Raw genomic sequence first — 55,774 nt, forward strand, 5'->3', positions numbered from 1 at the left:
GCTGCAGGAATGACGACCCACAGCCAAGAGCCGAACCACAACAAGCGACAAGCCACCTCGAGGTGTCGCGCACCTACCGGAACTGCTGTCGCACACCAGCCGGAACCTTGTCGCCCGGCTACCGGAACCGCGTCTTCAAACCGTCGCGCAGGAACCGGAACCGATGTGTCCACCATCTACCGGAACCACACACCGGAACCACACAATCGTGGGCAGGCATTGGGCACAGATCCCCGCAAACGATCAGCGTCAGCCGTAGACAGCCGGACATGCGGAACCCCCGCGCACCTACATCAGTGCAGGTCAGGCGGGGGTTTCTACTGGTAATGAGAAGTAGGGCGGGTGGGACTTGAACCCACGACCCACGGATTATGAGTCCGATGCTCTGACCGGCTGAGCTACCGCCCCCTGCGAGAGTGCAGTCTCCCACAAAATCTCGCGCTTGCCAGCATAGATCGCATCCCACCGGCGGGGGCGCCAATGGCGTTCCCTCGCGTCCCTTCCTTCTGGTGCCCCGCCCCCGAGGAGGGCGGAGCACCCCGGTTCCGGAAGCCGGGAATGGATGCGCGGCTCTCGGCGTTACATGCCTCGTGGCCGGTGTGCCCAGTGTCCCCGGGCCTCACCTATCGCCTTCACGGAATACCGTTCGGCTGGAGCCGTGTTGCGCCTTTCGCCGAGAGGCGACCTGCACACCGGTTCGCACACGTGGGGAAACGCCCGCCCGATCCCGCCGGATCGGGCGGGCGTTTCCTCGTCCGGCCGCCCCGTCTCACCGGATGAGTCAGGCGTTTCCCGTGGATCTGGCCGATGCCGCAGGATCAGGCGGGTGTCTTCTCGTCCGCGGGCCGCCGCGGTTCGCAGGTCCCGACCCTGCCGAGGTCCTGGCAGGCCTTCCGGTAGGCCTCGCACCTGGCTTCCAGCTCCCGTTCCTCCTCAGTCATGCCTGGCATCCTGGCCGTCCCGCGCGGGGTGACCGGTCAACTTGGCAGAACCTCTACCGTTCCCCGCTCTCCGTCGACCCGGACGTGATCGCCGTCCTTGATGCGCATGATGGCGTTGCCGGTGACGACGGCGGCGTGGATGTCGGGTTCGCGCGCGACGATCGAAGCGTGGGACAGCGGGGCGCCCATGCCGGTGACGGCGGCGGCGCGGAGGAACAGCGGCGTCGTTGGTCAGGGTGGTGGCAAGGATCTCGCCCTGTTTGAGCCGTTCGCCCTCTTCCGGCCCCGGGATGACTCTCGCCACGCCTTCGACGATGCCGGGCGCGCCGCGCGTCGTAGAGGTCGGCGCGGCCGTCGGGCGAGGCGGCCCAGCGGACGGGGTCGAAACCGCGCGAGTCGCGCGGGCTAGCCTGCGCGACGTACGCGAGCGTCGAGATGGTCCTGTGCCGCCTTGGCGACGGCCTGGGGGTCGTCCGGCTCGCCCGCCCCCACCGCACGCTGCCACGCGCCGGCCGGCAGGTCGGCGAGCCGTTCGTCGGGCGGCTTCGCCGAGGCGGCCGGGCGGTACCAGGCGATCAGGAACCGGGCGGCTTGGCCGAGGCCGGCGGGCGGCGCCGGGCGATCAGGAACCGGGCGGCTTCGCCGAAGCGGTCGGGCGGTACCAGATGACCAGGAACCGGGCGACTTCGCCGAAGCCGGCGGGCGGTACCAGATGACCAGGAACCGGGCCTCTTCGCCGAGGCCGGCGGGCGCTGCTAGGTGACCAGGGACCGGGCGGCTAGACGCCCTTCACCCCGTCGAGCAGTTCCCGCACCACGTCGAGATGGCCGTTGTGCCGCGAGGTCTCCTCGATCAGGTGCCCGAACACCCATCGCAGCGTGAACTCGTGGCCGGCGCGGCCCTTGCGCGCCGACAGCTCGTCCAGGTCGTGGTCGGCGAGCTTGCGGTCGATCTCCGCGCACGCGCGCGTGTACTCGTCCACCACATCGGCCAGCGTCCGCGAGGGGTCGGGCGTGAAGTCCATGTCGGGTGCCTCCTCCGACCACGGCGCGCCCACGTCCTCGCCGAGGAACACCACTTCGAACCACCAGTGCTCGACCCAGCGCAGGTGGCTGATCAGCCCGGCGATCGTCATGAGCGGCGAGTCGGGCAGCGGCGCCTTCCGCGCGGCCTCGTCGCTCAGCCCTTCGCACTTGGCCACGGCCGTGGCACGCGCGTAGGTCAGGAAGGTCTGCACGGTCGCTCGCTCGTCCCAGCTTCGCGGGACATCGGTTCTCTCCATGGCCCCAAGCTACTCATCCGTCATTTCGGGTAGCTGTCGGCTATGAGGCCCGCCGTCGTTGTGCTCGCGCTGCTCGTGCCGCTCGCCGTCGCAGGATGCGCCGCCGACACCGGCGCGCCCGCCCGTACGGCGGAGCGGTTCGTCGCCGCCGTGACCGCCCGGCAGGGCGAGGCGGCCTGCGCGCTGCTGGCCGCGAGGGCCGCCCAGAAGCTGCCGGACAAGGGCCAGACGTGCGCCCAGGCGCTGGTGGAGCTCGGCCTTCGGGAGGGCCCGGTGGTGTCGGCCGTCGTGTGGGGTGACGAGGCGCAGGTGCGCACGACCCGCGACACGATCTTCCTGCACCGCTTCGGCGGCGGCTGGCGGGTCAGGGCCGCGGGCTGCACGCCGCGGGGTGACGACCTGCCGTACGACTGCGAGGTGGAGAGCTGATGCGCGCGGTGTTCGTCACCACGGTGCTCATCGTCGTGGTGGGGCTGACGTGGTTCTTCGCGATGGGGCTGATGCACCGATGAAGCGTTTCCTCAAGGAGAACTCGCTGTCGTTGTTCTTCCTGCTGATCTTCGCGCTGGCGCTGGTGGGCCAGGCGGTGGCGGGCAACGGTCAGTACAACGACCGGCAACTGGTCGACGGCGGGCAGCCGATCTCGGTAGTCGAGTACGTGGCCTCGTCGGACTTCGCGGTGGACGTGGCCGAGAACTGGCAGTCCGAGTACCTGCAGTTCCTGCTGTTCATCGTGGCCACGGTGTGGCTGGTGCAGCGGGGCTCGCCCGAGTCCAAGGAGGTCGGCAGGGAGGGCGGCGAGTCCGACGAGGACCAGATGGTGGGCAGGCACGCCCAGCCCGAGTCGCCGAACTGGGCCACGGCCGGCGGCTGGCGCAGGGCGGTGTTCAGCAACTCGCTCGGCTGGGTGATGGGCACCATCTTCGTGCTGTCGTGGCTGGCCCAGTCGGTGGCCGGGCTCGCCGCGAACAACTCCGAGCGGCTGGCCGAGCTGCGTGACCCGCAGGACTGGGGCGCCTACGTCATCGGCCCGGAGTTCTGGAGCAGGACGTTGCAGAACTGGCAGTCGGAGTTCCTCGCCGTGGCGTCGATGGTGGTGCTGTCGATCTTCCTGCGTCAGCGCGGGTCCCCGGAGTCGAAACCGGTCGGCGCTCCCCACGACGCGACGGGGGTCGAGGGCTGACCCGTGACGACGGCGACGACGCGCGTGCCAGGGGCGAAGGCGCCCTGCCTGGCCCGGTCGACGATTCCGTAGATCATCTTGGCCACGTAGACCTGCTCGAAGGCTGGATCGAGGGAGGGCGAGAGCTTGGCGTAGCCGCCGAAGTGGTAGTCGAGGTCGAGGTCCCAGTTGCCGCTCACCTCGCCGTAGGCCTCGCGCTGGAGCCTGGCCACCTCGTCGGCGAGGAAGGCGGCGCCCTTGAGCACGGCGAAGCCGAGCGCACGCTTTCCCTCGGGCAGCCCGGCCGCGATACCCGCCAGGGTGCCGCCGGTGCCGACGGGGCAGCAGATCAGGTCGTAGTCGACGTCGATCTCCCCTGGCAGTTCGGCACAGCCCCGCACCGCGGCCGCGTTGCTGCCGCCCTCGGGCAGGATGGCGACGTCGCCGAACCGCTCGCGCAGGCCGTCGAGCACGGGCGCGGTGTGCTTGAGCCGGTAGGCGGCGCGGTCGAGGTAGGTCAGGCGCATCCCGCACGCCTTGGCGTAGGCCAGTGAGGGGTTGAGCGGCAGACGCTCCTCACCGCGCACCACCCCGATCGTCTCGAAGCCGTGCTCCATGCCCGCCCTGGCCAGCGCGCGCAGGTGCCCCGAGTGGGCGCCGCCGAAGCTGAGCACGCGTGGGTGGCCCAGGTTGTACTTGAGCTTGCGGGCCTTGTTGTCGTCGTGCTTGAGGAAGAGCCTGACCGTCCCGAGCCGGGGATCCCTCATTTCCTCCATCGCGCTAGTCTACGGTCGAACCGTTGTTGAGGAGTGTTCGATTATGCGCGTTATTGAAGCTTTCCGTGGCGCCTATGGTGCCGAGCCGGCGACCGTGTGGCGGGCGCCCGGACGCGTCAACCTCATCGGCGAGCACACCGACTACAACGACGGTTTCGTGCTCCCCTTCGCCGTGCCGTGGGGTGTCACCGCCGCGCTCAGCCCGCGCACGGACGGCACGATCAGGCTCCTGTCGCTGCAGTCGCCCGGCGCGCCCGCCGTCATCGAGACGTGGGAGTCCGCCACCGGCTGGACCCGCTACGTCGTCGGTGTCCTGGCCATGCTCGGCTCGCGCGTCCAGGGCGCCGACATCGTGATCGACGGCGACCTGCCCGCGGGCGCGGGGCTCAGCTCCAGCGCGGCCCTCGAGGTCGTCGTCGGCTCCGCGCTCAACGAGGTGTACGGCCTGGGCATGACGCCCATGGAGATCGCCCTGCTCGGCCAGAAGGCGGAGAACGACTTCGTCGGCATGCCGTGCGGCATCATGGACCAGGCCGCCTCGGCGCTGTCCGAAGAGGGCAAGGCGCTCTTCCTCGACTGCCGCTCCCTCGGATACCGCGCCATCCCGCTGGACCTGGCCGCGTACGGGCTGCGGATCCTCATCATCGACACCGGTGTCCACCACGAGCTGGCCGACGGCCAGTACGCCAGGCGCCGCGCCGACTGCGAGTCCGCCGCCCGCAAGCTGGGGGTCGCGGCCCTGCGCGACGTGACGGACCTGGCGGGGGCGCTGGCCGTCCTGCAGGGTGACGAGCGCAAGCGTGTCCAGCACGTCGTCACGGAGAACCACCGCGTCGAGGCGGTCATCGGGCTGCTGCGCGCGAAGGCGGTCGCCGAGATCGGGGCGCTGCTGAACGCCTCGCACCTGTCGCTGCGCGACCAGTACGAGGTGTCCGCGCCCGAGCTCGACGTCGCGGTGGAGGCCGCCATCAGGGGCGGGGCACGCGGCGCGCGGATGACCGGCGGCGGGTTCGGCGGGTCGGCGATCGCGCTGGTGGCCGAGGAGCGGGTGCCCGCCGTCCAGGAGGCGGTGCTGGCCGCCTACGCCGAGCGCGGCTGGAAGGAGCCCCGGTTCCTGCCCGCCACGCCCGCCAGGGGCGCCCACAAGCTCACCCGCTGAGCGCGGCGCGACGGTCTCCGGCCGGCGTCGCGTGACGCTCCGGAGCTCTTCGATCACACAGTTTCCCGGTTCGGGGGACAAATCATGCCGAGCAGGGTGAAGATGTGATCTGCTGCGGGTCCCATGAGGGCGGCGCGGAAAGGGCGCCGCCACAGGAACGTGCCTCCGACCCGGAATCGGCAGGACGCTCCGCCAACCCGGAATGCGCTGGGTGCCAGGTGCTTACGTGGATGAGATCCCTTCGTCCCTTCGATGTCCACACCGCCGCCGAGAAGACCGTCGACTTCCGTGAGGCGGAACGATTCATCCGCCTGTTCCACGCGGAGAACCCGGACGCGGGGGACGTCACCGCGCGCCTGCGCCGGATCGCGAGGGACGCGGCGAAGTTCGGCACCTACACGCACACCGCCGAGGAACTGGAGTTCGGCGCGAAAGTGGCCTGGCGCAACAGCAGCCGCTGCATCGGAAGGCTCTACTGGCGGTCGCTGAAGGTCAGGGACCGCAGGGACGTCTCCACCGCCGAAGGCATCGCCGTCGAATGCGTCGCCCACCTGCGAGAGGCCACGGGCCACGGCAAGATCCGGCCGATGATCACCGTGTTCGCCCAGGACCACCCCGGCTGCCCTGGACCGCGCATCGTGAACGAGCAGCTGATCCGCTACGCCGGCTACCAGCTCAAGGACGGCGGCGTGCTCGGCGACCCGCGCAACGTCGCCTTCACCGGACAGGCGCTCGCCATGGGCTGGCGCGGCGGCCAGGGAACCAGGTGGGACGTGCTGCCACTGGTCGTCCAGCCCGCCAAGGGACGGCCGCTGCTGTGCAGCGTGCCAGGGGACGCGGTCCTCGAAGTACCGATCAGGCATCCCGAGTACCGCTGGTTCGAGGAACTGGACCTGCGCTGGCACGCCCTGCCGGCCATCTCCAACATGTGCCTGGAGATCGGCGGCATCTGCTACCCGTGCGCGCCGTTCAACGGCTGGTACATGGGGACCGAGATCGGCGCCCGCAACCTCGCCGACCACGACCGCTACGACCAGCTCCCGCTGATCGCCCAGCGGCTGGGCCTGGACACCTCCAGCGAGCGCACCCTGTGGCGCGACCACGCGCTGGTGGAGCTCAACGTGGCGGTGCTGCACTCGTTCGAGCGGGCGGGGGTGACGATGACCGACCACCACACCGAGTCCAGGCGGTTCCTGACCCACCTGGAGCGGGAGGAGAAGGCGGGCAGGGTCTGCCCGGCGGACTGGTCGTGGATCGTGCCGCCGATGTCAGGCGCGGCCACCCCGGTCTTCCACCGCTACTACGACCGGCACCGCCTCACCCCCGCCTTCGTCCCCGCCCACCCGTGACTCCCCCGCTCCCCGCTCCCCGTCTCTCCACGGCAGCGTCTCTCCACGGCAGCGCAGGCACCTCTCCACGGCAGCGACAGACCTCTCTTCACGCGGACAAGCGCAGGCACCCCTTCACGGCGGCCCAGGCCTCTCTTCACGCAGCGCAGGCACCCGTTTCCAGCGGCCCAGGCCTCTCTTCACCGTGCAGGCCGCTCTTCACGGCAGCGCGGGCGCGGGCCGTCCGGCCGGCGCGTCTTCCTTCTGTACGGCAGGCCCGCTCAGGCGCCTCCGCCCGGCACGGGGTCCCGCCCGTCCAGGGGACGCTCCTCGGGCGCGCGTGGCGGGGGTGGGCGACGGCGACCCCCACCCGGCCTGCCCGATCACGGCTTTCCGGACCTGCCCCCCTTGGTGTAGAACGTTGTTCTGTAACGTCGGTGGCAGGGCCTGACGCCTGGAGGGTGCGCGATGTCGGAGCTGGTGCTGTCGTCGGTCGACCAGGGCGTGATGACGCTGACGTTCAACCGTCCCGAGCGCCTCAACGCGTGGACAGACGCGATGGGCCGCCGCTACTACGACCTTCTGGAACAGGCCGAGAAGGACCCCGCCGTACGGGCGATCGTGGTCACCGGCGCGGGCAGGGGCTTCTGCTCGGGCGCCGACTTCCAGACCCTCGACGCCATCCGGTCCGGCACGTATGACGAGGAGCCCGACCCCAGGCCGAACACCTTCCCCACCACCATCCGCAAGCCGATCATCGCCGCCGTCAACGGGGCGTGCGCCGGGCTCGGCATGGTGCACGCGCTGGTGTGCGATCTCGTCTTCAGCGCCGAGGACGCCAAGTGGACGACGGCCTTCGCGCGCAGGGGACTGATCGCCGAGTACGGCCTGTCGTGGGTGCTGCCGCGGCTCATGGGGCAGCAGCGGGCCATGGACGTGCTGCTGTCGGGGCGGGTGTTCACCGGCGCCGAAGCCTGCGCGATGGGCCTGGTCAACCGGGCGGTCCGGGGCGAGGAGCTGGTGCCGCAGGCACAGGCGTACGCGCGGGAACTGGCGGTGCACAGCTCTCCGGCGTCCATGGAGGTCATCAAGCGCCAGGTGTGGGGCGACTGGGACCAGACGCTGGAGGCGTCGGCCAAGGCCGCGGAGCGGGAGATGATGGCCTCGTTCGGCCGCCCCGACTTCACCGAGGGGGTGGCCGCCTTCCTCGAACGCCGCGACCCCCGCTTCCCTCCCCTATGACGGGGTGATGGATCCGCTCGGGCGCCTCGGATGCCCCTCGCTGTGTCACTCGCCAGGGCTCCCTGCTGAGTACTCAGCGAAGATCTCGGTCAGGACGCGCCGTGCGTTCAGCGCCACCTCGTCGGTATCGCCCAGGGTGTCTGAGCAGGTGGCCATCGTCTTCCAGAGAGCCCAGCCACGCCCGCGCGCCCACTTCGCATCGTCAACGGACAGTCGCTCGCGGAACGCCTGGCGGCCGTCGGCGGTCAGCAATGTCCACGCGATCGCCAGGTCGCAGGCCGGGTCGCCGACGCCGCACGTGCCGAAGTCGATGACGGCTGCCAACCGCCCGTCCTCGAGCAGGACATTGCCCTGGGCAAGGTCACCGTGGAACCACCTGTCCACACCGTCCCAGCGTGCGTCCAGCGCGGTCTTCCAGATCTCGCGCGCCAGGCTGACATCGACGTGGCCGTCCAGTTCCTTCAGCGCGTGCTCGAGCAGCCCCTCATAGGTGCGCAGTGTGGCGCCCCGGAACCAGTTGTGCTTTCCCGGCCGGGGACCGTCAGCGGTGTCGACGGCCTGCAAGGCCGCGACGAAGCCGGCCAGGTCGACCGCGAATCCGACCGGATCGGCGATCCGGTCGGCGCTCGCAGGCTCGCCGTCGAGCCACTGGTAGATCGACCACGAGAAGGGGTAGCCCGCACCTGGCTCGCCCTTCGCCAGCGGGGCGGGAATGGGCAGCGGAAGCTGGGAGGCGAGCGGCGGAAGCCACCGGTGTTCCTTTTCCACCGCCAAGGCGTACTCGGCTGCGCTGGGCAGACGCATCAGCATTCCGTCGCCGAGGTGGAAGGTCACGTTGTCCCAGCCACCATTGGCTACGGGCTCGACCGGGAGGTCCGCCCACTGCGGAAACTGCTCGGCGACGAGCCGATGAGCCTGCTCCGCGTTGACCGTGACGCGCTGGGGCAGTGGGCCAAGATCGGGTATACCGCTCAACGAGACCTCCCTGTCCGGCAACGGACTTGAGTGTGCGACCAGGACACTGGCTAGGCATCCTGCCAGCCGGCGCCTGTCAGCGCGCAAGTGCGAACAGACGCCACCGCCCTGGCCTGCCCGTATGCCGTCGTCCCACCTGCAAGGAAGCGGGCCGGCTGGGGGGCTGCCCCGGCCACGCGCCCGGTGACAGGGCTGAGCGACGTTTCGGTCTACTTCGACCCGAGCACGAACACGTCCGGCTCAAGGACCTGCGCGCTGGAGCAGGCCGTGGCGGTCCTGAGGGCGTAGGAGGGGGCGAGAAGTTCGACAGCGTACGTCCCAGAGGAGGCCCGCACGCTCCCGTTCTGACGCTCTTAACGACTCAGGCCCTCCCACCTGTCACCAGGGAGAGGGCCTGCATCGTATGTTCCTTGGCTGAGCCAAGCTCCCGCGATAGGACTCGAACCTATAACCTGCCGGTTAACAGCCGGCTGCTCTGCCGATTGAGCTACACGGGATCGGACTTTCGCGCTTCCCGGCCGGGGCTTGGGGCCCTTCCGTTCGGCGCAGGAATAGATTAGCGCACATCTGGAGTGCGTGTCGCATCGTGAGCGGGGTAGGCCCGGAGACAGCGGAGGTGGAAAATGCGATATCGGATGATGTTCGCTGTCGGATTGGCCGTTGGCTACGTGCTCGGCACCAGAGCGGGGCGGGAACGCTACGAGCAGATCAAGCGCGCGGCCCGGCGTGTCGCCGACAGCCCGAGGGTTCAGGAGGCGGCCGGGCTGATGGGGGCCCAGGTCTCCAAGGTGGCCGGCGTGGCGCGGGCGAAGGTCGGCGACAAGGTGCCGTTCCTGGGGAAGGGCCGCGAGGCCGACCATCTGGACACCGGGACGGGCTGGCCCGAGTCCGAGAAGCCGGAGTCCAGGACGCAGGCCGACGACAGCGGCGTGCCGTACTAGACGCACGAGGGGGCCCGGGGGGACAGCCGGGCTCCCTTCAGACGCCCATGCTGCGCCTGATGCCCTCCAGCGCCTGCTCGGCGTGGGCGCGCAGCCCGGGGTCGTCCGGGTCGAGGCCCTCGTCGAAGTGCAGCTTCCAGGTGAAGTCGTTCGAGCCGGGCGCCCTGCGGGCCACCAGGCGCACCCCTCCCCTGCTGGGCAGCGGCACGTACTTGTTGACGACGATCGTGGAGTTGACCCGTTCGCGTACGGCCTCGGGCAGCCGGTTCGGTTCGGTGACGGGCGCCGACAGGCGGCGGCCGTCGGACGTGGTCAGGTTGAGCCCTTCGTCGTCCCATGCCGCCCGCTCGACCTGCTCCCACGGCACCCGTTCGCCGTCGGGCAGGAACAGCGCCAGGTCGGTGGCGACCACGTAGCCCTCGCCGGACCGGGCGAAGGTCAGCACGCGCTCCCCGCTCGTGGTGGCCAGGTTCTTGCGCACGTCGGACGGCAGGCGGCGGAAGATGCTCATGAGGCCAAGGTATCGGCGAGCAGATCCAGGGTGAGCGCCGCACTCCAGGAGAAGTCCCTGCACCCCCTGCCGCTGCCGTCGAAGGGGTCGAAGCATTCGCGGAAGCCCGCCTGCCGTACCAGCCGGAGGGTGCCGGTGGTGAGCAGCTGGGCCAGGTGGGGCAGGTCGTGGAGGATGGCGGCGCGGCGCAGCAACCAGTTGGTGTTGACCCAGGACGGGCCGCGCCAGTAGCGGGTCCGGTCGAACTGGTGCGCGCGGATCTCGCAACTCGGCACGGGGTAGCCGGCGGCGCCCATGAAGCGGGCCGACTCCAGGATCTCGACCAGCGCGGTGACGGTGTCGCGGGGCAGTTCGGGGTCGAGGAGGGGGCCGAAGGCGCCGATGGTGGTGACCGGGATGAGGCGGTTCGCGCGCAGGTCACGGGCATAGAAGCAGCCGTTCCAGAGGCGCTCGGCGAGGGCCGTCCTGATCCTGGCGGCCTGGTCGGTGTGGGGCGCGGGGTCGCGGCCCGCGACGGTGGCCAGCTCGGCCAGGGCGTGGCAGGAGGCCAGCCAGACGCCGTTGAACATCGGGTCCTCGACGGCGAACGGGTGGTCGTCGCGCAGGTACTCGTGGCGGTAGCCCGCGTCGCGGTAGCGGAGGGCGAGCCAGACGTAGCGGTCATGGTCGCTGTCGGGGTGGCGCTCGTCCAGGCTGGGGGTGCGGTAGCCGTACCGGATCTCGGGGAGGGCGGCCAGCGGCTCGTCCCAGGTGGGGCTGTCGTCCATGCCGGACTCCCACGGGTGGACGATCGCGGCCAGCCCGCCGCCGCCGAGGTCGCGGGCGGTGGCCAGGTAGGCGTGCTGGGCGGCGAGCGCGGGGAAGACGCGCCTGACGTAGGCCGTGTCGGCGGTGTGCCGCCACACCCACCAGACGGCCAGCGCGTGCAGCGGCGGGGTGGTCAGGCCCGAGGTGAGGATGCCGGAGGGGGCGTCGGGGTGCTCGGAGGAGCGCCAGACGGAAGGCCCGGGAAAGTACGCCTCGGGGGTGTGGAAGACGATGTGCGGGATCATCCCCGTCGCCCACTGGCCCTTCAGCAGGCCGTCCAGCTCGGCCGTCGCACGCTCGGGCCGGTGCCTGGCCAGCCCGATCGCGACGAAGGCGGAGTCCCAGCTCCACTGGTGCGGGTAGAGGCCAGGGGCGGGCACGGTGGCCGACCCCATCCAGTTCGCCTCGAGCACGTGCAACGCCTCGCGCCCGAGCGCGGCGTCATCGACCGCCGGCCGCGCCTCCATCTGCTCACTATGCTCCGGTCTGTCCTAGCTGAACAGGGTCTCCCCCCAGAACCCGCCCGGCCGGACGCCCGGCGGGCACACCCACAGGCCCGAGCCGACGTGCTGGATGTACTCGTTGAGCTGGTCCGTCCTGGCCAGCGACCGCTGGATCGGGATGAACCCGCGCTCGGGGTCACGCTGGTAGGCGATGAAGAACAGCCCGGCGTCGAGGCGGCCGAGCCCGTCGCTGCCGTCGGTGAAGGAGTAGCCGCGGCGCAGGATCCTGACACCGCCGAGCGAGGCGGGGTTGGCCAGTCTCACGTGCGAGTCGGCGGGCAGCAGGGACAGGTCGACGGGGTCGTGCTCCCGGGTACGGCCGTAGGCGGCGCCCTCGCCCTTCGTGCGGCCGAAGATGTCCTCCTGCTCCTTGAGCGAGGTGCGGTCCCAGGTCTCGATGTGCATCCTGATCCGCCGCGCCACCAGGTAGGAGCCGCCCACCAGCGCCTGCGGCCCCTCCGAGCCGATCCAGACGTGCTGGTCGAGCAGCTTGGCGTCGGAGCCGGGGATGTTGTTGGTGCCGTCCTTGAAGCCCATCAGGTTGCGCGGGGTCTGCTCCTCGGGCGTGGTCGAGGAGGTCTTGCCGAAGCCGAGCTGCGACCAGCGCACGCCGGCCGTGCCGAACCCGAGCCGCACCAGGTTCCGTACGGCGTGCACCGCCACCTGCGGGTCGTCGGCGCACGCCTGGACGCACAGGTCGCCGTCGCTGCGGGCCGGGTCGAGCTTGTCGCCGGGGAAGCGCGGCAGCGGCTTCAGCGCGGCGGGCCGCTCCAGGCCGAGCTTGTCGAAGAACGACGCGCCGAAGCCGATGGTGAGCGTGAGCCTGGAGGCGGGCAGGCCGAGCGCCTCGCCGGTGTCGTCGGGCGGGGCGAGCGGCACGCCGAGCGCCCCCTTGCCGACCTCGCGCCCGGCCGTCATCTGCTCGGCCGCCGCGGTCCACTGCCTGAGCATGGCCACGACCTTGTCGCGTTCGGTGGTGGTGAGGTCGAACGCGGCGAAGTGCAGGCGGTCCTGGACAGGGGTGGCGATGCCCGCCTGGTGGGCGCCGTGGAAGGGGATGGGGGCGTGACCCGCGGCGGCGGCAGGGGCGGGCGTGGCCTGCTGGGCCAGGCCGTAGACGGCGCCTCCCGTCACGCCCGCGCCGGCCACGAGCCCGGCGCCGGTCAGCAGCCTGCGTCGCGTCACCATGGCTCAGCCCGCCACGGCGGCCGCGAGGCCGGACAGGGGCTCGGCGAGGGCGTTGACCGCGTCGGCCAGCTCCTTGACCTGCTCCTTCGACAGCTCGGTGTAGGAGACGAAGCCGTCGCCCTTCCGGTAGGCGGCCAGGAGCTTGTCGAGGTCGGCGAACCGGGTGTCGAGCGTGGTGACCAGGGCGGGGTTGCGCTCCATCAGGATGGGCGTGAGCAGCTCGTAGACCTTCTTGGCGCCGTCGACGTTGGCGTCGAAGTCCCACAGGTCGGTGTGGGAGAAGGCCTCCTCCTCGCCGGTGACCTTGCCGGTGGCGACCTCGTCGAGCAGTTCCTTGGCGCCGCTGGCCATGGAGGCGGCGGTGATCTCCGCCTCGGGCAGCCGCTTCTTGAGGTCGTCGAGGTCGGCCAGCAACTGGTCGGCGTACTTCTTCTCCTTGTCGAGGCTGTCGGGCTGCTTCCACAGCGCCTTCTCCAGGCGGTGCCAGCCCGTCCACTTCTGACCCTCTTCGAGGTCGGCCTCGCGCAGGTCGACCTTGGGGTCGATGTCGCCGAACGCCTCAGCCACCGGCTCGATGCTCTCCCAGCCGACCCGGCTGGGCGCGTAGAGCGCCTTGGCCCGCTTGACGTCGCCCTTCCTGACCGCGGCGGCGAACTCCTCGGTCTTGGCGATCGTGTCGTCGACCTGGGCGGTGATGTAGGCGCGGTAGTCGGTGACCGCCCTGGTCACGCGCGGGTCGGCGGCGGCCTTCAGCTCGCCGGTGACGGTGAAGGGCGCCTTGATGCCGTCGCCCTTGTGGCCGGGCTTGCAGGCGAGCTCGTAGCTGCCGCCGCCGATCTCCACGACGAGGTCGGCGGTGGTGCCGGGCTGGATGTTGTTGCGCTCGCTCACCACGGTCTTGTCGGCGCGGTAGACGTAGACCGCGGTGAACTGGCCGCCGTCGTTCTTGATCGCGAACTTGACGACGCCGGCCTTGAGGGCGGTCTTGCCGACGACGCAGGTGGTGTCGGTGGCGGTGACGGGCACGTTCTCCTGGACCGCCCCGGTCGGGGCGGGCCGCGGAGCCGAGGCGGCGCTGCCGCTGCCGCTGGCGCTGCCGCCGTCGGCGCCGTCGTCGGCGGCGGTGCCGCAGGCGGCGAGCGTGACGGCGAGTACTCCACACAGGGCTAGGGAACGCATGGTCGACTCCTTGAGCGCGTTAGGTCGTCCTAACTTAGCTATCCCTAACCTAAACCGCCTACGTGGGGTCCGTCACCTACCGCGTCTTGGCCCACCGGGAGACGAACATCACGGCCACGGCGATGCCGCCGATGATCAGCGCCCACTTCAGGAGCGTGAGAGCGAAGCCCAGGATCGGGCCGACGAGCATGAGGCCGACAATGACCAGGGCGATGATGAGCAGGATGCGTGCCATGGGAGCAACGCTAGGCCGCCGGAGCCCGACATGGACCGGTTCGGCGGTCTAATCAGGGACAAGTCAGGGAGACCCCCTCAGGGTCAGGAACCCCCCTGGACACGACCGTCGTTGACCCGGTAAATGGGTGCGGGGTCCTCACTTCGACGGGGGAACGTTGATGCAACCGACCGGGCCGCCGATGAGCCGGGAAGGCGCCGACCACGCGCTGCGACAGCGCGGCGAAGAACGTGACCGCATCTCGGGCGACCTGCTCGACCTGGAGTCCCACACCACCTTCCAGCTGCTCAAGAGCACCGCCTTACGCGGCCGGACGCTGATTGTGTGGACCGCGGCGCAGCAGGCCGTGACCACGCTCTGGGCGTTATACGACGCCTATCGCGGGGTGCTGCGGCAGGCCGAGGAGGTCAGGGCCCGCCGCGCCCGCCCCGGGCCCGCCGAGCTGGAGGAGCTGACCGCCCTGCTCGCCGGTCCCTCCGTACGGCCGGCGCCGGAGAACCTGCCGGTCGAGCGGAGGTCGTTACGCCCTCCCCCGACCCAGGGCCTGACCCTCGACGAGACCGTCGCCCGGATGGACGAGGCGTTCCGCGCGACCGCCGACGCGCTGCGCGAGATCGACGCGGCGTGGACCGCGTTCCTGCCGCCGCTGGAGTCGGCGGCCACCCGCCTCGGCGAGATCACCCGCCTGACCGCCGAACTCGGCGAGCCGCCCCTCGCGCCAGGGCACGAAGAAGAACTCGCCCGCCTGCGCTCCACCGCCGCCGCCGACCCGCTCGGCCTCTCCCCCGCCGACCTCGACCGGCTCGGCGCCACGCTCGACTCCCGCCTCGCCGAACTCTCCCGCGCCGACGCCCTCCGGCAGTCGTACGGCCCGCGGCACTCCACCCTGATCCAGCTGCTCGAGCAGGTCAGGACCGCTGAGGCGGAGGCGCGCAGGACCCACGCCGCGGTGTCGGTCAAGATCCTCCTTCCCCCCTCGACCAGGCCCCTGACCGTCGCCGACCGCCTCGCCGCCGACGCCGCCGCCCTTCCCGGGGCGGACGCGCCCGCCGGCGGCTGGGTGGAGCGCGCCAGGCGCCTGTCCGGCGCGGAGCGCGCGGCCCGCGAGGCGCTGACACGGGCGCGGACGACGACGTCGGCGCTGCTGGGGCTGATGGCCCGCAGGGACGAGTTACGCGGGCGCCTGCTGGCCGTCCAGTCCAAGGCCGTCCGCGTCGGGCTGGCCGAGGACCCCGAGACCGCCCGCCGTTTCACGCGGGCCCGCGAGCTGCTGTGGACCGCCCCGTGCGATCTCAACCAGGCGGCGGAGGCCGTGGAGAACTACCAGGACGCGATCCAGAGAGGGCGCCGATGACCAGGTGCGGGCAGCCGGGCTGCACGGGCACGATCCAGGACGGCTTCTGCGACGTGTGCGGGCATCCCGAGAGCCCGCCGGCGACCGTCTCGGGCGATGCCACCGCCCCGTCGGGCGGCGGGCCTTCGGGCAGCGTGCCGTCGATCAGCGGGCCCTCGGGCAGCAGGCCGTCGGGCAGCAGGTCGAGCTCCGCCAGGCGGTCGGCGGGCGTGCTGGGTCACGGCCTGGTGGACGTGCCGCCGACGCCGTACCGGGATCCGGCCGAGGCCGTCATGGACAACCCCGAGGTGCCGGAGGACAAGCGGTACTGCTCGGCGTGCGGCCGGCCGGTGGGGCGCAGCCGCGAAGGAGTGGCGGGCCGTACCGAGGGGTTCTGCCCGCACGACGGCACGCCCTACAGCTTCACCCCCAAGCTGTCGCCGGGGGCGCTGGTGGCGGGCCAGTACCGCGTGCTGGGCTGCCTGGCGCACGGCGGGCTGGGCTGGATCTACCTGGCCGCCGACGAGAACCTCGACGGCCGGTGGGTGGTGCTGAAGGGCCTGCTGAACGCCGCCGACGCCGAGGCGCTCGCGGCGGCCGAGGCGGAGCGCAGGTTCCTGACGACGGTCGACCACCCCAACATCGTCAAGATCTTCAACTTCCAGCGGCACGAGGGCGCCGGCTACATCGTCATGGAGTACGTCGGCGGGCCCTCCCTGCAGGAGCTGCTCAAGCAGCGGCTGCGCCAGGGCGAGGCGCTGCCGACGCGCCAGACGATCCCCTACGCGCTGGAGATCCTCAGGGCCTTCGAGTACCTGCACGACAACGACCTCGTCTACTGCGACCTGAAACCCGCCAACGTCATCCAGGTGGGACAGCAGCTCAAGGTCATCGACCTGGGCGCCGTGCAGCGCGTCGGCGCGCGCACCGGCAGCTCGTACGTCACGGCCGGCTACCACGCCCCCGAGATCGCCACGTCCGGGCCGTCGATCACCGCCGACCTGTACACGGTGGCGCGCACGCTGGCCGTCCTGAGCCATCCCTTCAGCCCCGCGAAGGACAACGTGGAGGTGCCGCTGCCGGGGCTGGAGGCGTGGGGGAACGAGTCCTTCCACCGCTTCCTCGTCCGGGCGACCCACCCCGAACCCGGCCGGCGCTTCCCCGACGCCGCCGAGATGGCCGAGCAGCTCACCGGGGTGCTGAGAGAGATCCGGGCGGCGGAGGACGGCGTGCCGTACCCGAGCCAGTCGGCGGTCTTCGGGCCCGAGCGGGTCGCGGAGGGAGTAACAGGGGTCTTCGAGCCGCTGGATCCCAAGGCGGCGGTGGCGGCGCTGCCGGTGCCGCTGGCTGACCCCGCCGATCCGGCGGCGGGCCTGCTGCCGGGGCTGCTCGCGCGTGACCCGCGCGAGCTGCTCAGCCGGGTCTCGGCGCTGCCCGCCACCACCGAGACGCTGCTGACCAAGGCCAGGGTGGTGGCCGAGCACGATCTGTCCGACGACTTCCTCGACGAGGCGGCGCGGACCCTCGGCGGCGACTGGCGGGTGACCTGGTACCAGGCGGTGCGCGCGCTCGCGTCGGGCAAGCCTGACCTCCAGCTGTTCGACCGCTGCTTCGGCCTGCTGCCCGGCGAGCCCGCCGTGAAGCTGGCCCTGGGGTTCGCGCACGAGCAGGCGGGCGACCACCAGGCCGCCGCCCGCTGGTACGGCACGGTGTGGCGGACCGACCGCGGCTACGTGAGCGCCGCCTTCGGCCTGGCCAGGGCCGAGCTCGCGGCCGGGAACGGCAAGGCCGCCGCGGCGGCGCTCGACCAGGTGCCCGCCTCGTCGAGCCAGTACGTGGCCGCGCAGAGCGCGCTGGTCATGATCGCCGCCCGGCGCCCTGCCGCCCAGCTCGCCCCCGCCGAGCTGATCGCCGCCGGCGAGCGCCTCGACCGGCTCACCCAGCTGGAAGGGCGGCGCCGCGGCGAACTGGCGGCCGAGCTGCTCGAGGCCGCGCTCACCTGGGTGACGGCCGCCGCCCCGCCGCCCTCCCACACCACCACGCTGCTCGGCGCGCCCCTCACCCAGAGCGGCGTGCGGCGCAGGCTGGAGGGCGTCTACCGGGAGCTGGCCAGAGCCGCCCCGACCAGGCGGGAACGGTACGAGCTGGTCGACCGCGCCAACGCGGTCCGTCCGAGGACCTGGCTGTGAGCTGCCCGGCGTGCGGCGCCCCCGTGCTCCCCGACCACGCCTTCTGCGAGCAGTGCGGCTCCCCGCTCGGTCCCGCCCCCTCCTGTACGGCATGCGGCGGCGAGATCGCCGACGGCTACTGCCTCCAGTGCGGCCTGCGCGCACCGGCCGCGACCGACCACGTCGAGCTCATCCTCGACTCGGGTGCGGCGGGCGCCAGCGACAAGGGTCTGCGGCACAGCCGCAACCAGGACGCGATGGCGCTGGGCGAGGCCGAACGGCACGTCATCGCCGTGGTCTGCGACGGGGTGTCCCAGTCACCGCGCCCCGAGACCGCCTCGACGCTCGCCGCGCAGACCGGGGTCGCCGTCCTGGCCGAGGAGCTCAAGGCGGGTTCGAGCCAGGAGGCGGCCACCAGGGCGGCGTGCGCGCGGGCCGCCCGCGCCGTCGCCGCGCTCGGCACCTCCGCCGACGACGCGCCCGCCTGCACCTACGTGTCGGCGGTGGCCGGTCCCGACCTGGTCACCGTCGGCTGGGTCGGCGACAGCCGCGCCTACTGGCTGCCGGACGAGGGCGCCGCCGTCCTGCTGACCGACGACGACGTCGCCTCGGCGGGCGTGCTGACGGCGTGGCTGGGCGCCGACGCCAGGAACGCCGGGTGCCGGGCGCTCGGCTTCGTGCCCGACTCCCCCGGCCTGCTCATGATGTGCACCGACGGGCTGTGGGGTTACCTCGACGATCCCGTCTCCTTCCGCGCCGCCGTACCGATCGACGGGGCGCGCGCGCTCGTGCACCACGCGCTGGCCTCGGGCGGGCGCGACAACGTCACCGTCGTTCTGATACCGGTCAGGAGAGCCTGTTGAGCGAGTTCACGCTGCACGTCGACCAGAACAAGTACCTGCCGATCGGCGGCAGGGAGGTGCACGCCGTCCTCACCGTGACGGGCGCGGCGGCGGCTCCCACGCCCGCCCAGGCCGCCGAGGTGATCATCATCGACACCTCGGGGTCGATGAGCGGCGGCAAGATCAGAGAGGCGCGGCAGGCGGCGAAGGCCGCCGTCGACACGCTGCGCGACGGGGTGGAGTTCGCGGTGATCGCGGGAGACACCTCGGCCCGCATGGTCTATCCCCGCGGCCGCAAGCTCGCCACGGCGAACGTCAGCACGCGGGGCAACGCCAAGAGCGCCATCGACGCCCTGGACGCCGACGGCGGCACCTCGATCGGGCAGTGGCTGCGCCTGGCCGCCGACCTGCTGGAGAGCAGGCCCGGCGCGATCAGGCACGCGCTGCTGATGACCGACGGGCAGAACAACGAGGGCGACGCGGCGTTCGCCGGTGCGCTGAAGCACTGCGAGGGCAGGTTCGTCTGCGACAGCCTCGGCGTGGGCGCCGACTGGGTGCCCGCCGAGCTGCGCAAGGTCTCCGAGGCGCTGCTGGGCACCTTCGACTTCGTGCGCGACCAGCGCGACCTGGCGGCCTTCTTCACCAGGATCACCGAGGCGTCGATGGGCAAGACGGTCGCCGAGCTGGCGCTGCGCGTGTGGATCCCCAAGGACGCCACGCTGAAGTACGTCAAGCAGGTCTCGCCCTCGCTGCTCGACCTGACCGGGAAGGCGGCCGCGGTCAACCCGCTGACCGGCGACTACCCGACCGGCTCGTGGGGCGAGGACGAACGGGAGTACCACCTGTGCGTGGAGGTGCCGCCGTCCGCGCCGGGACAGGAGATCAGGGCGGCGTGGGTCAAGCTGGTCCGCCCCGACACCGGCGACGTGCTGGCCAGCGGCAACGTCCTGGCGCACTGGACGGACGACCTGGCCGCCTCGACCCGGATCAATCCGAAGGTGGCGCACTACACGGGCCAGGCGGAGCTGCACGAGCTGATCCAGGAGGGGCTGAGCGCCCGGGCGGCGGGCGACACGGCGACCGCGACGGCCCGGCTGGCGAAGGCGCGGCAGCTGGCCGGCTCCTCGGGGCGGGAGGACACCGCCAGGCTTCTGGACAAGATGGTGGAGGTCGACCCCGGCACCGGGACGGCCCGGCTGCGCAGCCGGGTGGACAAGGCCGACGAGATCGAGCTCGACACGGGGTCGACGCGGACCAGCCAGCTGCGGCAGGAGGGCTGAGATGGCGCTGACGTGCCCTCAGGGGCACACGTCCCAGGACGCGGACTACTGCGACGTCTGCGGCGCGCGGATGGCCCCTGCCGACGCGGCGGCTCCCGGCGCGACTCCCGGGGAGGCCGCTCCCGGCGCGGCGGGCGGTTCCGGGGCTCCGGCGGCGTCCTGCGGCACCGAGCCGGGTCCGGGCGACGGCGGTTTCGGCGGGCAGGAGTGCCCGATCTGCCGGACGCCGCGGACCGGGCGGTTCTGCGAGGTGGACGGGCACGACTTCGAGTCGCCGCTGCCCGACCCCGTCGCCCCCGCGCTGTGGCAGGTCGTGGTCGGCGCCGACCGCTCCTACTTCGACGAGGTCATCGCCCTGAACGGGCCCGACGCCGGCGCCATGGTCTTCCCTCCCTACCGCCCCGAACGCGTCTACCCGCTGACCGGCACGCAGGTCCGCATCGGCCGCCGCAGCGTCACCCGCGGCACCAGGCCCGAGATCGACCTGGGCGAGCCGCCCGCCGACCCGGGGATCTCGCACCTGCACGCCGTCCTCATGGCCCAGCCGGGCGGCACGTGGGCGCTGGTGGACCCGGGATCGGCCAACGGCACCCGCGTCAACGGCAAGCCGCTCCAGGTCAACGTGGCGGTGCCGGTCGCCGAGGGCGACCGGATCCACCTCGGCGCGTGGACGGTCATCACGCTGCGCGGAGGCACGCCGTGATGTTCCTGGCGCGCCGTACCGTCCCCGGGCGCATCAAGGTGATCTCCGCGGTCACCGTCGCAACCCTCGCGCTGCTGTTCGCCACCCTCGCGTACGGCACCGCCGCCGCCCGCGAGGGGCTGCAGGTGATCGGGAACGACGCGGGGCCGCAGGTGGTGGCGACGGCCGGGCTCTACATGGGCCTGAGCGACATGGACGCCCAGGTGGCCGACGCCCTGCTGCTCGGCGACCGGCGCGAGGACGCGCTGGCGCGCTACGACCGGCGCAGGACAGAGGTCGGGGACGCGCTCCTCCAGGCGCACCGCCTGGCCGGCGCCGACCCGGCCGAACGGCGCACGATCGCCGCGGTGCTCGACGGTCTCGGCCGCTACGAACGCCTGGCCGCCGAGGCCCTGCTCCTGAGCTCCCTGCCCGCGACCGGCGACACAGCCCGGTCCGGCGGCACCGCGCAGGCAGACGGCACGGCGCAGACCGGCGGCACAGCCCAGTCCGGCGGCACGGCGCAGTCCGGCGGCACGGCGCAGGCAGGTGACCGGGCGTTGGAGGTCTACCGGCGGGCGACCGACCTCATGACGCGCGAGCTGCTCCCCCAGGCCTACAACCTCACCCTGGAGAGCGGCACGATCGTGCGGCACGCCTACGAGGACGGCCGCGCCACGGTGGTCACCGTCCGGGTGATCGCCCTGCTCAGCGGGGCGCTCGCGCTGGGCTGCCTGGTCTGGCTGCAGGTCTATCTGGCCCGCAGGTTCCGCCGGGTGCTCGGTCCGGCGCTGCTGGCCGCCACCCTGGCCACGGCGGCCTGCGCGATCGCGGGCGCGGTCGTGCTGGAGCAGGAGGCCGCCGCGCTGACCGCGGCCAAGCGCGACGGCTTCGACTCGGTATTGACCCTGGCCAGGGCCCGCGCGATCAGCAACAGCCTGCACGCCGACCAGAGCCGCTACCTGCTCGACAGCGTGCGCGCCGACACCTACCAGCACACCTTCTTCGACAAGTCGCAGTCGCTGGTCTACGTCGCCGCCGCCAACCTGCCCGCCTACCAGGGCGCGCTCGGCTCGCTCCACGACGGCCGCTTCCTCGGCATGTTGCGCGGCCACGACGTCACCGCCGCCTGGCAGCGCTTCCAGCAGGCGGACAGGGACCTGCGCGCCCGGTCCGGCGCGGCGGCGACGGCCGAGCTGACCGGACCCGTACGCGCCGCCTTCGACGCCTACGACGCCACGCTGGTACGGCTGGCCGACCGGCACAAGATCATCTTTGCCGAGGCGGTCGCGGACGGCGGGAACGGGGTGCGTGGGCTGCAGGCGCTCGTTCCAGCCGGGATCCTGGTCATCGCGGCGGGCGTGTTCGCAGGGGTGCGGCCGAGGCTGAAGGAGTACCGGTGAAGAAGGTGCGCATGCTGACCACCCGAATGCGGGCCAAGCGGATGCTGGCCGTTCTGGCGGGGGTCGCGGTGCTGGGGGCGGCGGGCGGGTGCGGCGCGGGCGCCGCGTCGTCCGTCGTCGGGAAGGAGCGCCTGGTCATCGGCGTCCGGCCCGACCTGCCGGCGATCGGGTTCAGGAAGGGGGACGGCCGGTTCGAGGGGTTCGACGTCGACGTGGCGGCCTACTTGGCGCGCAAGCTCGGCGCCACCCCCACGTTCGTGCCCGCGCTGGCCGCCGACAGGGAGCGACTGCTGCTCGAGGGGAAGGCCGACCTGGTGGTCGCCACCTTCTCCATCACCCAGGAGCGGAAGACGAGGGTGTCCTTCGCCGGCCCCTACCACCTGTCGTTCCAGGACATCCTGGTACGCGACGGGACCACGGGCATCGCGAACGTACGTGACCTGGCCGGGCGGAAGATCTGCGAGGTGCAGGGGTCGAACGCGGCCCAGCGGGTGATCGACGAGCGGCAGATCCCGGCCTCGGTGGTGCCCGCGTCGACCTACGACCAGTGCATGGCCATGCTGAAGTCCGGCCGGATCGACGCGATCACCACCAACGACGTGATCCTGGCGGGGCTGGCCGCACGGGAGGGCCGCGGCGTCCGGCTGGTGAACACGCAGTTCAACGAGCAGCGCACCGGCGTGGGCCTGCGCAAGGGCGATGTGGACGGCTGCGAGGCGGTCAACCGCGCGATCACCGACATGTACCAGGACGGCACTGCCGGGATGCTGCTGCGCAAGTGGTTCGGGACCTCGGGGCTGACGATCGGCACGGTGTCGGTGCCGCAGTTCGAGGGCTGTTCCTGACCGCCTGCCGTACCGGACGGGCGCGCGACGGAGCCCCGGGAGACGGCTCCCGGGGCTCGGCGACCAGGTGATTGCTAGTCGAGGTAGTCGCGCAGCATCTGGGCGCGGGTGGGGTGGCGCAGCTTGGCGAGCGTCTTGGACTCGATCTGGCGGATGCGCTCCCGCGTGACGCCGAACTCCCTGCCGACCTCCTCCAGCGTGCGCGGGTGCCCGTCGGCCAGCCCGAAGCGCAGCTGGATGATGCGCTGCTCCCGCTCGGACAGCGTGGCGAGGATGTCGTCGAGCTGGTCCTGCAGCATGATGAACGCGGCCGCCTCCATGGGCACCACCGCGTCGGCGTCCTCGATGAAGTCACCGAGGTCGGAGTCCTCCTCGCCGATCGGCGACTGCAGCGACACCGGCTCCTGCGCGATCCGCTGGATCTCCACGACGCGGTCGACCGGCAGGTCCATCTCCAGCGCGATCTCCTCGGGCGCGGGCTCCCGCCCCAGGTCCTGGTGGAGCTGGCGCTGCACCCTGACCAGTTTGTTGATCGTTTCCACCATGTGCACGGGAATTCGAATCGTGCGCGCCTGATCGGCAATGGCTCGGGTGATCGCCTGGCGAATCCACCACGTGGCATAGGTGGAGAACTTGTAACCCTTGGTGTAGTCGAATTTCTCGACCGCGCGGATGAGCCCGAGATTGCCCTCCTGGATCAGGTCGAGGAAGAGCATGCCGCGCCCGACATACCGTTTCGCTATGGAGACCACCAGCCTGAGGTTGGCCTCGATCAGCCGCTGCTTGGACCGCGTGCCCTGCCAGACCAGTTCCCTGAACTCGGGGTGGGCCAGGCGGGCGATCCCGCTGGCGAGCTTGTCCTCGGCGAACAGCCCTGCCTCGATGGATTTGGCGAGTTCGACCTCCTCTTCGGCGGTGAGCAGCGGGACCCGGCCGATCTCGCGCAGGTAGATGCGGACCAGATCACTGGTCGGCGCCCGCTTGCCTACGTCTTCCTCATCAGGACGGACGGTCTCGTCGTCGCCCTGCGGCTCGAGGACCTCCACCCCGTTCTCCGCGAGCATCCGCACGACGCGTTCCAGCGCGTCGGACGGCAGCTCGGAGCGGTCGAGCGCGGCGGCTACGTCATCGACGGTAACGCTTCCGCGCTCTCTTCCTTTCGCGACGAGGTCCGCCACCTGGTCTACCGATGGCGGCCCACTTGGCAGCACCGATGCACCCACGGGACACAGTCTGCAGTATTGCTTCCATAAAATGGCAGACCCATTTTTGTCACTCGAGGTAAGATCTGCATCATTACCAAATCGAGATCTTATTAATGTTTGGCCTGAGTTTGATCAGGAAAGAAAAGCCAATTACGCGATCAGGTTCGCAATGGAGGCGGCCGGCCGCGTCTGAACGCTGCCTCCTGCCCGCGTCGCGCCCCTGAGAGGCGACGCGGCCTCCCCGGCTTCTCCGCGAGACGGTGCGGCGTCCACGGCTCCACCGCGAGGCGGTCACCCGAGGAGCCGGCGCTCCCCACTCGACGACGGTCACCCGAGAAGTCGCCTCTCCCTCACCCGAGGACGGTCACCCGACGAGCCGCCTCTCCCTCACCCCGAGGATCCGGTCGAGGACGGCGCCGCGCAGGCCGGCTCAGAACCGCGTTGAGTTCGCCGTCGCGCGCGTGTCTTCGTGCGATCACACCGTCGGCGGCGCCATCTTCATCTCCACGGACGAAGCACGCCCGGGCCACCTGATGGAGGGTGGCGGAACCATTGGCCGAGTGCCCGGGAGGTTCGCACATGGGACTCTCCGAAATCACCCCCCAGCTTGTCGTGCCCGCACCGGTCCGAAGGACCGCGATCGTCACCGTCGGCCTGCTCATGGGCGTCTGGGTGATCGACTACGTCGACCGGGTGATGATGGCCGTCGCGCTGCCGTTCATCGGTGAGGAGTTCGCGCTCACCAGGACCGAGCAGGGCTGGCTGATCACCGTCTTCTCTCTGGTGTACCTGTTGTGCCAGCTGCCGGGCGGCATCCTGGCCGACCGGTTCGGCGCCCGCCGCCAGCTCATGGTGGCCCTGCTGCTCTGGTCGGTCTTCACCGCCCTCACCGGCGTCGCCTGGGGCCTGGCGTCGCTCCTGGTGATCCGTGCCCTCTTCGGCGTCAGCCAGGGGCTGTTCCCCAGCGCCTCCTTCAAGGCCGTCGCGGAACGCACCACGCCCGCCGTACGCGCCACGGCCGCCGGGGCCATGCTGGCCGCCAACCCGCTCGGCGCCGGCATCGCCCCGCTCATCGTCGCGCCGCTCATCCTCGTCATGGGCTGGCGGCACACCTTCTGGGTCACGGCCGTCGCCGGCGTCGTCATCGGGATGCTGCTCTGGACGCTGCTGCCCAAGCCGCTGCCCGCCCACCTCAACGGCTCCGACGCCGTTCAGGACAGGGGGCTCGGCCTCGGCGCCGTCGTCCGGTCGGCCTCGGTCTGGAAGTTCGCCGCCCTCTTCTGCGCCACCAACATGCTGGGCTACGGCATGATCACCTGGGTGCCCAGCTACCTGCTGGAGGAACGCGGCATCTCCCTCGTCAGCACCGGCGTCATGGCGGCCATCCCCGCCCTGGTCTCGTGCGCGACCACCTTCCTCGGCGGCTGGCTGTTCGACCGTTTCTTCCACGACCGGGCCAGGCTCTACGTCATCCCCCTGCTGCTGGTCACCGCCGTCCTCCTGGTGCTCATGCTGATGGCCGACTCCGCCGTCGGGTTCACCGTCTACCAGACCCTCGCCATGGGTGTGGCAGGCCTTTCCTCGATGGGCATCCTCGGCATGCCCGTCCGCGTCCTGCCGCCCGCCGTCATCGGATCCGGCCTGGCCGTCGTCAACGTCGGCGGCCAGATCGCCGGCGTCATCGCCCCTGTCCTCATGGGCTTCCTGGCCGACGCGTTCTCCTACACCGCGGCGTTCGGCCTGCTCATCGCCACCACCGTGCTCGGCGCGCTGATCGCCTTCATCGTGCCCCAGCGCCCCGAGCAGTTCACCCTCGGCACGAAGGAGCCCGCATGACGACATACGATCTGGTCCTCGCCCGCGGCCGGGTCATCGACCCCGAGAGCGGCCTGGACGCCGTACGCGACGTCGGCGTCACCGGCGGCGTCATCCGGGCGGTCTCCGGGGAGCCGCTCCACGGCGCCACCGTCGTCGACGCGACCGGCCTGGTGGTCAGCCCCGGCTTCATCGACCTGCACAGCCACAGCACCGACATCGCCGGCCACCGTCTGCAGGCCCTCGACGGCGTCACCACCGTCCTGGAACTCGAAGCCGGCGCCTACCCCGTGGCCGCCGCCTACCGCAGGGCCGAGGCCGAGGGCAGGCCGCTCAACTACGGCTTCGCCACCTCCTGGGCCGTGGCCCGCATGGCCGTCCTGCTCGGCCTGGAAACCGGCGGCGACCTGGACGACTTCGTCGCCAACATCGGCCGGGAGGAGTGGCAGCGGGCCGCGCCGCGGCAGACGATCGACCGCGTCATCGGCATGCTGGAGCGCGACCTCGGCGACGGAGCGCTCGGCATCGGCATCCTCGTCGGCTACGCGCCCCGCGTCGACCCCGCCGAATACCTCGCCGTGGCCGCGCTCGCCGCCCGCGCCGGGCTCCCCACCTACACCCACGCCCGCGAGCTGGTCGAGATGGACCCCACCACCCCCGTCGACGGGGCCGAGGAGGTCGTCCGCGCCGCCGCCACGACCGGCGCGCACATGCACTACTGCCACGTCAACAGCACCTCCATCCGCCACGTCGACCGCGTGCTCGGCCTGGTGGAGAAGGTCCGCGCCGAAGGCTCGCGCGTCACCACCGAGGCCTACCCGTACGGCGCGGGCATGACCGGCATCGGGGCGGCCTTCCTCGCCCCCGAACTCCTCCACCGGCGCGGTCTCACACCGCACTCGATCGGCCTGCTCGGCGCCGAGGGCCGCATCCCCGACGCCGACACCCTGCGCCGGATCCGCGAGACCCGGCCCGGCTCGGCCGCCTTCGTCCACCTGCTCGACGAGGACGACCCCGCCCAGTTCGACTACATCCAGCGCGCCCTCACCTTCACCGACGCCGCCGTCGCCACCGACGCCGTCCCCCTGCTGTGGCGCTCGGGCGTGCCCGACCCCCTGTCCTGGCCGCTAGCGCGCGACGCCGTCACCCACCCGCGCACGGCCGGCACCTACGGCAGGACGCTGCGCAGACTCGTCCGGGAGAGCGGCGTCCTGTCGCTGCCCGAGGCCGTGCGCAGGTGCACCCTCGTCCCCGCCGACGTCGTCGGCTCGGGCGTGCCCGCCATGCGCCGCAAGGGCCGCGTCCAGGTGGGTTGCGACGCCGACCTGACGGTCTTCGACCCTGCCGCCGTCACCGACCACGCCACCTACACCGCCACGACCGCGACCTCGACCGGGTTCGCCCATGTCATCGTGGGCGGAAGGTTCGTGGTCCTGGACGGTCACCTGCTGCCGACCGCCCTGCCCGGACGCCCGGTCAGAGCCTGACACCCGGTCAGCCGGACCCGGTCGCGGCGCCCGCCCCAGCCGGGCGCGCTCAGCCGGGCCCGGTCAGCCGGTCTAGCCGCCTACCGGGTTCTCCCTGAGGGCCTTGCGCTGCCGTTCGAGCCCCAGCAGCTCGCCGAACAGCCGCCGGTGCTCCTCGGGCTCCTCGACCGGGTTGAGCCGCTGCAGGCGCGACTTCACCTGGGCGATGGCCCGGTCGACCGCGATGCCCTCGACGGCGGCCAGCAGTTCGGTGCCGTAGCGCTGCTCGACCTCGGCGTCGGCCCTGATGGCCTCGACGGCGAACCTGGTGATCAGCCCGCGCACCGCCTCGTCCGGCGCGTGCTCCAGCAGCCGGTCGACCCATTCCCTGCCGCCGGCGCCTCCGGCCGCCGCGCCACCGGCCGCCGCGACGACGGCGTGGAGCGCGACGTGGTCGGGCGTGGTGAACGCCTCGGCGCCGAGCGCGTCGAAGCGCGGCCCGACCAGGGCGGGCCGCTGCACGGCCAGCTTGAGCAGCTCGCCCTCGACCCGCACGTGCGGCTCGACGACGGCGATCTTGGGGGCGCGCTGCTGTCTGGCCACCTGCGCCCCGCCGACCTCGGCGATGCGCTCGATGACGAAGCGCTCGTCCATGAAGCCGAGCCACCTGTCGAGGTCGATGGCGTAGCGCTTGCGCAGCCCGGTGTCCTTGATGCCCGCCACGATCGGCGCGGCCGCGTCGAGCGCGGCGATCTTGCCCTCGTTGGTGCGCAGGTCGTAGCGGGAGATCGTGCTGCGGATCGCGAACTGGAACAGCGGCTCCCTGCTGGCCACCAGGTCGCGCACGGCCGCGTCGCCCTGCTTGACCCGCAGGTCGCACGGGTCGAGCCCGTCGGCCTGCACGGCGACGTAGGTCTGGGTGACGAACTTCTGCTCGTCGGCGAAGGCCCGCAGCGCCGCCTTCTGGCCCGCCGCGTCGCCGTCGAAGGTGAAGATCACCTCGCCGGTGGCCGAGGACTGGTCGAGCAGGAACCGGCGCAGGATCTTGATGTGCTCCTCGCCGAAGGAGGTGCCGCAGGTCGCCACCGCGGTCGGCACCCCGGCCAGATGGCAGGCCATCACGTCGGTGTAGCCCTCGACGATCACCGCCTGGGAGCGCTTGGAGATCTCCCGCTTGGCCAGGTCGATGCCGTAGAGGACCTGCGACTTCTTGTAGAGGGGCGACTCGGGGGTGTTGAGGTACTTGGGGCCGTCGTCGCTGTCGAGGAGCTTGCGCGCGCCGAACCCGATGACGTCGCCCGTGGCCTCGCGGATGGGCCAGATGAGCCGCCCGCGGAAGCGGTCCATCGGGCCGCGCCTGCCCTCCTTGGCCAGGCCACCCTTGACGATCTCCGCCGCGGTGAACCCCCTGCCGAGCAGGTGACGGGTCAGCGCCTCCCACTCGTTGGGCGCGTAGCCGACGCCGAACAGCTCGGCGTCGGCCCGCTCGAAGCCCCGCTCGGACAGGAACCGGCGCCCGGGCGCCGCCTCCGGCGAGAAGAGCCGCTCGACGTAGAACTCGGCGGCGGCCTTGTGCGCCTCGATCAGCCGGGCCCGCTCCCCCTGGTCGCGCTTGGGGACGTAGCCGCCCTGCTCGTACTGCAGCTGCACGCCGGCCCGCTGCGCCAGCCGCTCGACCGCCTCGTGGAAGGACAGGTGCTCGATCTTCTCGACGAACGTGATGACGTCGCCGCCCTCGCCGCAGCCGAAGCAGAAGTACATCCCCCGCTCGGGGGTGACGTTGAAGGACGGGCTCTTCTCGTCGTGGAAGGGGCACAGGCCCTTGAGATTGCCGCCGCCCGCGTTGCGGAGCTGGATGTGCTCCCCGATCACGTCGGCGATCGGGGAACGCTCGCGCACCAGCGCGATGTCGACGTCACGGATCCGGCCTGCCACGCGGCGAGTCTAATGGCGCGCTCCGACACTTTCGGCCCCGGCGCGGATGCTCGTCCCGTCCGGCACGGGAGCCCGTGGCGGAGATCCTGCGCGGCGTCGCCTGCCGTACGGGGCCGCTGGACGGATAACGGCAAACCGGTCGTGGTCACGGGCCGGGTCCGTTACAAAGGTAAAGGTTGTCGTTCGATACTGTGACACAGGTGGAGATCATGCGTTCGGGGCCTCTCAGTGCGGTGGTGGTCGGCGTCCTGCTGACCGGAGGATGCGCGCACGCCACCGGCGTCGCGGGCGTCAGCATGAAGGCCCCCGCCGAGGCCGTGGCGGCGACGCCGGTCCCCTCGGCCGGCCCCGGCACCGACGAGCAGGCCGGCGTCCAGCGGCCCGCGGCCGAGGCTCCGGTGCAGGTGCCGCCGCCGCAGGTGTCGAAGTACACCTACGCCTTCCCGGTCAAGGGCTGCAAGACCAGCTACCAGCGCAAGCTGCTCATCCTGCCCAAGACGACGATCTGGGCGGCCAAGGGCTGCGCGTTCGTCGCGCCCGTCGACGGCGTGGTCGACGAGATCAACACCGGCAACCGCTGGTCGCCCTCCACCGACCGCGGCCCCGACCGCGAGGGCAGGTTCGTCTCGATCATCGGCGAGGACGGCGTCCGCTACCTCGGCGGCCACCTCGACGCCGTCGTCCCGGACCTCAAGCCGGGCTCGAAGGTGAAGGCCGGGCAGAAGATCGGCACGATCGGCAACTCGGGCAACGCCCGCGACACCGCGCCCAACCTCTACTTCGCGATCTCGTGGAAGACCGGCCCGGCCTACTGGTGGGTGCGCCGCGGCATGGTCGAGCCGTGGGACTACCTGGACGCCTGGGACAAGGGCAACCGCACGCTCTCCCCGAAGGAGGAGACCTTCAGGCTGCGCGGCGAGGTCGGCGAGACGCCCGCCTGCACGACGCTGTGCGCCGGCAGGTCGACGCCCCAGCAGGAGCCGGAGAAGGAGGAGCAGAAGCGGCCGCGCAAGAAGAAGCCGGCCACGCCGACGCCCACTCCGACGCCGTCGCTCAACGACACCTCGACGCTCTGACGGTTCCCCCTGCCTGGCGGGCGTCAGGGCGTCGGCCCGCGTTCCGGCAGCGGGCCGCCGGAGCGGATGAGGTTCTGGATGTCGCCGACGACGTCCCAGATGTTGACGTTCATCCCCGCGATGACCGTGCCCTGGCGCAGCCAGTAGGCGATGAACTCCAGGTCCTTGCCCTTGATGAACACCTCGTCGTAGCCCCGGGTGTCGCCGGAGAACTCCATGCCGATCTCGAACTGGTCGGTGTAGAAGTACGGCACGCGGTCGTAGACGACGTCCTGGCCGAGCATCGACCTGGCCGCGGCCGGCCCGCCGTTGAGCGCGTTGGCCCAGTGCTCCACCCGGATCCACCTGTCGTAGAGCGGGTTGTAGGACTCGGCGACGTCCCCCGCCGCGTGGACGTCGGGGTGCGAGGTCCGCAGGGCGGCGTCGGTGACGATGCCCTCGCGCACCTCGAGCCCCGCCCTGCGGGCCAGCTCGACGTCGGGCGCGGCGCCGATGCCGGCGAGCACCAGGTCGGCGGTCAGCACCTCGCCCGTGCCGAGCCGTACGCCGTCGTCGGTCACCTCGTCGGCGGCGACGCCGAGGCGCAGGTCGACGCCGTGGCGGCGATGGACGTCGGCGAAGACCTTGCCGACCTCGGGCCCCACCACCCTGAACAGCGGGGTGGGTTCCGGCTCGACGACGGTGACCTCGCAGCCCGCCGCGCGGGCCGCCGCCGCGGTCTCCAGCCCGATCCAGCCGGCGCCGATGATCAGGACCTTGCCGCCGCGGGCGAAACGCTCCTTGAGCGCCTCGCTGTCGCCGACGGTCCGCAGGTAGCGCACGGGTCCCGCGCCCGGCAGGCGGCGCGGGCGGGCGCCGGTGGCGATGAGCAGCTTGTCGTACGGCCGGCGGGCGCCGTCGGCGAGCGTGACCTGGTGGCCGTCGAGGTCGATCTCCGTGACGGCGGTGCCCAGCAGCAGGTCGACCGCGTTGTCGGCGTACCACTCCGGCGGGTGGACGAAGATCTTCTCTCGCTCGCTCTTGTCTTGGAGGTAGCTCTTGGACAGCGGCGGCCGCTCGTAGGGTCGCTCGTTCTCGGCTCCGATGAGCATGACCTCGCCGTCGAAGCCCTCTTCCCGCAGCGTCTGCGCCGCCTTGGCCCCTGCGAGCCCGGCGCCGACGATCACAAAGGTTGCCATGTTCTGGAGTATCGTCCTTCGGCGCCGTCATCGCAGGTCCGACGCTCGCACCCGGCCCCGGCGAATCGCGCGGGGCGGGTCAGCCGGACAGGCGGCGGTGCCAGGCGACGGCGGAGGTGTCGGTGAGGGAGGCGATCTGGTCGATCACCACGCGCACCCGTGCCGCGTCGTCCTTCGCCTCGACGAACGCGGGCCGGAACGCCGGTTCGAGCGTGTGCGGCGCGCCCAGCGTGATCAGGGAGGCCAGCTCGGAGATCAGCTCCCGCTGCCGCGCCTGGTTGGCGTGGTGGTCCTCCGTCGTCATCACGTAGTGCGCGGTCACTCCCTTGAGCAGCGCGCACTCCAGCCGCGTGGCCCGCGGCACCACCAGGTCGGCGCGGTGGCGGTAGCCGAAGGCCTCCTTGGTCGCGGCCTGCGCCGACCGGCAGAACCGTCCGATCAGGCCGCTGGTCAGCGCCTTGAGCCCGGCCAGGTCGGCCAGTGTGCCCGCGAAGCGGCGCGGCCACAGCGGGGCGGCCAGCAGCCGGTCGAAGGCCGCCTCCAGCTCGGCGCCGGTGGCGTCGGGGACGTACCAGAGGCGGGTCAGCTCGCAGACGGCCTCGCGCTCGGCCCGTGACCTGAGCGCCTCGGGGGTGGCGTGGCCCGAGTGGAGGGCGTCCTCCAGGTCGTGCACCGAGTAGGCGACGTCGTCGGCCCAGTCCATGATCTGCGCCTCGAAGCTCACCCTCCGGGCGGGCGCGCCGTCCCTGATCCACTCGAAGACCGGCAGGTCGTCGTCGTAGACGCCGAACTTGCCGCCCCGGCCGCGCGGCCACGGGTACTTGACCGCGGCGTCCAGGGAGGCGCGGGTCAGGTTGAGCCCGGCGCTGCGGCCGTCCTCCGTCAGCACCTTGGGCTCGAGCCTGGTCAGCAGGCGCAGGCTCTGCGCGTTGCCCTCGAAGCCGCCGCAGGTGGCGGCCAGTTCGTCGAGCGCGGCCTCACCGTTGTGGCCGAAGGGCGGGTGACCGAGGTCGTGGGCCAGGCAGGCCGTCTCCACCAGGTCGGGGTCGACGCCGAGCGCGGCGCCCATCTCCCTGCCGACCTGGGCGCATTCGAGCGAGTGGGTGAGCCTGGTGCGCGGGATGTGCTGGCCGACGCCGAGCGTCTCACCGGGGCCCACCACCTGCGTCTTGGCCGCGAGCCTGCGCAGGGCCGAGCTGTGCAGGACCCTGGCCCGGTCGCGCGCGAACGCGCCCCGATCGGGGTCGCCGGGCGGCTCCGGTACCCATCGCTCCTGGTCGTGGTCGGTGTATTGGCCCATAAGTGCTGTGAGTTTACCCATCGGGGCCGGGTGGAGCCGTGGTGGACCGGGTCCGGCACCGCCTCGTGGCGAGTCAGTTTTTCGGTAAGGTCCCGTCAGAATCCGGTTTATGGCCCTATAAGGTCATCCGCGTGACCACCGCGTTCCGTGCCGTGCTGGCCTTCACCCTGCTGGCCGGCTTCTACGTGCTCGTCGGCCTCGTCCTGGCCGCTGCCGTCTTCTTCGACGTCTACCTCTTCCTCGACTTCCACGCCGCCGGACTGAAGATCGCGATCGTGCTGACCCTGGCGGCGGGGGCGCTGGTGCGGGCGCTGTGGATGGTCAGCCGCAGGAAGCAGGGCGAGCAGCCGGGGGTGGCCGTCACCCGCGAGCAGGAGCCGGAGCTGTGGCGGACGGTCGAGGAGCTCGCGCAGCGGGTCAAGACGGCGCCGCCGGACGAGATCAGGCTGGTCGGCGAGGTCAACGCCGCCGTCGCCGAGGACACCCGGCTGCTCGGCCTGGCGGCCACCAGGCGGCGCATGTACATCGGGCTGCCGCTGCTGCAGTCGCTGACGGTCGACGAGACGCGGGCCGTGCTCGGGCACGAGCTCGGCCACTACAGCGGCGCGCACACCCGCCTCGGCGCGCCCGTCTACCGGGGCAGGGTCGCGCTGGTCGCCACCGTGCAGGGACTCGGCAACCACCCCTTCGTGCAGCGGCTCTTCGCCTACTACGCCAAGCTCTACCTGCGCGTCTCCCAGGCGGTCTCGCGGCGCCAGGAGCTCGAGGCCGACTCGTTCGCCGTAGCGATCGCGGGCAGGGCGGCCATGGCGGGCGCGCTGCGGAAGATCCACACCGCGGCGCAGGCGTGGGAGCTGTTCATGGAGCGCTACATGGGGATGGCCGGCCTGGCGGGCAACCGGCCCTCGTCGGTGTTCGGCGGCTTCCGCGCCCTCATGGGCGATCCGGTACGGCAGGCGGAGCTGGCCAGGCTCGCCGCGGAGCCGGAGGAGATCTCCCCCTACGACTCGCACCCGAGCCTCGCCGAGCGGCTGGCCGCGATCGAGCGGCTGCCCGAGCCCGCGCACGTCCCCGACCCGCGCCCGGCCACCACGCTGCTGCGGGACGCGACGGTGGCGGCCCAGGCGGTCGAGCAGTCGTTCTGGACCCAGGAGGCGCTGACCACCCTGCGCCCGGTCTCGTGGGAGGACCTGGTCGCCTCCGGCATGTACGCGGCGCGCAACGAGGAGGCGCTGCGCGACCTGGCGGTGGCCGGGCAGCGGGTCATGGGGGCGGGCGTGCCGTACCTCGACGCGGCCTTCGAGGCGGTGGCGCGCGGGCAGCACGCGGCGCTGGAGGCCGAGCTGCGGCAGCTCGGCTGGAACGACTCCGGCTCGCTGCTCGCGGGTGTCCTCGGGCAGGCGCTGGAGGCGACGCTCATCCAGCACGGGCAGGCCCGCTGGACGCTGTCGTGGTCGGGCCCGGCCAGGCTGCTGTTCGAGGACGGCGAGGAGGTCCTGGTGGCGGAGTACGCCGCCCAGGTGGTCGCCGACCCCTCGGGCGTGCCCGGCATGCGGTCGTGGCTGGCGGGGCTGGGTGTGAAGCCCGACTTCGTCCCCGCCTGAGAAGGCGGCCGCCGGACCCTCGCGGTCCGGTCCCCGCGCGAAAGGGCGGGCCGCCGGACCCTCGCGATCCGGCGGCCCGGTGACTCAGCGGGTGTCGGAGGTGTCGACGGTCAGGGCGGCGCGGCCCGCCTCCAGGCGCGCCACGGGGATGCGGAACGGCGAGCAGGACACGTAGTCGAGCCCCACCTCGTGGCAGAAGTGGACGGAGTCGGGGTCGCCGCCGTGCTCGCCGCAGATGCCGAGCTTGAGATCAGCCCTGGTCCCCCTGCCCTCCCCCGCCGCGATCCTGACGAGGCGGCCGACGCCGTCCCTGTCGAGGGTCTCGAACGGCGAGACGCCGAAGATGCCCATCTCCAGGTAGCGGGAGAAGAACGCGGCCTCGACGTCGTCGCGGGAGAAGCCCCACGTCATCTGGGTCAGGTCGTTGGTGCCGAAGGAGAAGAACTGCGCGGCCTCGGCGACCTGGCCCGCGGTGAGCGCGGCCCGCGGCGTCTCGATCATGGTGCCGATGAGCGCGTCGACGCCCGTCTCCCTCAGGATGGCGAGGGCCTCCTCGCGGACGGCCTCCAGCTCCTGCACCGCCGCCACCAGCGGGATCATGATCTCCGGCTTGGCGCCCGGCACCGCGCGAGCCGCCTCGGCGATCGCCCTGACCTGCATGGCGAACAGGCCGGGGATGACCAGGCCGAGCCGTACGCCGCGCAGGCCGAGCATCGGGTTCTGCTCGTGCAGGCGCTTGACGGCGGCCAGCAGCGTGCGGTCCTTGTCGCCGGCGTCGCCGGTGGCCACCTTGACCGACAGCTCCACGAGGTCGGGCAGGAACTCGTGCAGCGGCGGGTCGATGAGGCGGATGGTGACCGGCCGGCCGTCCATGGCCTCGAAGATGCCGGTGAAGTCGGCCCGCTGGAGCGGCTCGAGGGCGTCCAGCGCGGCCTGGCGCTCCTCGTCGGAGGTGGCGAGGACCAGGTCCTCGACCAGCTGCCTGCGGTCGCCGAGGAACATGTGCTCGGTACGGCACAGCCCGATGCCCTCGGCCCCGAACCGCACGGCGCGGGCGGAGTCCTCGGGGGTGTCGGCGTTGGCCCGCACGCCGAGCCGCCGTACCGAGTCGGCGTGCCGCATGATCCGGTCGACCGCGCGGACCAGCTCGTCGTCCGGCCGGCTGCCCTCGAAGTACTCCACCACGGCCGAGTCGACCACCGGCACCTCGCCGAGGAAGACCTCGCCCGTGCTGCCGTCGATGGAGATGACGTCGCCCTCGTCGACCGTGATGCCGCCGGGGGCGGTGAAGCGGCGCTCGCTCGTGGCGACCTCGAGCTCCTCGGCGCCGCACACGCAGGTCTTGCCCATGCCGCGGGCGACCACGGCGGCGTGCGAGGTCTTACCGCCGCGTGAGGTGAGCACGCCCTGGGCGGCGATCATGCCAGCCAGGTCGTCGGGGTTGGTCTCGCGACGGACCAGGATCACCTGCTCGCCGGCGGCGGCCAGCTCGACGGCCCGCTCGGAGGAGAAGACGGCCTTGCCGACGGCCGCGCCGGGCGAGGCGTTCATGCCCTTGGTGATGAGCGCGCGCTCGCCGTCGGCGGCGAACCTGGGGAACATCAGCTGGGCGAGCTGGTCGCCGCTGACCCTGGTGACGGCCTCGTCGAGGGTGATGAGGCCCTGGTCGACGAGCTGCGTCGCAATGCGGAAGGCCGCGGCCGCGGTCCGCTTGCCCACGCGGGTCTGCAGCATCCAGAGCTTGCCGCGCTCGATGGTGAACTCGATGTCGCACAGGTCGCGGTAGTGGTTCTCGAGCTTCTCCATGATCTGCAGCAGCTCGTCGTAGGAGTGCTTGTCGATGCGCTCGAGCTCCTGCAGCGGGATGGTGTTGCGGATGCCGGCGACGACGTCCTCGCCCTGGGCGTTCTGCAGGTAGTCGCCGTAGATGCCCTGGTGTCCCGAGCCTGGGTCGCGGGTGAAGGCCACACCGGTGCCGGAGTCCTCGCCGAGGTTGCCGAAGACCATGGCCACGATGTTGACCGCGGTGCCGAGGTCGGCGGGGATGCGTTCCTGGCGGCGGTAGAGGATGGCGCGGGGAGCGTTCCACGAGTCGAAGACGGCCATGACGGCCAGCCGCATCTGCTCGCGCGGGTCGGCGGGGAAGTCCCTGTCCGTCTGCTCGCGCACGATGCCCTTGTACGTCTCGACCAGGCCCTGCAGCTCCTCGGCGGACAGGTCGGTGTCCTGGCGGGCGCCCTTGAGCGACTCCAGGGCGTGCTCGAACAGCTCACCGTCGATGCCCAGCACGGTCTTGCCGAACATCTGGATGAGCCTGCGGTAGGAGTCCCAGGCGAAGCGGTCGTTGCCGCCCGCCTGCTTGGCCAGGCCGTGGACGGATTCGTCGTTGAGCCCGATGTTGAGGACCGTCTCCATCATGCCCGGCATCGAGAACTTGGCCCCCGACCGCACGCTGATGAGCAGCGGGTCGTCGGCCTGCCCGAGCTTCTTGCCCATGGCCGACTCCAGCGCCTTCAGATGCTCGGCGACCTCAGCCTCGAGGCCGTCGGGTACCGCGCCCTCCGCCAGGTAGTGGCGGCACGCCTCAGAGGTGATCGTGAATCCGGGGGGAACGGGCAGCCCGAGATTCGTCATCTCGGCCAGATTGGCGCCCTTTCCGCCGAGAAGATCCTTGAGATCCTTGTTGCCCTCGGTGAAGTCGTAAACGTACTTGGCCACCACAACTCCTTTGCGAACGCCTCCGTTCCGGACTCTACCGATAAAGAACAGCACGAAACTGCACTCAACGGTTAAATCCCCGTTTCTCCAGCTCAGAAGGTATACACCGGTCTAATCCACTGGAAATTTATTGGTTTATACCAATTGGTGTAAACCAATTCTTTGACCGCACTTGGCAGACACGGCAACGGCGCCGGAGGAAACCTCCGGCGCCGTTCGTCCCCGCTAGCTGAGCCCGGCTTTCGCGATGTACTGCGTCAGCGGGCCGTCCTCCAGCTTGCCCTTGCGCTGGGCCTTGAACACGTCCTTGACCAGGTGGAAGACCTCCTCCCTCGCCTCGGCCTCCGCACCGCGCATCGCCGCCCTGGCGGCCTCCCTGACTCTCTCGTGAGCCTTGTCCGCGAGGCCCTGCTCGATCCCGCCCGCGGCCTGCTGCTTGTAGACCGCCTTGTCGAGGCCTTCGAGCCACCTGTTCCAGCCGCCCGGAGGGATGTACTCGGAGGCCTCGCTGGCGTAGGGCTCGTCGTCCTCGTCGGAGTCCGTGTCGTCCGCGCCGGGCGTCTCCGCCTCGACCAGGGACGACGGCTCGGGGCTCGCGGTGGCGGACGGCGGCGCCGGGTCCGGATCCGCCGTCACCACGGCCGCGGGGGTGGGTGTGGGGCGGGGCTCCTCGCCTCCGCTGTTGAACATCGTCACCGCGAGCGCCCCCACCGCGATCAGCACCACCCCGGCCAGCGCCTGCAGCGCCAGCTTCCTGCCCTCCGAGGCGGGCCGGGCTTCCGTGCCGGTGCCGGTGCCGGCGAGCATCGTGCCCGTCACGGGGACCGCGGGGCCGCCACGCAGATCCGTCGTCACGGCCGGGTCATGGGGCGGCAGGACGGCCGGGTCGTGGGCGGGCAGCACGGCCGTCGGGTTCGGCACGGCCAGCGGGGCGGGATTCGGCGCCGTCTGGGCCGCCTGGGGGAATGCGAAGGCGGCGAAGGCCTGCCGTACCTGCTCGGCGGAGGCCGGCCGGTCGGCGGGGTTCTTGGCCAGCATGGACATCACCAGCCGGTCGAGGGGGGCGGGCACGTCGGGACGCACCTGGCCGGGCGGCACGGGCGCCTCGAAGACGTGCTTGCGCATGAGGTCGGCCGCGCCGCCGGAGAACGGCGGCTGGCCGCAGAGCAGCTCGTAGGCGACGCAACCGAGGGCGTACAGGTCGGAGGCGGCGGTGCCGGCCTCGCCGTTGATCTGCTCGGGCGCGAGGTAGGCGGCCGTGCCGACCACGGTGCCCACCGTCGTCAGCCTGGAGGCCTCGCTGGCCACCTGCGCGATGCCGAAGTCAACAATTTTGAGGGTGCCGTCCGCCGTGCGGTGCAGGTTCGCCGGCTTGACGTCGCGGTGGACCACCCCCGCCCGGTGCGCCGCGTCCAGACCGGCGGCCGCCTGGCTCATCAGCCGGCACACCTCGGGGATGGTGTACCGGTGACCGTCCTCAAGCTCCTCGGCCAGGCTGCGGCCCGTCAGCAGCTCCATCACCAGGTAGGGGCGCCCGTCCTGCTCACCGGTGTCGAACACGGTGACCACGTTGGTGTGCACGATCTGGGCGGCGGCGCGAGCCTCGCGAGCGAACCGCTCGCGGGCCGCGGGCTGCGTCACCTGCGGCGCGAGGATCTTGACCGCGACGCCCCTGCCGGTCCGCGGGTCGAGTCCCCGCCAGACCTCGCCCATACCGCCGCGCCCGATCTGCTCGTCCAGCTGGTAGCGCCCGTCCAGCATTTCCGGCATATTTCCCGCCAATGGCTCAGATGTCTCGTATTCCGAGCCAACCTATATGGTGACGACCCCGGCGAGTGGGTTGATCGTCGGCGCCCGATTCCGCAGCCCACCCACCTCGCGAGCTTTACCAGGTCTTTCGGTCGCGCGGCCTACGATCCCGGCATGATGTCACCCTTCAAGCGCTACCTCGCGGAAGAGATCGCACTCGATCACGCCGAAGGGCTCATCCCGCGCCGGGAGGCCCTGCGGCGGCTCGGCCTCCTCGGGATCGGCCTGTCGGCGGCCACCGCGCTGCTGGCCGCGTGCGGCGCGGGCGACCAGGTGGCCGCGACCGCCACGCCCGCGCCGAGCCCGCCCGCCGGCGCGTCCCCCTCCCCCGCCGGGCCTTCACCGCTGCCGGTGGAGGCCGTCACCTTCCCGGGACCCGAGGGCGTGACCCTGCAGGGCGCCTGGGCGCAGGCCCGGCAGCCCAAGGGCGCGGTGCTGGTCATCCACGAGAACCGCGGGCTCACCGACCACATCCGTTCGGTCGCGGGACGGCTGGCGGCCAGCGGCTACTCCGCGCTCGCGCTCGACCTGCTGTCGCGCGAAGGCGGCACGGCGTCGTTCAGCGACACCGCGCAGGTCACGGCCAAGCTGGGCGAGATCCCGCCCGAGCGGTTCGTCGCCGACATGAAGGCGGCGCTGACGGAGCTGTCCAAGCGGGAGGAGGGCGCCAAGCTCGGCATGGTGGGCTTCTGCTTCGGCGGCGGCATGACCTGGCTGCTGCTGGCCGGCAAGGAGCCGCGGCTGTCGGCGGCCGTGCCGTTCTACGGCCCGCTTCCCGAGGGCGCCGACTTCACCGGCGACCGGGCGGCCGTCCTCGCGATCTACGCCGAGCAGGACGCCCGGGTGAACGCCACCCGTGACGCCGCGCGGGCCGCGCTGGAGAAGGCGGGCCTCGAGTACGAGATCGTCACCTGTCCCGGCGTCGGCCACGCCTTCTTCAACGACACGGGCCCGCGATACGACGCGCAGGCCGCGAACCAGGCCTACCAGCGGATGATCGGCTGGTTCGGCACCCACCTGGCCTGAGCCCAGCCGTTGTCGATCTCGACGGAAGTACCGCCACTCGGCCCATGCCCACGGCGCTTCCGAGCCGACCGCGCCCGGGGTCGGGCGCGGTCAGCACTGGGCGGCTCAGTCGTTGAGGTGCTGGCGCAGGTAGGACTCGACCTGGTCGAGCGCGATGCGCTGCTGCCCCATCGAGTCGCGCTCGCGGATGGTCACGGCCTGGTCCTCGAGGGTGTCGAAGTCGACCGTGATGCAGAACGGCGTGCCGATCTCGTCCTGGCGACGGTAGCGGCGGCCGATCGCGCCCGCGTCGTCGAACTCGACGTTCCAGCGCTTGCGCAGCTGGGCGGCCAGGTCCTTGGCCTTGGGCGACAGGTCGGCGTTGCGCGACAGCGGCAGCACCGCGACCTTGACCGGCGCCAGCCGGTGGTCGAGGCGCAGCACCGTGCGCTTCTCCAGCACGCCCTTGGCGTTGGGCGCCTCGTCCTCGGTGTAGGCGTCGAGCAGGAACGTCAGCGTGGCCCGGTCGACACCGGCGGCCGGCTCGATGACGTAGGGCACGTAGCGCTCGCCCGTGTCCTGCTCGAAGAACGACAGGTCGACGCCGGAGGCCTTGGAGTGGGCGTTGAGGTCGAAGTCGGTGCGGTTGGCGATGCCCTCGAGCTCACCCCACTCGGAGCCGGCGAAGTTGAAGCGGTACTCCACGTCGACGGTGCGCTTGGAGTAGTGCGACAGCTTCTCCCGCGGGTGCTCGTAGAGCCGCAGGTTGTCCTTGTTGATGCCGAGGTCGGAGTACCAGCGGTAGCGCTCGTCGATCCAGTACTGGTGCCACTCCTCGTCGGTGCCCGGCTTGACGAAGAACTCCATCTCCATCTGCTCGAACTCGCGGGTGCGGAAGATGAAGTTGCCCGGCGTGATCTCGTTGCGGAACGACTTGCCGATCTGGCCGATGCCGAAGGGGATCTTCTTGCGCGCCGACTGCTGGACGTTGGCGTAGTTGATGAAGATGCCCTGGGCGGTCTCGGGGCGCAGGTAGGCCAGGCCCGACTCGTCCTCGACCGGGCCGAGGTAGGTCTTCAGCAGGCCGCTGAACTGGCGCGGCTCGGTGAAGGCGCCCTTGTTGCCGCAGTTGGGGCAGGTGATGTCGGCCAGGCCGTGCTCGGGCGACCTGCCGTGCTTGTCCTCGTAGGACTCGACGAGGTGGTCGGCGCGGAAGCGCTTGTGGCAGGACTGGCATTCGGTCAGCGGGTCGGTGAAGGTCTCGACGTGGCCGCTGGCCTGCCACACCTCGGGGGCCAGGATGACGCAGGAGTCGAGGCCGACCACGTCTTCGCGGGCCTGGACCATCGACAGCCACCACTGCCGCTTGACGTTGTTCTTCAGCTCCACGCCCAGCGGACCGTAGTCCCACGACGCGCGCAGGCCTCCGTAGATCTCGCTCGACGGGTAGACGAGCCCCCGTCGCTTGGCGAGGCTGACGATCGTATCCATGACGTCGGTCCGGCGTGCCATTGGCTGAATCTCTTTCCGGCTGGAGGTCGGCGAGTAGGAATGATGAGATCCCAGCTTAGGGGACATCCGGCCGCCCCCGCGCGCGACTAATCGTCGCGGCCGGAAAGGTAGACGTCCTCGAAGGCGCTGGGCTCGTTGACCATGAGGATCATCAGGGGGTACATCGCCATTCTGGCCGCCGAGAGCGCGCGGCGGTAGAAGCCCGCGCCCTCCCACTCGCTGACCAGCGCCCACAGGTTGGGCTCGTCGACCGAACGGCACAGGCGGCCGCGCAGGTAGCCCGGCTGCTCGGCGAGCACGTCGATGATCTCCTGGCCTTGCTTGAGGAACTCTTGGGAGCGCGCCTCGGGGACGGTGTAGCGAATCAGAGCGAGCACGCGTTCCAGGATGTCAGACAAGAGGGGTGTCCCGATGTGCGCTCTTCAGGATCCGCCCTTCCGCTCGCGCCCGGCGGGGCGGACAGCAGGCGGTCAAGGGCCGGTACCGGAGAGGGGTCCTGTGGCGATCCTTCAGGCACGGGCGGGTCGCGCGCTAGGCTCGGGAGGTGGCCAGTCGAAAGCCTCTCCCGCCCGGCGAGCAGTTCTTCACGCCCGGCGCCACGGGCCTGCGCAAGGCGGTCGAACAGCGCAGCGCCGTCCCCATCACCTTCCTGTTCACGCAGGTACCGCGATGGGTGGCACCGGCCGTCCTGGTGATCCTGCTGCTTGCCGGCTTCGCGCTCGACAGCTGGCTCGGCGGGCTCGCGGTGCTGCCCGTGGTCGCCTTCGTCGGATGGCTGGCCTACCTGTCGTGGCCCTCCCTCGGCACCGGCGGCAAGCTGCTGCGCGTGACGATGCTGACCTTCCTCGTCCTGGTGGCGGCCGACAGGTTCGGTGCCTTCTAGTTCTTCCGGACGATCATCCGGATCCGCCTCTGGCGTGACGTGAGCTGTGGCCGGGGTGACATACGGTCCGGAGTCATGCGTCGTTTCCTGGTCGGTGCCGTGCTCGTCCTGTGCGCCACGGGCGCCGGGTGCCTGTCCGGCACCAGCGCGCTGGAGCTGCCCGCGCTGACCGCGGGCGCGCTGGCCGAGCGCTACACCGCCAACAGCGCGGTCGCCGGTCCGGGACGGCAGCTCATGGCGTACGACAAGGTGGGCGACGGGCGGGTGATCGAGGTGGTCGGGGATCTGGCCAAGGCCCGCACGGTGATCGTCTACGTGCCCGGCACCGGGTTCGGCCTGCGCGACTTCGACGGCTCCTCGGTCTCACCCGGCGGCGCGGCCAAGGCGCTGCACGCCAGGGCCGCCCAGCTGCGGCCGGGCCATGAGGTGGCCGTCATCGGCTGGCTCGGCTACGACGCGCCCGAGATGACCGACTGGGACGTGATCACCACGCTGCCGGCCGCCAAGGGCGCCAAGGCGCTGCGCGAGCTGGTCACCGCCCTGGAAGGCAAGGACCGGGTGAGCCTGGTCTGCCACAGCTACGGCACGGTCGTGTGCGGGCAGGCGGCGCCTGGGCTGCCGGTCGCCGACATCGTGGCGCTGGGCAGCCCCGGCATGGGCGTCTCGACCAGCGCCGAACTCCGCACGCCCGCCCGGGTGTGGGCGACCCTGTCCAGGAAGGACGACGTGTTCAGGGCAGGAGTACGGCTCGGCCCGGTCGGCTTCGGCGCCGACCCCGTCACCGGCGGCTTCGGCGCCCGGGTCTTCGACGGGGGCGACGGCGGCCACAACGACTACCTGCGTCCCGGCAGCGCCACCCTCGACACGGTCACCTCCATCGCCCTCACCGGGGCCCCTGGCTGATCAGGCGGGCAGGTCGAGCAGTTCGACCGGCTCGCCGTCCCATCCCGGCGGGATGACGGCCAAGGCGTCGGCGAGCGCGGCGCCCCAGAGCGAGCCGGGCCGGTCGTGCCCCACGGGCCCGGCGCCCGCGCCGGACCTGCGCACCGGCACCAGCCGCGTGTCGCGGTGATGGGCCAGGCCGCGCGGGCCGCCCCGGCGATCCTTCACCGACGTCTCCGCCAGCGTCACGCGCTCGCCCGGCTCGTAGCGCTCGCCGCGGAGCAGAGGGACCAGCAACGTCAACGCCGCCGCCAGGGCCGCGAACGGGTTGCCCGGCAGGCCGACGACCAGCCGTCCGCCGGGCAGGCGCGCCAGGAGCTGCGGATGGCCCGGCCGTACGGCGACCCCGTCGACCAGCACCTCGGCGCCCAGCTCGGCCAGCACGCCGCGCAGGTGGTCGGCGGGACCCTTCGAGGAGGCCCCGCACACCACGACCACCTCGGCCGACCGCACCCCTTCCTCCCCCGCCGAACGCGTCTCTCCCTCCCCTGGAGGACACGCATCCCCCGCACCGGCCGACGGCACGTCCCCCGCCCCCGGTAGGCACGCGCCCCCTGCTCCGGCCGACGGCACGTCCCCCTCCCCCCGCGGACACGCACCCTCTACTCCCTCCGATGACACGTCTTCCTCCCCCAGCCGACACGCGCCCCCTGCTCCGGCCGATGACACGTCTTCCTCCCCCGGCCGACACGCGCCCTCTGCTCCGGCCGATGACACGTCTTCCTTCCCTGGCGGGCGGGCCTCTCCGGCCTCACCTGGGCGTGTGCCTTCCGGCGTTCGGGCGCGGAGGGCGGCGTGGAGGGGGGCGGCGCCGTCCGGCAGCCTGAGGGTGGGCCCCAGCGTGCCGCTCGCCCATGCGACCAGCCCGGGCAGGAACGGCCCGATGGCGTCACGCACCCGCCCGGGCCCGGGCAGTCCCGCCTCGACCACCTCGTCCCCCGTCACCAGCACCGCCACCTGGGGCCGGCGGTGAACGGCGAGCACGTCGTGGCCGAGCGCGGCGGCCAGCCCGAGCACGGCGGGAGTCACCGTGGTCCCCGCGGCCAGCACGACCTCGCCCAGCCCGACGTCCTCCCCACGCCTGCGGATGTGCCGCCCTTCCTCGACGACCCCGCGGACCAGCCGCTCCCCACCCGGCAGCGCCCCGGCCAGCGGCCTCCCTTCCCGGTGCGCGTTGTCTCCGGACACCCCGCCGACCCGCACCTCCTCAGAAGCACCGTGGTCGACCACCTCGCCGACCCGCACCTCCTCGGAGACACCGCCGTCGGCCGCCCCATCGGCCCGGCGGTCTCCGGGTATGTGGTCGCCGACCGTCGCGGCCTCGTACGGCAGGACCGCCGTCGCCCCCTCCGGCACCGGAGCGCCCGTGGCGATCTCCACCGCGTACCCCGGCTTCAGCACCTCGCCGTGCGCGTGCCCGCCGGCCAGCACCCGGCCGACGACCCGCCAGGGTCCTTCGCCCGCGACCGCGTAGCCGTCCATGGCCGACACGTCGGTCCCGGGCACCGCGACGAGCGCCCGCAGCGGACGGGCGAGCCGGCAGCCGTGCGCCGCGGCCAGCGGCACCTCCGCCTCCGGCCATGGTGGCGCGGCGCGCAGCGCGACGGCGCGGGCCTGCGACCAGTTCACACTTCCACTGTGCCCATCGCGACCGGCCGGGTGGAGAGGTACGTACGTGCTCACGAGACGAACCTTGCCATGGACCCGGGCCGGTCCCGCCGGCCGGGGAGTCCGGCCGCCTGGAAGAAGAAGCCACGCTCGCGGGTTTCCGCAGAGGCGCCCCGATGAACGTCCGCGCCACAGGGCCCGGCACCCCGAAGGGATTTTGACAACCATTTTCATTCTGGTTCATACTGGGTGGTGTGATGCCCCTTAAGACCCGTTTCCTCACCTTGATCTCCGGCGGGATGCTGCTGGCCGCCACCGCCGCCTGCGGAGCGGGCGCCGCCGAGACCGAGCCCGTGGCCGCCGTCGAGGCCGGCGGCAAGGCGAAGGTCGTGGCCAGCTTCTACCCCCTGCAGTGGCTGACCGAGCAGGTCGCCGGTCCGGACGCGACCGTCGCGACGCTGACCGCGCCCGGGGTCGAGCCGCACGACCTGGAGCTGACGCCGCAGCAGGTCGCCGAGATCGGCGGGGCCACGCTCACCGCCTACGTCAAGGGCCTGCAGCCCGCGGTGGACGAGGCGGTCGAGCAGAACGGGGCCGGCAAGGAGTTCGACGCGGCCGCCGCCGTACGGACCCTGCCGGCGAAGGAGGAGGCGGCCGAGGGCGCCGAGGGGCACGACCACGAGCACGAGATCTCCTACGACCCGCACCTGTGGCTCGACCCCAGCACGTTCGCGGGCGTGGCGACCAAGCTCGGCGAGCGGCTGGCCGCCGCCGACCCCGCGCACGCGCAGGCCTTCAAGGACCGCGCGGCCAAGACGGCCGCCGCCCTCACCGCGCTCGACCAGGAGTTCGCCAAGGGCCTGTCGACCTGCTCGGCCAGGTCGATCGTGACCGCGCACGAGGCCTTCGGCTACCTGGCCGACCGCTACCAGCTCAAGCAGGTCGGCCTGACCCTCGACCCCGAGTCCGAGCCGTCCCCCGCCCGCCTCGCGGAGGTGGCCAAGGTCGCCAAGGCCGAGAAGGTCACTACCATCTTCACCGAGGCCCTCGTCAGCCCCAAGGTCGCCGAGGTCCTCGCTCATGAGGTGGGGGCGAAGACCGCGGTGCTCGACCCCCTGGAGAGCGCGCCGTCCAGCGGCGACTACCTGACGGCCATGCGCCAGAACCTCTCGACCCTGCGAACCGCACTGGGATGCACAGCGTGACAGCAGTCTTCGACATGACCGGCGGCCAGGTGACCCTGGACCGCCGGTCCGTGCTTCGCGGCGTCGATCTGACCATCGGCTCCGGCGAGGTCGTCGCCATCATGGGAGCCAACGGATCGGGCAAGTCCACCCTGGTCAAGGCCCTGCTCGGGCTCATCCCCCTGTCCGGGGGCCAGACCCTCCTGTACGGCAGGCCGCCCGCGCGCTTCCGCGAGTGGTGGCGCGTCGGCTACGTCCCGCAGCGGCTGCAGGTGGGCGGCGGCGTGCCGGCGACGGTCCGCGAGGTCGTCGCCTCGGGCAGGATCGCCCGCCAGCGTCGCCTGCGCCCCACCGACGCGGCCGACAGGCTCGCCGTCGAGCGGGCGCTGGAGTCGGTGTCGCTGGCCGATCGGGCGGGCGACTCGGTCCAGCAGCTGTCCGGCGGCCAGCAGCAGCGGGTGCTCATCGCCCGCGCCCTGGCCGGCGAGCCCGACCTGTACGTCATGGACGAGCCCAACGCCGGCGTCGACGCCGAGAGCCAGCGCCTGCTCGCCGGCACCCTCACCACGCTGGTGGCCCGCGGCAAGACGATCGTGCTGGTCATGCACGAGCTCGGCCCGCTCGAGCCGCTCATCACCCGCGGCGTGGTGGTCCGCGACGGCGTGATCGCCCACGACGGCGTGCCGCCGCAGCCGGAGGGCGACTGCGCCAAGCCGGGGCACGAGCACGTCCACCCGCACGCCGAGGAGCCCGTCACCGGGCCGCTGGCGGGATGGCGGGCAGAGGCATGATCGAGCTGCTCCAGCTTCCCTTCATGCAGCGGGCGGTGGCCGCCGCGCTGCTGGTCGGGCTCTGCGCGCCGCTGGTCGGCACCTTCATCGTGCAGCGCCGCCTGGCCCTGCTCGGCGACGGCATCGGCCACGTGGCGCTCACCGGCGTCGCGCTCGGCTTCCTCACCGGCGCCGCGCCCGTGCTGACCGCCGTCGCGGTGTCGGTCGTCGGCGCGGTGGCCATCGAGCTGGTGCGGGCGCGCGGCCGTACCAGCGGTGACGTGGCGCTGGCGCTGCTGTTCTACGGCGGCATCGCGGGCGGGGTGATGCTGATCTCCATCGCGCCCGGCGGCAGCAACGCCAAGCTGACCTCGTACCTGTTCGGCGCCATCGCCAGCGTGACCGCCCAGGACCTGTGGGTGATCGGCGCGCTGGCCGTCGCCGTGATCGCGGTGGTGGCCGTCTTCGGCAGGGAGCTGTTCGTGCTCTGCCAGGACGAGGAGGTGGCCAAGGCCAGCGGGCTGCCGGTGCGGTTCCTGAGCCTGCTCATCGCCGTCACCGCCGCGCTCACCGTCGTGATCGCCATGCGTGTCGTGGGACTGCTGCTGGTCAGCGCGCTCATGGTGATCCCCGTGGCCACGAGCCAGCAGTTCACCAGGGGCTTCCGGGCCACCATGCTGCTGTCGATGGCCTTCGGCGTCCTCGCGGCCGTCGGCGGGCTGCTGGGTTCCACCTTCTCCGCCAAGGTGCCGCCGGGCGCCGCCATCGTTCTTCTCGCTCTCGCCGGCTTCGTGCTGGCCCTGGTGGTCGGTAGATTCGTACGGCGAGGCCGAACCCAGGAGAGCAATCCATGACCACTCGTCGCGATGCCGTTCATGACACCCTTCGCAGGAGCGAAGGTTTCCGCAGCGCGCAGGACGTCTACGCCGAGATGCGCTCCGACGGCGCCAAGATCGGCCTGACCACGGTCTACCGGGCGCTTCAGGCCCTGGCTGACGGCGGCAAGGTCGACGTGCTGCGCACCGACGACGGTGAGTCGGTCTACCGCGCCTGCGCCAGCGGCGACCACCACCACCATCTGGTCTGCCGCCGCTGTGGCCGCACGGTCGAGGTGGCCGGGCCCGACGTCGAGCGCTGGGCCGAGTCCGTCGGCGCCGAACACGGGTTCACCGAGGTCACCCACACCGTCGAGGTCTTCGGCACCTGCGCCGCCTGCTCGGCCGCCGCGCGCGCCTCCTGACACCTGGACGTGCCAGAGGGCACGAAACGGGTATGTGCACCGCAGGAAGGCCCCCGGCACTCCGCGTGGGAGATACGCTGTGCCCCCACGCTGGAGTAGGCCACGACAGGAGCTGACATGCCGTTTGGCCATGACATGGTGTATTCGCTCGCCACGGCCGTCGACCTGGTGAACACCTCACCGTCGACGGGTGGCGACGAACGGCTCGGCGATCTCGACGACCTGGCCGAGTTCGTCAGGGTGCGCCAGGTCAGCGGCATCCAGACCCTCACCCCACGCGACCTGGGGCAGGTCAGGATGCTGCGCGAGGATCTTCACCGCGTCTTCAACGCACCCGATCAGGCCACCGCGCTGCGGCTGCTCAACACGCTGCTGACGGACACGCGCATCACCCCGAGGCTGACCGAGCACGACGGTCACCCGGTCCACATGCACTACTTCGCGCCCGACGCCTCGCTGGCCGAGCACTTGGCGGCCGACTGCGGGATCGCGCTCGCGCACCTGCTGGTCGAGGGCGAGTGGGAGCGGCTGCGCACCTGCTCGGCGCCCGACTGCGACCACGTCTTCGTGGACGAGTCGCGCAACAGGTCACGCGTCTACTGCGACAGCCGTACCTGTGGCAACCGCATGCATGTCGCCGCATACCGGGCGCGGCGGCGGGCATGATGATCCGGTGACCACCGACGAGGTCAGAGACCAGGTCCCGCTGACCAATCTCGACCAACCGCTGTTCGACGACGCGGGCGTGACCAAGCGTGACCTGGTCGACTACCTCGACATGATGCGTGACCGCATCCTGCCGGCGCTGCGCGCGCGGCCCCTGTCGGTGGTGCGGGTACGCCAGGGCCAGGCGCCCTTCATGCAGAAGAACGTGCCGTCCTACGCGCCCTCCTGGATCCGTACGGTCACCCTGTGGGCCGAGACGTCCCGCAGGGAGGTCTCCTACGCCCTGTGCGACGACCGCAGGACCCTGCTGTGGTTCGCCAACCAGCGCGCGGTGGAGTACCACCCGACGCTGGTGACCGCCGCCGGCTGGGAGCATCCCACCCACCTGGTCCTCGACCTCGACCCGCCGGCCGGCGACGACTTCCCGATGGTGGTGCGCGCCGCCGGGCTGATCCGCCAGGCACTGGCCGACGCCGGCCTGGCGGGCGCCGTCAAGACCAGCGGCGCGAAGGGGCTGCACGTCTTCGTCCCGCTGCGGGAGGGCCTGGCGATGGCCGACGTCGCCGCCGCCACCAGGGCTCTGGCCGCGCGGGCCGAGCGGATCGACCCCGGCCTCGCCACCACGGCCTTCATCAGGGAGGACCGGGAGGGCAAGGTGTTCCTCGACTCGACCAGGGCGGGCGGGGCGACGGTGGTGGCCGCCTACAGCCCGCGCGTGCGCCCCGGCGCGCCCGTGTCGTTCCCCGTGGCGTGGGACGACCTCGACCGGGTCGCACCCGCCGACTTCACCGTCCGCACCGCCGCCGGGCTGCTGGGCACCGGCGACCCCTGGGCCGAGCTCATGCCGCTGCCGCAGGACCTGCCCGCCGACCTCGTCGAGGAGGGACACACCATCCCCGTCGCCAGGGTGCAGGCCATGCACGAGGGCAAGCGCAGGGCCCGCGCCCGCCGGGGCTGACGGGCACCGCCTCAGCCCGCCACGGTGTGCGCGGGCGTGTCGAACGGGTCGTGCTCGGGCACCGCGTCGACGCTGCGGAGCGGGCGCAGGTGCTCGACCCTAGCGCCTCGGCGGCTCCACCTGGTTGGGTACGGCTCCGCCGTACCGCCGGTCGCGCTTGGCGTAGATCTCGCACGCCTCCCACAGGTCACGGCGGTCGAAGTCGGGCCAGAGCCGGTTGAGGAAGACCATCTCGGCGTAGGCCGACTGCCACAGCAGGAAGTTGGAGAAGCGCTGCTCGCCCGAGGAGCGGACGAACAGGTCGACCTCGGGGATGTCCGGCTCGTCGAGGTAGCGGGCGAACACCTTCTCGCTCACCCGGCCCGGCTTGACCCGGCCCGCCGCGATGTCCTGGGCCAGCTTGACCGCGGCGTCGACGATCTCGGCCTGCCCGCCGTAGTTGACGCAGAACTGCAGCGTGAGCGTGCGGTTGTTCCTGGTCATCTCCTCGGCGTCCTGCAGTTCGGCGATGACGCTCTTCCACAGCCGGCCCGGCCGGCCGGCCCAGCGCACCCGCACGCCCATCGCGTGGAGCTCGTCGCGGCGGCGGCGGATCACGTCGCGGTTGAAGCCCATGAGGAAGCGGACCTCGTCGGGCGAGCGCTTCCAGTTCTCCGTGGAGAAGGCGTAGGCGCTGAGGTACGGGATGCCCAGCTCGAGCGCGCCCTCGATGACGTCGAACAGCGAGGCCTCGCCGGCCTTGTGCCCTTCCGTCCGCGGCAGGCCGCGCTGCTTGGCCCACCGGCCGTTGCCGTCCATGACGATGGCGACGTGCTTCGGCACCAGGTCCCGCGGGATCGGCGGGGGCACCGCACCCGACGGGTGCGGTGCAGGGGGACGGACGTTCACCGGGCTGGCTCCCTTTCTACGTGGCGGAGAGAACGAATGCCGTGTTCGAGATGCCACTGCAGGTAGGCGGCCACCAGCCCGCTGCACTCGGAGCGGTGGCGCGCCTCGGAGGCGTCGGCCGTGTCCCAGTCGCCGCGCAGCAGCGCCGTCATCAGGGTGAGGGTCTCTCCCGCGGGTACGGCGGCGCCGGCGGGACGGCACGACCCGCACACCGCGCCGCCGGCCACGATGGCGAACGCCCGCACCGACTCGCCGCCGCACCTGGCGCACTCCCGCAGCGCGGGCGCGTAACCGGCGACCGCGAGCGAGCGCAGGAAGTAGGCGTCGAGCACCAGCCTGGGCTCGTGGCTGCCGTCGGCCAGCGTGCGCAGCCCGCCGACCAGCAGCAGGAACTGCCTGAGCGCGGGCTCCTTCTCGCCCTGGGTGAGCCGGTCGGCCGTCTCCAGCATGGCGCTGCCGGCCGTGTAGCGGGGGTAGTCGTGGGCCAGCGCCTCGCCGTACGGATGGATGGTCTCCGCCTGCGTGATCACGTCGAGCGTGCGACCCACGTGCAGTTGGAGATCGACATGTGTGAAAGGCTCGAGGCGCGCGCCGAACCTGGAGGTGGTGCGGCGCACGCCCTTGGCGACGCCGCGCACCTTGCCCGTGCGCTTGGTGAGGAGGGTGACGATCCTGTCGGCTTCGCCCAGCTTCTGGGTCCGCAGGACGACGCCCTCGTCTCGGTAGAGACTCACTGGTCCAGTCTAGGGTGACCTTGGGGTGGACCGGCTTTACCCGAGTCTCACTAGACTTTGACACCTGCCCCTGTTTTACCTGTTGTTCTACCCCCCGCAACTGCCTCGAAAGGGTGACATGACCCGCGTGGTCCTGCTGGGCTCTTCGCCCGGCCCCGACACCGCTCCGACCGGCCTGAGGCTGGCCGCCCTCCCCGGCTCGCCCACCGTCGGCGAGCGACTGCGCGCCCAGGCGCTCTCGCTCGACCCGCAGCCGCTTCTCGTCCAGCGCGCCGATCTCGCCACCGCCCTGCGCGCCATCGCCCAGATCGCCGAGTCGGCCGAGGAGAACCTCCTCCTCCTGCCCGAGAACTCGGTCATCCACGACGAGCTGATCTACCAGATCACCAAGGCCAAGCGCGGCGCCATCACGCTCGTGGCCAAGGAGCCGCGCGCGGAGGACGAGAACGGCGAGCGGATCGCCTACGACGTGCCCATCGAGGAGGCGGCGCCCGAGATCGGCGGCAACAGCCTCGAAGGGCTCATGGTCCGCACCCGTGTGGGCAAGTCGCGCGTCATCTCGGTCGGCACCGCCCACCACGCCGTCACCCGGCCCAACGCGATCCTGCTCGGCCCGCTCCACCTCACCGCGCGCAACCTGCCCGTGCTCGCCGAGGCCTGCCGCGAGCTGGCCGACCTGGCCCACCTGTTCGGCCCCGAGGACGACCTGGCCCAGCTGATCATCTTCGGCCTGGTCCGCAAGGGCGTCTCCGTCGGCATCCGTGGCCGCCGCGACCTGTTCTTCCGCCGCATCACCACCCAGGCCGAGGCCAACGAGGCCGCCACCGAGATGTCCGGCATGGACGAGGACCGTGCCAGGCTCAACAACGCGGTCAAGGGCGCCGACGGCTTCTTCACCACCTACTTCGTCAGCACCTACTCCCGCTTCATCGCCCGCTGGGCGGCGCGGCGCGGGCTGACGCCCAACCAGGTCACGCTGATCTCCATCTTCCTCGGCGTGGCCGCCGCTCTCTGCTTCGCCACCGGCCAGCGGCTCGGCATGGTCGCCGGCGGCGTGCTGATCTACTTCGCGTTCGTCTTCGACTGCGTCGACGGCCAGGTCGCCCGCTACGCCCGCAAGTTCGGCGTGCTCGGCGCCTGGCTCGACGCGACGTTCGACAGGTTCAAGGAGTACGTCGTCTTCGCCGGCCTGGCCGTCGGCTACGTCGTCGCCGGGCACAGCGACGACATCTGGATCCTGGCGCTGGCCGCGATCTCCCTGCAGTCGGTCAAGCACCTGCTCGACTTCTCCTTCGGCGCGGCCAACCGGCGCAAGGCGCCGTCCCCGCTGCCCACCACCCCGATGACCGCGCCCGACGACCGCGACCTGCGCAAGGCGCTGGAGCGGCGCAAGGTCGAGCGCAGCACCGGCATCCGCGGCGTGCTCAAGATGTGGACCAAGGCGGGCAAGTTCCGCTTCGTCTACTGGGCACGCAAGATGGTCGTGTTCCCCATCGGCGAGCGGTTCGCGGCCATCGCGATCACCGCCGCCCTCTTCGACGCCCGGGTCACCTTCATCACCCTGCTGATCTGGGGAAGCGTCGCCTCCGCCTACACCGTCACTGGACGCGTCATGAGGTCTCTCGCATGATCACGCAGCCGCAGACCACCGCCACCTCCGCTCCCGACCCCGACGAGGAACGGCGCCGCATCCAGACCGCCAGGCTCCTGGCCTACCGCGATGACGGTCCGCTGGTCCACGCCCTCGCCTCGCGCCTGGGCAAGGGCCTGCCCCCGGTCCCCACGCTGCTGGTCGCGCTCCTGGCGACGATCGGCCTGGCCGTCGCGGGCCTGTCGCCGCTCATCTCCGTCGCCGTCATGATCGTGCTCGTGCTGCCCACGGGGGCGCGCGACCACCTCGGCCGCCTCGACTGGCTCGTGCCGCCGCTGCTGCGCGGCACCGAGTTCCTCGTCGTCATCCTGGTCGGCCTGGCCTACGACGCGCCCAAGTGGCTGCTGTTCGTGCTGCTGTACGTGGTCGGCTACCACACCTACGACACCGTCTACCGCACCAGGCAGAGCATCTGGCCGCCCACGTGGGTCTTCATGGCCGGTCTCGGCTGGGAGGTCCGCCTGCTGATCATCGCGGCGGGCGCGGCCCTGGGCGCGCTGACCCCGGTGCTGTACGTGCTGACGGCCTACCTGTTCGTGCTGTTCGCGGTGGAGAGCGTGACGAGCTGGGTACGGCTCGACAAGGCCTCGGCGCAGGCCAGCGCCGACGCCGAGCAGGACCTGGAGGCCTCGCCCGAAGAGGCGCTGGAGCAGGCCACCGGCGAGGCCGAGAAGGCCTGACACCGGGGCTCCGGAGAGAGTCCCTGTCAGGTTTCCCAGTCCGGGGCCGCGTGAACGAACGCGGCCCCGGCTGCGTGAACGGGGTTTAGATCTCCTCGGGATGCCGGACGCCGGGGTCCTTTTACGTGCGGCGAGCGGCATTCCTACCATCGCGGGGACGGGGGCGCGCCCTGCCTGCGCCGAGCCGCTGGCTGTACAGGACAGGCTGTATACAGGGGGACGTGGAACTGGATCGGTTGGATCGGGACATCATCGGGGCGCTGGTCGACGATGCCCGAGCGACATATGCACAAATCGGACAGCGCATCGGCCTGTCGGCGTCGGCGGTGAAGCGCAGGGTGGACCGGCTGCGCGACGCGGGCGCGATCACCGGGTTCAGCGCCCGCATCGCCCCGCAGGCGCTCGGCTGGACCACCGAGGCCTACGTGGAGCTGTTCTGCCAGGGCAAGACCTCCCCCGCCGCGATCGGCCTGGCGATCGCCCGCCACCCCGAGGTGGTCTCGGCCTGCACGATCACCGGCGAGGCCGACGCGCTGCTGCACATCAGGGCCACTGACGTGCGGCACGTGGAGCGGGTGATCGAGCGGATCGCGGCCGAGCCGTTCGTCGTGCGGACCAAGAGCTCGATCGTGCTGTCGCGGCTGGTGGACGAGGCGCAACGGATCGGCGCCGGAATGCCACAAGACGCAACAGACCCGCCCCAACACGCAATATCGGGCGCTTGGCCTGCGTAAACACTGTTCCTAGGCTGCTGCCGTCCCCCTCGACGAGTTGGAGCCGCAGCATGCCCAAGCACTTCCTGATGTGCCGACCTGACTTCTTCGCGGTGGAGTACGCGATCAATCCGTGGATGGATCCGGACGCGGGTGCCGACCGCGCCGTCGCCATCAGGCAATGGGAGGGGTTGAAGGCGGCCTACGAGGAGCTCGGTCACCGGGTCAGCCTGATCGACCCGATCGACGGCCTGCCCGACATGGTGTTCGCCGCCAACGGCGCGCTCGTGGCGGGCGGCAGGGTCTACGGTGCCCGCTTCGCCTTCCCGGAGCGGGCCGCCGAGGGCCCGGCCTACCTCAGCTGGTTCGCCGAGCGTGGCTACCCGACCTACGAGCCTGCCCACGTGAACGAGGGCGAGGGCGACTTCCTCGCCATGGACGAGGTGATCCTGGCGGGCACCGGCTTCCGCACCTCGCGCGAGGCGCACAGCGAGGCGCAGGAGTTCCTGGGCCGCCCCGTCGTCTCGCTCCAGCTGGTCGACCCGCGCTTCTACCACCTCGACACCGCGCTGTTCCCGCTGCACGGGCGGAATATCGCCTACTACCCCGGAGCGTTCTCCGAGGGGAGCCGGCGCGTCCTGCGGCGGATGTTCCCGGACGCGGTGATCGCGGGTGCCGACGACGCCGAGGTGCTCGGTCTCAACGCCGTCAGCGACGGCACCAACGTCGTGATCAATGTGGAGGCGCACGACCTCCAGCTGGACCTCAAGCGGCGTGGATACGAGGTGATCCCCGTCGACCTCAGCGAGCTGCGCAAGGCAGGCGGCGGTCCCAAGTGCTGCACACTGGAAATCAGGGGGGAGAACTGACAATGACCACCAGTGCGGAACACATCGAGGTAAGCGAGCGCCGCAGCGCGCACAACTACCACCCGCTGCCCGTCGTGATCCACGAGGCGCACGGCGCCTGGGTGACCGACGTCGAAGGCAAGCGCTACCTGGACTTCCTGTCCGGCTATTCGAGCCTCAACTTCGGCCACGGCAACCCGAAGATCATCGAGGCGGCGCAGGAGCAGCTCAGGAACCTCACCCTGACCAGCAGGGCGTTCTACCACGACCAGTTCGCCACGTTCTGCGCCGGTCTCGGCGACCTGACCGGCAAGGACATGGTCCTGCCGATGAACACCGGCGCCGAGGCCGTCGAGACCGCGATCAAGGTGGCCCGCAAGTGGGGCTACAAGGTCAAGGGGGTGGCGCGGGACCAGGCCAACATCATCGTGATGGAGGACAACTTCCACGGCCGCACCACCACGATCGTCAGCTTCTCCACCGACGACGACGCACACGCGGACTTCGGCCCGTACACCCCCGGCTTCAAGATCGTGAAGTACGGCTCGGCCGAGGCGATCCGCGAGGCGATCGACGCCCACACGGTGGCGGTGCTGGTCGAGCC

52 protein-coding genes and 2 tRNA genes (1 of these 54 cut by a window edge) are annotated in these 55,774 nt (G+C 71.6%); 31 read left to right on the forward strand and 23 right to left on the reverse strand.

Features of this window, described 5'->3' with window-relative positions; genetic code table 11:
- Positions 1-334: 334 nt before the first annotated feature.
- The 4 genes from ABZX22_RS06200 to ABZX22_RS06215 form a co-directional block, all read right to left on the reverse strand.
- Positions 335-408, reverse strand: a tRNA-Ile gene (locus tag ABZX22_RS06200).
- 410 nt (positions 409-818) lie between these two features.
- Complete coding sequence (locus ABZX22_RS06205; RefSeq protein WP_354906507.1) at positions 819-941, reverse strand: hypothetical protein; 123 nt, start codon at positions 939-941, stop codon at positions 819-821.
- A gap of 36 nt (positions 942-977) precedes the next feature.
- Complete coding sequence (locus ABZX22_RS06210) at positions 978-1,130, reverse strand: PEP-utilizing enzyme (RefSeq protein ID WP_354906508.1); 153 nt, start codon at positions 1,128-1,130, stop codon at positions 978-980.
- A gap of 589 nt (positions 1,131-1,719) precedes the next feature.
- Positions 1,720-2,223 (reverse strand): DinB family protein, encoded by a 504-nt coding sequence (locus ABZX22_RS06215; protein ID WP_354906509.1) that lies wholly within the window; start codon positions 2,221-2,223, stop codon positions 1,720-1,722.
- A 42-nt stretch (positions 2,224-2,265) separates the two neighbouring features.
- Here ABZX22_RS06215 and ABZX22_RS06220 point away from each other — a divergent pair, with 42 nt between their 5' ends.
- Together ABZX22_RS06220 and ABZX22_RS06225 are read left to right on the forward strand one after the other, a co-directional pair.
- A complete protein-coding gene (locus ABZX22_RS06220) occupies positions 2,266-2,652 on the forward strand; it encodes a hypothetical protein (RefSeq protein WP_354906510.1) in 387 nt (128 codons plus the stop codon).
- Positions 2,653-2,731: 79 nt separating this feature from the next.
- Positions 2,732-3,406, forward strand: a complete 675-nt coding sequence (locus ABZX22_RS06225) for a DUF6766 family protein (RefSeq protein WP_354906511.1) — start codon at positions 2,732-2,734, stop codon at positions 3,404-3,406.
- Here ABZX22_RS06225 and ABZX22_RS06230 read toward each other — a convergent pair.
- Positions 3,340-4,161 carry a 1-aminocyclopropane-1-carboxylate deaminase/D-cysteine desulfhydrase gene (locus tag ABZX22_RS06230; RefSeq protein WP_354906512.1) on the reverse strand — a complete coding sequence of 274 codons (822 nt, stop codon included), beginning with the start codon at positions 4,159-4,161 and terminating at the stop codon, positions 3,340-3,342. The two genes, ABZX22_RS06225 and ABZX22_RS06230, sit on opposite strands and share 67 nt — an antisense overlap.
- A gap of 43 nt (positions 4,162-4,204) precedes the next feature.
- On the opposite strand from ABZX22_RS06230, the gene galK reads away from it, so the two are divergent.
- From galK to ABZX22_RS06245, 3 genes are all read left to right on the forward strand, one after another.
- Complete coding sequence (galK, locus tag ABZX22_RS06235) at positions 4,205-5,320, forward strand: galactokinase (RefSeq protein WP_354906513.1); 1,116 nt, start codon at positions 4,205-4,207, stop codon at positions 5,318-5,320.
- A gap of 230 nt (positions 5,321-5,550) precedes the next feature.
- Positions 5,551-6,669 carry a nitric oxide synthase oxygenase gene (locus ABZX22_RS06240; RefSeq protein WP_354906514.1) on the forward strand — a complete coding sequence of 373 codons (1,119 nt, stop codon included), beginning with the start codon at positions 5,551-5,553 and terminating at the stop codon, positions 6,667-6,669.
- 447 nt (positions 6,670-7,116) lie between these two features.
- A complete protein-coding gene (locus ABZX22_RS06245) occupies positions 7,117-7,890 on the forward strand; it encodes an enoyl-CoA hydratase-related protein (protein WP_354906515.1) in 774 nt (257 codons plus the stop codon).
- Positions 7,891-7,935: 45 nt separating this feature from the next.
- Here the strand turns inward: ABZX22_RS06245 and ABZX22_RS06250 are convergent, their stop codons facing one another.
- On the reverse strand, positions 7,936-8,865 hold the full coding sequence (locus ABZX22_RS06250) for an aminoglycoside phosphotransferase family protein (protein WP_354906516.1): 930 nt from the start codon (positions 8,863-8,865) through the stop codon (positions 7,936-7,938).
- Positions 8,866-9,289: 424 nt separating this feature from the next.
- Positions 9,290-9,362, reverse strand: a tRNA-Asn gene (locus ABZX22_RS06255).
- Between the two features lie 126 nt (positions 9,363-9,488).
- On the opposite strand from ABZX22_RS06255, the gene ABZX22_RS06260 reads away from it, so the two are divergent.
- Entirely contained in the window at positions 9,489-9,806 is a 318-nt protein-coding gene (locus ABZX22_RS06260; protein ID WP_354906517.1) for a YtxH domain-containing protein, read from the forward strand.
- A 37-nt stretch (positions 9,807-9,843) separates the two neighbouring features.
- On the opposite strand, the gene ABZX22_RS06265 is transcribed toward ABZX22_RS06260, so the two are convergent.
- The 5 genes from ABZX22_RS06265 to ABZX22_RS06285 all read right to left on the reverse strand — a co-directional run bounded on the left by ABZX22_RS06265 (position 9,844) and on the right by ABZX22_RS06285 (position 14,229).
- Positions 9,844-10,317: a hypothetical protein gene (locus tag ABZX22_RS06265; RefSeq protein WP_354906518.1), complete on the reverse strand. Its 474-nt coding sequence runs from the start codon at positions 10,315-10,317 to the stop codon at positions 9,844-9,846.
- Entirely contained in the window at positions 10,314-11,591 is a 1,278-nt protein-coding gene (locus ABZX22_RS06270) for a hypothetical protein (RefSeq protein WP_354906519.1), read from the reverse strand. The genes ABZX22_RS06265 and ABZX22_RS06270 overlap by 4 nt, the downstream gene beginning before the upstream one ends.
- Positions 11,592-11,615: 24 nt before the next feature.
- A complete protein-coding gene (gene efeB, locus ABZX22_RS06275) occupies positions 11,616-12,815 on the reverse strand; it encodes an iron uptake transporter deferrochelatase/peroxidase subunit (protein WP_354906520.1) in 1,200 nt (399 codons plus the stop codon).
- A gap of 3 nt (positions 12,816-12,818) precedes the next feature.
- On the reverse strand, positions 12,819-13,994 hold the full coding sequence (efeO, locus tag ABZX22_RS06280; RefSeq protein WP_354906521.1) for an iron uptake system protein EfeO: 1,176 nt from the start codon (positions 13,992-13,994) through the stop codon (positions 12,819-12,821).
- A gap of 76 nt (positions 13,995-14,070) precedes the next feature.
- On the reverse strand, positions 14,071-14,229 hold the full coding sequence (locus tag ABZX22_RS06285) for a hypothetical protein (RefSeq protein ID WP_354906522.1): 159 nt from the start codon (positions 14,227-14,229) through the stop codon (positions 14,071-14,073).
- A gap of 181 nt (positions 14,230-14,410) precedes the next feature.
- On the opposite strand from ABZX22_RS06285, the gene ABZX22_RS06290 reads away from it, so the two are divergent.
- Genes ABZX22_RS06290 through ABZX22_RS06320 form a run of 7 tightly spaced genes read left to right on the forward strand, consistent with a single transcriptional unit; the run spans position 14,411 to position 22,782 of the window.
- Positions 14,411-15,583: a hypothetical protein gene (locus ABZX22_RS06290; protein WP_354906523.1), complete on the forward strand. Its 1,173-nt coding sequence runs from the start codon at positions 14,411-14,413 to the stop codon at positions 15,581-15,583.
- Positions 15,580-17,751, forward strand: coding sequence for a tetratricopeptide repeat protein (locus ABZX22_RS06295; protein ID WP_354906524.1), 2,172 nt, complete (start codon positions 15,580-15,582; stop codon positions 17,749-17,751). Before ABZX22_RS06290 ends, ABZX22_RS06295 begins: the two co-directional genes overlap by 4 nt.
- Positions 17,748-18,593: a protein phosphatase 2C domain-containing protein gene (locus ABZX22_RS06300; protein WP_354906525.1), complete on the forward strand. Its 846-nt coding sequence runs from the start codon at positions 17,748-17,750 to the stop codon at positions 18,591-18,593. The genes ABZX22_RS06295 and ABZX22_RS06300 overlap by 4 nt, the downstream gene beginning before the upstream one ends.
- The gene (locus ABZX22_RS06305) at positions 18,590-19,852 is read left to right on the forward strand and encodes a VWA domain-containing protein (RefSeq protein ID WP_354906526.1); all 1,263 of its coding nucleotides are present in this window, start codon (positions 18,590-18,592) and stop codon (positions 19,850-19,852) included. The genes ABZX22_RS06300 and ABZX22_RS06305 overlap by 4 nt, the downstream gene beginning before the upstream one ends.
- Position 19,853: 1 nt before the next feature.
- Positions 19,854-20,555, forward strand: a complete 702-nt coding sequence (locus ABZX22_RS06310; RefSeq protein ID WP_354906527.1) for an FHA domain-containing protein — start codon at positions 19,854-19,856, stop codon at positions 20,553-20,555.
- The gene (locus tag ABZX22_RS06315; RefSeq protein WP_354906838.1) at positions 20,555-21,937 is read left to right on the forward strand and encodes a hypothetical protein; all 1,383 of its coding nucleotides are present in this window, start codon (positions 20,555-20,557) and stop codon (positions 21,935-21,937) included. The genes ABZX22_RS06310 and ABZX22_RS06315 overlap by 1 nt, the downstream gene beginning before the upstream one ends.
- Positions 21,934-22,782, forward strand: a complete 849-nt coding sequence (locus ABZX22_RS06320; RefSeq protein ID WP_354906528.1) for a transporter substrate-binding domain-containing protein — start codon at positions 21,934-21,936, stop codon at positions 22,780-22,782. Before ABZX22_RS06315 ends, ABZX22_RS06320 begins: the two co-directional genes overlap by 4 nt.
- Before the next feature lie 74 nt (positions 22,783-22,856).
- Here the strand turns inward: ABZX22_RS06320 and rpoD are convergent, their stop codons facing one another.
- Positions 22,857-23,960: an RNA polymerase sigma factor RpoD gene (gene rpoD, locus ABZX22_RS06325; RefSeq protein WP_354906529.1), complete on the reverse strand. Its 1,104-nt coding sequence runs from the start codon at positions 23,958-23,960 to the stop codon at positions 22,857-22,859.
- Between the two features lie 606 nt (positions 23,961-24,566).
- On the opposite strand from rpoD, the gene ABZX22_RS06330 reads away from it, so the two are divergent.
- Positions 24,567-25,823 carry an MFS transporter gene (locus ABZX22_RS06330; RefSeq protein WP_354906530.1) on the forward strand — a complete coding sequence of 419 codons (1,257 nt, stop codon included), beginning with the start codon at positions 24,567-24,569 and terminating at the stop codon, positions 25,821-25,823.
- Positions 25,820-27,289: an amidohydrolase family protein gene (locus tag ABZX22_RS06335; protein WP_354906531.1), complete on the forward strand. Its 1,470-nt coding sequence runs from the start codon at positions 25,820-25,822 to the stop codon at positions 27,287-27,289. The genes ABZX22_RS06330 and ABZX22_RS06335 overlap by 4 nt, the downstream gene beginning before the upstream one ends.
- 72 nt (positions 27,290-27,361) lie before the next feature.
- Here ABZX22_RS06335 and dnaG read toward each other — a convergent pair whose 3' ends face one another.
- Positions 27,362-29,203, reverse strand: coding sequence for a DNA primase (gene dnaG, locus ABZX22_RS06340; RefSeq protein ID WP_354906532.1), 1,842 nt, complete (start codon positions 29,201-29,203; stop codon positions 27,362-27,364).
- 209 nt (positions 29,204-29,412) lie between these two features.
- On the opposite strand from dnaG, the gene ABZX22_RS06345 reads away from it, so the two are divergent.
- Positions 29,413-30,279, forward strand: coding sequence for a M23 family metallopeptidase (locus ABZX22_RS06345; RefSeq protein ID WP_354906533.1), 867 nt, complete (start codon positions 29,413-29,415; stop codon positions 30,277-30,279).
- Between the two features lie 23 nt (positions 30,280-30,302).
- Here the strand turns inward: ABZX22_RS06345 and ABZX22_RS06350 are convergent, their stop codons facing one another.
- Together ABZX22_RS06350 and ABZX22_RS06355 are read right to left on the reverse strand one after the other, a co-directional pair.
- Positions 30,303-31,457 (reverse strand): FAD-dependent oxidoreductase, encoded by a 1,155-nt coding sequence (locus ABZX22_RS06350; protein ID WP_354906534.1) that lies wholly within the window; start codon positions 31,455-31,457, stop codon positions 30,303-30,305.
- A gap of 79 nt (positions 31,458-31,536) precedes the next feature.
- The gene (locus ABZX22_RS06355; RefSeq protein WP_354906535.1) at positions 31,537-32,757 is read right to left on the reverse strand and encodes a deoxyguanosinetriphosphate triphosphohydrolase; all 1,221 of its coding nucleotides are present in this window, start codon (positions 32,755-32,757) and stop codon (positions 31,537-31,539) included.
- A gap of 131 nt (positions 32,758-32,888) precedes the next feature.
- Here ABZX22_RS06355 and ABZX22_RS06360 point away from each other — a divergent pair, with 131 nt between their 5' ends.
- A complete protein-coding gene (locus ABZX22_RS06360; RefSeq protein ID WP_354906536.1) occupies positions 32,889-34,361 on the forward strand; it encodes a M48 family metallopeptidase in 1,473 nt (490 codons plus the stop codon).
- 84 nt (positions 34,362-34,445) lie between these two features.
- Here ABZX22_RS06360 and ppdK read toward each other — a convergent pair whose 3' ends face one another.
- Positions 34,446-37,079, reverse strand: coding sequence for a pyruvate, phosphate dikinase (gene ppdK / locus ABZX22_RS06365; protein ID WP_354906537.1), 2,634 nt, complete (start codon positions 37,077-37,079; stop codon positions 34,446-34,448).
- Positions 37,080-37,304: 225 nt separating this feature from the next.
- Positions 37,305-38,849: a protein kinase gene (locus ABZX22_RS06370; RefSeq protein ID WP_354906538.1), complete on the reverse strand. Its 1,545-nt coding sequence runs from the start codon at positions 38,847-38,849 to the stop codon at positions 37,305-37,307.
- Positions 38,850-39,002: 153 nt separating this feature from the next.
- Between ABZX22_RS06370 and ABZX22_RS06375 the strand changes: the two genes are divergently transcribed.
- Positions 39,003-39,914, forward strand: a complete 912-nt coding sequence (locus ABZX22_RS06375) for a dienelactone hydrolase family protein (protein WP_354906539.1) — start codon at positions 39,003-39,005, stop codon at positions 39,912-39,914.
- A gap of 105 nt (positions 39,915-40,019) precedes the next feature.
- Here ABZX22_RS06375 and ABZX22_RS06380 read toward each other — a convergent pair whose 3' ends face one another.
- The gene (locus ABZX22_RS06380; RefSeq protein ID WP_354906540.1) at positions 40,020-41,405 is read right to left on the reverse strand and encodes a glycine--tRNA ligase; all 1,386 of its coding nucleotides are present in this window, start codon (positions 41,403-41,405) and stop codon (positions 40,020-40,022) included.
- A gap of 86 nt (positions 41,406-41,491) precedes the next feature.
- A complete protein-coding gene (locus ABZX22_RS06385) occupies positions 41,492-41,782 on the reverse strand; it encodes an antibiotic biosynthesis monooxygenase family protein (protein ID WP_354906541.1) in 291 nt (96 codons plus the stop codon).
- A gap of 167 nt (positions 41,783-41,949) precedes the next feature.
- Here ABZX22_RS06385 and ABZX22_RS06390 point away from each other — a divergent pair, with 167 nt between their 5' ends.
- Together ABZX22_RS06390 and ABZX22_RS06395 are read left to right on the forward strand one after the other, a co-directional pair.
- The gene (locus ABZX22_RS06390; protein ID WP_354906542.1) at positions 41,950-42,288 is read left to right on the forward strand and encodes a DUF6703 family protein; all 339 of its coding nucleotides are present in this window, start codon (positions 41,950-41,952) and stop codon (positions 42,286-42,288) included.
- A 75-nt stretch (positions 42,289-42,363) separates the two neighbouring features.
- Positions 42,364-43,191, forward strand: a complete 828-nt coding sequence (locus tag ABZX22_RS06395) for an alpha/beta hydrolase (RefSeq protein WP_354906543.1) — start codon at positions 42,364-42,366, stop codon at positions 43,189-43,191.
- Here the strand turns inward: ABZX22_RS06395 and ABZX22_RS06400 are convergent, their stop codons facing one another.
- Positions 43,192-45,072: a molybdopterin-binding protein gene (locus ABZX22_RS06400; protein WP_354906544.1), complete on the reverse strand. Its 1,881-nt coding sequence runs from the start codon at positions 45,070-45,072 to the stop codon at positions 43,192-43,194. It lies immediately after the preceding gene.
- A gap of 23 nt (positions 45,073-45,095) precedes the next feature.
- On the opposite strand from ABZX22_RS06400, the gene ABZX22_RS06405 reads away from it, so the two are divergent.
- The 6 genes from ABZX22_RS06405 to ligD all read left to right on the forward strand — a co-directional run bounded on the left by ABZX22_RS06405 (position 45,096) and on the right by ligD (position 49,656).
- Complete coding sequence (locus ABZX22_RS06405) at positions 45,096-46,043, forward strand: metal ABC transporter substrate-binding protein (RefSeq protein ID WP_354906839.1); 948 nt, start codon at positions 45,096-45,098, stop codon at positions 46,041-46,043.
- Positions 46,031-46,813, forward strand: coding sequence for a metal ABC transporter ATP-binding protein (locus ABZX22_RS06410; RefSeq protein ID WP_354906545.1), 783 nt, complete (start codon positions 46,031-46,033; stop codon positions 46,811-46,813). The genes ABZX22_RS06405 and ABZX22_RS06410 overlap by 13 nt, the downstream gene beginning before the upstream one ends.
- Positions 46,810-47,646, forward strand: coding sequence for a metal ABC transporter permease (locus ABZX22_RS06415; protein ID WP_354906546.1), 837 nt, complete (start codon positions 46,810-46,812; stop codon positions 47,644-47,646). The genes ABZX22_RS06410 and ABZX22_RS06415 overlap by 4 nt, the downstream gene beginning before the upstream one ends.
- Positions 47,643-48,032, forward strand: coding sequence for a transcriptional repressor (locus ABZX22_RS06420; protein ID WP_354906547.1), 390 nt, complete (start codon positions 47,643-47,645; stop codon positions 48,030-48,032). Before ABZX22_RS06415 ends, ABZX22_RS06420 begins: the two co-directional genes overlap by 4 nt.
- 117 nt (positions 48,033-48,149) lie before the next feature.
- Positions 48,150-48,698, forward strand: coding sequence for a CGNR zinc finger domain-containing protein (locus ABZX22_RS06425; protein WP_354906548.1), 549 nt, complete (start codon positions 48,150-48,152; stop codon positions 48,696-48,698).
- 7 nt (positions 48,699-48,705) lie between these two features.
- Positions 48,706-49,656, forward strand: a complete 951-nt coding sequence (gene ligD / locus ABZX22_RS06430; RefSeq protein WP_354906549.1) for a non-homologous end-joining DNA ligase — start codon at positions 48,706-48,708, stop codon at positions 49,654-49,656.
- Between the two features lie 99 nt (positions 49,657-49,755).
- Here ligD and ABZX22_RS06435 read toward each other — a convergent pair whose 3' ends face one another.
- Both ABZX22_RS06435 and recO read right to left on the reverse strand, forming a co-directional pair.
- Positions 49,756-50,544, reverse strand: coding sequence for an isoprenyl transferase (locus tag ABZX22_RS06435; protein WP_354906550.1), 789 nt, complete (start codon positions 50,542-50,544; stop codon positions 49,756-49,758).
- The gene (gene recO / locus ABZX22_RS06440; RefSeq protein WP_354906551.1) at positions 50,541-51,278 is read right to left on the reverse strand and encodes a DNA repair protein RecO; all 738 of its coding nucleotides are present in this window, start codon (positions 51,276-51,278) and stop codon (positions 50,541-50,543) included. The genes ABZX22_RS06435 and recO overlap by 4 nt, the downstream gene beginning before the upstream one ends.
- Before the next feature lie 118 nt (positions 51,279-51,396).
- Between recO and ABZX22_RS06445 the strand changes: the two genes are divergently transcribed.
- From ABZX22_RS06445 to rocD, 5 genes are all read left to right on the forward strand, one after another.
- The gene (locus ABZX22_RS06445; RefSeq protein WP_354906552.1) at positions 51,397-52,908 is read left to right on the forward strand and encodes a CDP-alcohol phosphatidyltransferase family protein; all 1,512 of its coding nucleotides are present in this window, start codon (positions 51,397-51,399) and stop codon (positions 52,906-52,908) included.
- Positions 52,905-53,609: a DUF5941 domain-containing protein gene (locus tag ABZX22_RS06450; RefSeq protein ID WP_354906553.1), complete on the forward strand. Its 705-nt coding sequence runs from the start codon at positions 52,905-52,907 to the stop codon at positions 53,607-53,609. The genes ABZX22_RS06445 and ABZX22_RS06450 overlap by 4 nt, the downstream gene beginning before the upstream one ends.
- A gap of 221 nt (positions 53,610-53,830) precedes the next feature.
- Positions 53,831-54,343: an Lrp/AsnC family transcriptional regulator gene (locus tag ABZX22_RS06455; RefSeq protein WP_354906554.1), complete on the forward strand. Its 513-nt coding sequence runs from the start codon at positions 53,831-53,833 to the stop codon at positions 54,341-54,343.
- A 50-nt stretch (positions 54,344-54,393) separates the two neighbouring features.
- Positions 54,394-55,191 (forward strand): dimethylargininase, encoded by a 798-nt coding sequence (gene ddaH, locus ABZX22_RS06460; RefSeq protein WP_354906555.1) that lies wholly within the window; start codon positions 54,394-54,396, stop codon positions 55,189-55,191.
- Between the two features lie 2 nt (positions 55,192-55,193).
- Positions 55,194-55,774 carry the 5' portion of an ornithine--oxo-acid transaminase gene (gene rocD / locus ABZX22_RS06465; protein ID WP_354906556.1) on the forward strand. Its footprint extends 628 nt past the window's final position, so 581 of the gene's 1,209 nt are visible here — the first part of the coding sequence; the start codon lies at positions 55,194-55,196; its stop codon lies beyond the right edge, outside the window.

Origin of the sequence: Nonomuraea sp. NPDC003804, assembly GCF_040610675.1 — a bacterium.
GTDB lineage: Bacteria > Actinomycetota > Actinomycetes > Streptosporangiales > Streptosporangiaceae > Nonomuraea.

Bases quoted from the DNA above. Each gene is read 5' to 3' on its own strand.
- ABZX22_RS06315 (WP_354906838.1), top strand. From the start codon at position 20,555: ATGTTCCTGGCGCGCCGTACCGTCCCCGGGCGCATCAAGGTGATCTCC.
- ABZX22_RS06295 (WP_354906524.1), top strand. From the start codon at position 15,580: ATGACCAGGTGCGGGCAGCCGGGCTGCACGGGCACGATCCAGGACGGC.
- ABZX22_RS06345 (WP_354906533.1), top strand. From the start codon at position 29,413: ATGCGTTCGGGGCCTCTCAGTGCGGTGGTGGTCGGCGTCCTGCTGACC.
- ABZX22_RS06380 (WP_354906540.1), bottom strand. From the start codon at position 41,405: ATGGCACGCCGGACCGACGTCATGGATACGATCGTCAGCCTCGCCAAG.
- ABZX22_RS06290 (WP_354906523.1), top strand. From the start codon at position 14,411: ATGAGCCGGGAAGGCGCCGACCACGCGCTGCGACAGCGCGGCGAAGAA.
- ddaH (WP_354906555.1), top strand. From the start codon at position 54,394: ATGCCCAAGCACTTCCTGATGTGCCGACCTGACTTCTTCGCGGTGGAG.
- ABZX22_RS06405 (WP_354906839.1), top strand. From the start codon at position 45,096: ATGCCCCTTAAGACCCGTTTCCTCACCTTGATCTCCGGCGGGATGCTG.
- ABZX22_RS06350 (WP_354906534.1), bottom strand. From the start codon at position 31,457: ATGGCAACCTTTGTGATCGTCGGCGCCGGGCTCGCAGGGGCCAAGGCG.
- ABZX22_RS06225 (WP_354906511.1), top strand. From the start codon at position 2,732: ATGAAGCGTTTCCTCAAGGAGAACTCGCTGTCGTTGTTCTTCCTGCTG.
- ABZX22_RS06450 (WP_354906553.1), top strand. From the start codon at position 52,905: ATGATCACGCAGCCGCAGACCACCGCCACCTCCGCTCCCGACCCCGAC.
- ABZX22_RS06310 (WP_354906527.1), top strand. From the start codon at position 19,854: ATGGCGCTGACGTGCCCTCAGGGGCACACGTCCCAGGACGCGGACTAC.
- ABZX22_RS06215 (WP_354906509.1), bottom strand. From the start codon at position 2,223: ATGGAGAGAACCGATGTCCCGCGAAGCTGGGACGAGCGAGCGACCGTG.
- ABZX22_RS06395 (WP_354906543.1), top strand. From the start codon at position 42,364: ATGCGTCGTTTCCTGGTCGGTGCCGTGCTCGTCCTGTGCGCCACGGGC.
- ABZX22_RS06445 (WP_354906552.1), top strand. From the start codon at position 51,397: ATGACCCGCGTGGTCCTGCTGGGCTCTTCGCCCGGCCCCGACACCGCT.
- efeB (WP_354906520.1), bottom strand. From the start codon at position 12,815: ATGGTGACGCGACGCAGGCTGCTGACCGGCGCCGGGCTCGTGGCCGGC.
- ABZX22_RS06240 (WP_354906514.1), top strand. From the start codon at position 5,551: ATGAGATCCCTTCGTCCCTTCGATGTCCACACCGCCGCCGAGAAGACC.
- ABZX22_RS06375 (WP_354906539.1), top strand. From the start codon at position 39,003: ATGATGTCACCCTTCAAGCGCTACCTCGCGGAAGAGATCGCACTCGAT.
- ABZX22_RS06400 (WP_354906544.1), bottom strand. From the start codon at position 45,072: ATGAAAATGGTTGTCAAAATCCCTTCGGGGTGCCGGGCCCTGTGGCGC.
- ABZX22_RS06420 (WP_354906547.1), top strand. From the start codon at position 47,643: ATGACCACTCGTCGCGATGCCGTTCATGACACCCTTCGCAGGAGCGAA.
- ABZX22_RS06205 (WP_354906507.1), bottom strand. From the start codon at position 941: ATGACTGAGGAGGAACGGGAGCTGGAAGCCAGGTGCGAGGCCTACCGG.
- ABZX22_RS06260 (WP_354906517.1), top strand. From the start codon at position 9,489: ATGCGATATCGGATGATGTTCGCTGTCGGATTGGCCGTTGGCTACGTG.
- ABZX22_RS06285 (WP_354906522.1), bottom strand. From the start codon at position 14,229: ATGGCACGCATCCTGCTCATCATCGCCCTGGTCATTGTCGGCCTCATG.
- ABZX22_RS06265 (WP_354906518.1), bottom strand. From the start codon at position 10,317: ATGAGCATCTTCCGCCGCCTGCCGTCCGACGTGCGCAAGAACCTGGCC.
- efeO (WP_354906521.1), bottom strand. From the start codon at position 13,994: ATGCGTTCCCTAGCCCTGTGTGGAGTACTCGCCGTCACGCTCGCCGCC.
- ABZX22_RS06230 (WP_354906512.1), bottom strand. From the start codon at position 4,161: ATGGAGGAAATGAGGGATCCCCGGCTCGGGACGGTCAGGCTCTTCCTC.
- ABZX22_RS06370 (WP_354906538.1), bottom strand. From the start codon at position 38,849: ATGCCGGAAATGCTGGACGGGCGCTACCAGCTGGACGAGCAGATCGGG.
- ABZX22_RS06415 (WP_354906546.1), top strand. From the start codon at position 46,810: ATGATCGAGCTGCTCCAGCTTCCCTTCATGCAGCGGGCGGTGGCCGCC.
- ABZX22_RS06410 (WP_354906545.1), top strand. From the start codon at position 46,031: ATGCACAGCGTGACAGCAGTCTTCGACATGACCGGCGGCCAGGTGACC.
- ABZX22_RS06425 (WP_354906548.1), top strand. From the start codon at position 48,150: ATGCCGTTTGGCCATGACATGGTGTATTCGCTCGCCACGGCCGTCGAC.
- ABZX22_RS06210 (WP_354906508.1), bottom strand. From the start codon at position 1,130: ATGGGCGCCCCGCTGTCCCACGCTTCGATCGTCGCGCGCGAACCCGAC.
- ABZX22_RS06335 (WP_354906531.1), top strand. From the start codon at position 25,820: ATGACGACATACGATCTGGTCCTCGCCCGCGGCCGGGTCATCGACCCC.
- ABZX22_RS06270 (WP_354906519.1), bottom strand. From the start codon at position 11,591: ATGGAGGCGCGGCCGGCGGTCGATGACGCCGCGCTCGGGCGCGAGGCG.
- galK (WP_354906513.1), top strand. From the start codon at position 4,205: ATGCGCGTTATTGAAGCTTTCCGTGGCGCCTATGGTGCCGAGCCGGCG.
- ABZX22_RS06330 (WP_354906530.1), top strand. From the start codon at position 24,567: ATGGGACTCTCCGAAATCACCCCCCAGCTTGTCGTGCCCGCACCGGTC.
- ABZX22_RS06220 (WP_354906510.1), top strand. From the start codon at position 2,266: ATGAGGCCCGCCGTCGTTGTGCTCGCGCTGCTCGTGCCGCTCGCCGTC.
- ABZX22_RS06245 (WP_354906515.1), top strand. From the start codon at position 7,117: ATGTCGGAGCTGGTGCTGTCGTCGGTCGACCAGGGCGTGATGACGCTG.
- ABZX22_RS06355 (WP_354906535.1), bottom strand. From the start codon at position 32,757: ATGGGCCAATACACCGACCACGACCAGGAGCGATGGGTACCGGAGCCG.